Origin of the sequence: Bordetella hinzii LMG 13501 (assembly GCF_001548475.1) — a bacterium.
Classification (GTDB): Bacteria; Pseudomonadota; Gammaproteobacteria; order Burkholderiales; family Burkholderiaceae_B; genus Bordetella; species Bordetella hinzii.
Genome location: NZ_LRUJ01000027.1, coordinates 1 through 55,161 on the forward strand (window position 1 = coordinate 1; position 55,161 = coordinate 55,161).

Genomic DNA, 55,161 nt, shown 5'->3' on the forward strand with positions numbered 1-55,161 from the left:
GCCAGCGGCGGGGCCGCGGCCAATAGCGGCAACGGGACGGGCTTGCTGGCCCTGCATTTCGACCAGTTCCAGCGCAGCCAGGGTGTGCTGGCCCTGCCCGAGGGTTTTGTCCCTGAAAGCGTGACGGTCACGGTCCTCGAAGAGGGGACGGTGCGCGCCACGCGAAATGTCAAATTGGAATTTTGAGGCGCGGCCCGGCTGCGCTATAGTGATCTTATTCGCGCGGCCCACGCCGCCATCCGGAATTCGGCCTTCGCGGCCAGGAGTGTAAACATGAATGCTGTTACCGAAACCGTGGATCTCCAGGCCCCTCCGCCGGCTCCGCTGATCTTCACCGATTCGGCTGCCGCCAAGGTCAAGGATCTGCTGGCCGAAGAGGGCAACCCCGAACTCAAGCTGCGTGTCTTCGTGCAGGGCGGCGGCTGTTCTGGCTTCCAGTATGGCTTTACGTTCGACGAGGTCGTCAATGAAGACGACACCGTGCTCGACAAGGAAGGCGTCCAGCTGCTGGTCGATCCGATGAGCTTCCAATATCTGGTGGGCGCCGAGATCGACTACAAGGAAGACCTCGAAGGCGCGCAGTTCGTCATCCGCAATCCCAATGCGACCACGACCTGCGGCTGCGGTTCGTCCTTCTCGGTCTGAAGGCCGCCCCAGCCCGCAGACAGCAAAAAGCCCCCACTGGGGGCTTTTTTGTTTGCGGCGGTTTCAGCGGCCCGGGTAGAGCGCGCCCAGGATGCGCGGCCCGCGTGCGCCCGTGACTTCGGGCACGCCCGCGGCCTGGCGATCGATGAAGGCGCAGGCCAGCCAGGCGAAAGCCATGGCTTCCACCCATTGGCCCGGCACGCCTTCGCTGTCGGTCGTGGCGACCGGGCAGGGCAGGGCCTGCGCCAGCGCCGCCATGAGGCGCGGATTGCGCGCGCCGCCGCCGCAGACAAGCAGGCTGGTCAGTGTTTCGCCGGCCACCGCCTGGGCCACGGTCTGGGCCGTCAGGGCCACCAGCGTGGCCTGCACGTCTTGCGGCCCGAGGGCGCGGCCGTGGCTCGCCAGGCGCTGCTGCAGCCAGGCGAGCCCGAAGAGATCACGCCCGGTGGACTTGGGCGCGGGTAGCGCGAACCAGGGCTCGCTGTCGATCAGATGGCGCAGCAGGCCGGCGTCGGCCGTGCCGCCGGCTGCCCATAGGCCGTCCCGGTCGTAGGCTTGGCCGGTGTGCAGCTGGCACCAGGCATCGAGCAGTACATTGGCCGGCCCGGTATCAAAGCCGCGCGGGGGGCGCCCCGGCGTCAGCAAGGTGACGTTGCCGATGCCGCCCAGGTTGAGCACGGCACGCGGCGCGCCGCGGTTGAACATGGCATCGTGAAATGGCGGCACCAGGGGCGCGCCCTGGCCGCCGGCGGCCACGTCGCGGCTGCGGAAGTCGGCCACGACGTCGATGCCGCAATGCTCGGCCAGCAGCGCCGGTGCGTTCAGCTGCAGGGTGTAGCCCAGGTCGGGGCGATGCCGCACGGTCTGGCCATGCGCGCCGATGGCGCGCACCGCCGCGCGGGGCAGGCCGCTGGCCGCGAGCAGGCGCTCGCAGGCCTGGGCGTACAGGCGCGCCAGGTCATTGGCCGCCAGCGCGGCGCGATGCAGCTCGTCCGGGCCGCTGCTGTTCAGGGCCAGCAAGGCCGCGCGCAGCGCCTCGGGCATGTCCAGGCTGGTGCTGGCCAGCAGCTCGGGGCCGGGGTCCAGGCGCAGCAGCACGCCGTCCACCCCGTCCATGCTGGTGCCCGACATCAGGCCGATGAAACAACGGCCCGGCAGCGGGCTGCTCGGGCCGTTGGCGGATACCGTCATGGCGGGCTCAGCGGCTGGCCACGTTGGTCATCGATTCCGGCAGGGTCTGCTGGAACTCGGTCAGCAGCTGGATTTGCTGCTTGAAGGGCTCGACCGTCTTGGCGAAAGCGCGGGCCTCGGCGGGCTCCAGCTTGCGCGCCACGGGCAGGTCCACCGACAGCGGATCGACCGGCTGGTTGTCGATGCGGAATTCGTAGTGCAGGTGCGGGCCGGTGGCCCAGCCCGTGGCGCCCACATAGCCGACCAGGTCACCCTGGGCGATCTTGTCGCCTTTCTTCAGGCCCGGACGGATGCGGCTCTGGTGCGCATACAGCGTGGAGTACTTGCCGTAGTGCTTGACGATGACCACATTGCCGTAGCCGTTCTGCCAGCCGGCGAACTCGACCGTGCCATCCGCGGTGCTGTGGATGGGGGTGCCCGAGGGCGCCGCGTAGTCCACGCCCTTGTGGCCGGTCCAGGTCCGGTGGATGGGGTGCATGCGCATGCCGAAGGTGGAGCTGATGCGGGTGAACTTCAGGGCCGTGCGCAGGAAGGCGCCGCGCAGGCTCGTGCCATCGAAGTCGTAGTAGCTGCCGCTCTTGTTGTCGGCGCTGAACCAGACCGCGCTGTAGACCTTGTCGTTGTTGATGAACTCGACCGCCAGCAGGCGGCCGGCGCCGGCGTAGCGGCCATCGTGCGAGCGGACCTCGTAGACGACGCGGAACTGGTCGCCCTGGCGCAGGTCGCGCAGGAAGTCGATCTTGGCGCCGAGGATGTCGGCCATTTGCAGCGTGATCGAGTCCGGGATGCCGGCCGCATCGGTCGCCGCGAACAGCGAGGAGCGGATGGTGCCCACGGCCACGCGGGTCTGCAGCTCGGTGTTCTCGGTGATTTCCTCGGCCTTGAAGCCTTCGCCCGCGGGCTGGACGTGCAGCATCTTGGTGTAGACCTGGCCGTCGACTTCGTTGCCCGGGGTGTGGATATAGCGCAGCCAGACCAGATTGCCTTGCTCGTCCGTGGCCGCCTGCACCGAGCGGCCCGGGTAGAGGCGGTAGATGCTGCGGGCGCTGGCATCGTGGGTCAGGAAGCTCTGCAGCTTGCTGTCGTCGAGATCCAGGCGCTGCAGCACGCTGGCCAGGGTGTCGCCGGAGCGGATACGGGTTTCGCTGATGTAGGGAGCGGGGGCGCTGGCGCTGACCTGCATCTGGCCGGGTTCGAGCGGCAGTTCGCTGTTGATCAGGCGCAGGGGGGGGAGCTCGGTGCGGTCGGGCTGCTGCACCATGCCCAGCGCGGCGGCGCCGGCAAACAGGCCAAGGGCGGAGACAACCAGGGTGCGGCGGACAAGAGCGCCACCACGGGAAGCGCCGGGTTCGACGGCGGGGGCGAACAGGGCGGCAACCTTGCGGCTCAGGCTACGCACCAGACTGTTGAAGCCTCGATTCATTGGGCGGACCTTAGATGGGTACAAATGCACAAATAACGCCTGACCTCGGCTATCCCCCTGTCGGCCTGTGGGCCGAAGGTGGGCTGCGCCGAGGCGGCGGTATCGTGGACTGACTTTGGAAGAACGTGCGGCTAGCAGGGACGTCAACCGTCACGAATATGACAGTTGCGTATGATTAGGGCAGTATCCTAGCCGAATAAGCTAGAATTTTCGACAGATTTCTACAGTTTTTACACCTTTTTCTCGCTTAACTCCCGTCTTCCGGGGCTCATCATCATGTCGCAAGCCGAGTTTCCCATCACTCCCGAAGTTGAAGCAGATCTGCGCGTGGCGCGCCGCGGCTGCGATGAACTCCTGGTGGAGTCCGAGTTCGCCCGCAAGCTGGCGCGCAGCCGCGCCACCGGAGTGCCCTTGCGCATCAAGCTGGGCCTGGACCCGACCGCGCCGGACATCCATCTCGGCCATACCGTGGTGCTGAACAAGATGCGCCAGTTGCAGGACCTGGGCCATTCGGTCATTTTCCTGATCGGCGACTTCACCTCGACCATCGGCGATCCCAGCGGCCGCAATTCCACCCGTCCGCCGCTCACGCGCGAGCAGATCGAGCACAACGCCCAGACCTATTACGCCCAGGCCAGCCTGGTGCTGGACCCGGCCCGCACCGAGATCCGCTACAACTCCGAATGGTGCGATCCCCTGGGCGCGCGCGGCATGATCCAGCTGGCGTCGCGCTACACGGTGGCGCGCATGATGGAGCGCGAGGACTTCACCCGCCGCTTCAAGACCGGCGTGCCCATCGCCGTGCACGAGTTCCTCTACCCTCTGATGCAGGGCTACGACTCGGTCGCGCTCAAGGCCGACCTGGAGCTGGGCGGCACCGACCAGAAGTTCAACCTGCTGGTGGGCCGCGAACTGCAGAAGGAATACGGCCAGGAGCCACAGTGCATCCTGACCATGCCGCTGCTGGTGGGGACCGATGGCGTCGAGAAGATGTCCAAGTCCAAGGGCAATTACATCGGCATTTCCGAGGCGCCCGACTCCATGTTCGGCAAGCTGATGTCGATCTCGGACACCTTGATGTGGCGTTATTTCGAGTTGCTGTCCTTCCGCTCGCTGGAGGACATCGCCGCCCTGAAGGCCGAGGTCGACGCCGGCCGCAATCCGCGCGACGCCAAGGTCTTGCTGGCCCAGGAGATCATCGCGCGCTTCCACAGCCAGAAGGACGCCGAGCAGGCGCTGGCCAACTTCGAGGCGCGCTTCCGCGATGGCGCCATCCCGGACGATATCCCGGAGGTCCAGCTGCCGGGCGCGCCCATGGGCATCCTGCGCGTGCTGCGCGAAGCCGGGCTGTGCGCCTCCAGTTCCGAGGCGCAGCGCGCCGTGGAGCAGGGCGGGGTCAAGATCGACGGCGGCAAGGTCGAAGACAGATCGTTGCAATTGCCGCCGGGTTCGTATGTGCTCCAAGTCGGCAAACGGAAGTTCGCGCGTGTTAACTTGGTGGCGTGACTGGCCTGGCGCCAGCGGTTTTATTAAGGAGCACGACCATGAAACTCGCGAGCCTGTCTTTTGCCGACAATGAGTCCATCCCCGAGCGCTACGCCTTCGGCAGGATAGACCCGCAATCCCGGATTGCCCTGGCCGACAATTTCAACCCGCAGTTCTCGTGGGACGACGTTCCCGAAGGAACGAAGTCCTTCGCCCTGCTGTGCCATGACCCGGACGTGCCGTCCAAGCCCGATGATGTCAACCAGGACGGCCGCGAGGTGCCCGCCTCGCTGCCGCGCGTGGACTTCTTCCACTGGGTCCTGATTGATCTGTCCCCCGAGCTGCGCGAAATCCAGGAAGGCGCGTTTTCCAATGGCATCACGCCGCGCGGCAAGGGCGGGCCGCTGGCGCCCAACGAGGCGCGCCAGGGCCTGAACGACTACACCGGCTGGTTTGCCGCCGACCGCGACATGAGCGGCGATTATTTCGGCTACGACGGCCCTTGCCCGCCCTGGAACGACGCCATCGTGCATCACTACGTCTTCACGCTCTACGCGCTGGATGTGGCCAAGCTGGACGTGCAGGGCAAGTTCACCGGCCCCGACGTGCTCAAGGCCATGCAGGGCCATGTGCTGGCCCAGGCCTCGGTCACGGGCACCTACACGCTCAATCCCGCGCTGGCGCCGCGCCAGATCGGCGCCACTTCGGCGTCCTGAAGGCATGTCGGCCGGCGCCCCGGCGCCGGCCGACATGAGCCGGGCTCATGGCTCGCATGAGCCGTTTTCCAGTAAACGGCGGATTGGCGGTTTTTGCCAACGGATTACCGCTTTTTGCCCCCATCCGGGCCGGGGCGGGCGTCCCGGACGGGGTACACTAGCGGCATTCTTTTTGCCCTTTCTCCGTTCCAGGAACCTCCCTCCATGTTCGACCGCAAGCTCACCCTCGACAAGGTGGACCCCGATCTTTGGGCCGCCATCCAGAAAGAAGACGAACGCCAAGAGCAGCACATTGAGCTGATCGCCTCCGAAAACTACGCCAGCCCGGCCGTCATGCAGGCGCAGGGCACCCAGCTGACCAACAAGTACGCCGAAGGCTATCCGGGCAAGCGTTACTACGGCGGTTGCGAGTACGTGGACATCGTCGAGCAGCTGGCGATCGACCGCCTCAAGCAGATCTTCGGCGCCGAAGCCGCCAATGTGCAGCCCAACTCGGGCTCGCAGGCCAACCAGGGCGTCTACATGGCCGTCCTCAAGCCGGGTGACACCGTCCTGGGCATGAGCCTGGCCGAAGGCGGCCACCTCACGCACGGCGCTTCGGTCAACGCCTCGGGCAAGCTGTACAACTTCCTGCCCTATGGCCTGGACGAAAACGAAGTCCTGAACTATGCCCAGGTCGAGGCGCTGGCCAAGGAGCACAAGCCCAAACTGATCGTGGCGGGCGCCTCGGCGTATTCGCTGCATATCGATTTCGAGCGCATGGCCCGTATCGCCCATGACAACGGCGCCCTGTTCATGGTGGACATCGCCCACTATGCGGGCCTGGTGGCCGGCGGCCAATACCCCAACCCGGTGCCGCACGCCGATTTCGTCACCTCGACCACGCACAAGTCGCTGCGCGGCCCGCGCGGCGGCGTCATCATGATGAAGGCCGAGTTCGAGAAGGCCGTCAATTCGGCCATCTTCCCCGGCATCCAGGGCGGCCCGCTGGAGCACGTCATCGCCGCCAAGGCCGTGGCCTTCAAGGAAGCGCTGTCGCCCGAGTTCAAGGACTACGCCGCCCAGGTCGTCAAGAACGCCAAGGTGCTGGCCGAAACCCTGGTCAAGCGCGGCCTGCGCATCGTGTCCGGCCGCACCGAGAGCCACGTCATGCTGGTCGACCTGCGCGCCAAGGGCATCACCGGCAAGGAAGCCGAGGCCGTCCTGGGCCAGGCCCACATCACGGTCAACAAGAACGCCATCCCCAACGATCCGGAAAAGCCCTTCGTGACCAGCGGCATCCGCCTGGGCACCCCGGCCATGACGACCCGCGGCTTCAAGGAAGCCGAGGCCGAACTGACCGCCAACCTGATCGCCGACGTGCTGGAAAACCCGCGCGACGAGGCCAATATCGCCACCGTGCGCGCCAAGGTCAACGAGCTGACCTCGCGCCTGCCCGTCTACAGCGCCAAGTAATCCGGGCACTGCCAGGCAACGGGCCCCGTGATCGGGGCCCGTTTTTTTTGAAGGCGGGGCAGGTGGCGCCAGGCACCCCAACGGGCGTGCTGCGAGACCCAGCCACCTGGACTATGGCGGGTGGGGGGCAGGCAGCGAGCGGCGTGGGTATGTATTTGTGATGTATTTGTGCACCCGGCGCAACAAATGTCCCCTATCGGCGCGTCGTGCAGGAAGCTGTCATTACAATATTGCGATTACAGGCACGGGGGAGCGAGATGAGGTGCCCATTTTGCGGAAATGCGGATACCCAGGTGGTCGATAGCCGGGTGTCCGAAGAGGGCGACACCATACGGCGGCGCAGGCGCTGCCTGTCCTGTGATAAACGCTTCACCACCTATGAGCGTGTCGAGCTGGCCATGCCCACCGTGGTCAAGCGTGATGGCAGCCGCAGCGAGTACGACGCGGCCAAGCTGCGCGGCAGCCTGGCCCTCGCCTTGCGCAAGCGGCCGGTAAGCACCGAGGAGGTCGATGGCGCCGTGGCGCGCATCGAGGACACCTTGCTGGCCAGCGGCGCGCGCGAAGTGCCCAGCGAACACATCGGCGAGCTGGTCATGAACGAACTCAAGCGCCTGGACAAGGTGGCCTATGTGCGCTTTGCCTCGGTCTACAAGAGCTTCGAGGATATCGGCGAGTTTGTCGAAGCCATCCGTGAGATGCAAGGGCCGCTGCGGCCCTCCAGCGGCAAGCTGCGCAAGGAGTGAAGGATCAGGCCCCGGCGCGCAAGGCGCTGGGCGGCTGTTTTTCGTAGCGGCGCCAGACGCGCCGCATGTGATGGGCCGAGCCGAAACCGGCGCGTTCGGCCACGCGCTCCAGATCCAGGCGGGTCTCGCGCAGCAATTCCTTGGCCAGGGCCAGGCGCACTTGGTAGAGATAATCCATCGGCGTGCAGCCCGCATGTTCGGCGAACAGGCGGTTGAGGTGGCGGGCGCTGGTATGCGCCTGGTCCGCCAGGGCCTGGGCCGACCAGTCCGCGGCCGGGTTGCGCAGGACGGCATCCTGCACCCGGTGCACGCCGGGGTGCAGGTGGTTGCGGTGATCCAGCCAAGGCGAGAGCGCCGCGTCGCTGCCGGCGCGGCGCATGTATACCACCATTTCGCGCGCCACGGCGCTGGCCACGCGCGGGCCGCAGTCACGCGCCACGAGGTAGAGGGCCAGGTCGATGCCGGCGGTGATGCCGGCGCTGGTCCATACCCCGGCCGATTCGACGAAGATGCGGTTTTCGAGCACCCGGGCATCGGGCGCCATGGCGCGCAGCGCATCCAGGCAGCTGTGGTGGCTGGTGCAGTCGCGGCCGGCGAGCAGGCCGGCGGCGGCCAGCATCAGGGCGCCGGCGCAGACCGACATGATGTCAAAGCCGTCGGCCGGCGCGCGGCGCGCCAGCCAGTCGATGAGGGCGCGGCGGTCGGGGCGGTCCAGCGCGTATTCGGAGCCGACCAGGCCGCTGACCACGACCAGGGCATGGGCCGGCAGGCGCTCGGGCAGCGGCGCCAGCCGAGACAGATACAGGCCTTGCAGGCCACTTTCCACTTCTTCTTGCGGGCCGCAGTAATGCAGCTGATAGCGGCCCGGCACGAATCGATTGGCGATGCGCAGGGCCTCGGCGGGGCCGGCCAGGTCCAGCAGGACCATGCCCTCCTGGACCACGAAATAGACCGGCGTGGCCTGCATCAGTCGTCCAGGGCCTGGGCGGCCGGCACGATCTGGGCGAAGCGTCCGGCCAGCACCAGCTCGGTGCAATCGCGGATTTCGGCCGGAGTGTAGTGCTTGCCAGCCGGGCTTTGCATGGCGAAAGTCAGGGTGGCGTCGGTGACAAAGCGCACCTTATAGCCGCTGTCCGAAGCGTGGCGCGCCGTGGTCTCGCAGCATTGCTCGGTGCGGATGCCGGTCACGATCACTTGCTCGATGCCATGCTGCTCCAGCCAGGATTGCAGCGTGCTGCCGTCGGCCGCGCGCGCAAACAAGGAGGAATGCACCGTCTTGTGGAACACCGCGGTGGGCGCCACGTTCAGCTCTTCGAGCGTGCGCACGTGGCCGGAGGCCAGCGCGAAGGGCGATTGCGGATTGCTCTCGGTGATATGGAAAACCTGCAGCAGCGGGATGCCGCGCGCCTGGGCGGCATCGATCAGGCCCTGGGTGTTGCGGACGAAGGCCGGCAGCTCGCTGACGTCCCAAAACGGACGTTGGCGGAAGGACTCCTGGGCGTCGATGAGGAGAAGCGCTGTCTTCATGATGATAGGAACCAGAGTAGGGAAACGACGCTATTCTGCGCGCCCGGCCGCCGGCCTGGCGAGCCCGGCGCGGGACCAGGATAGGCCCGAAACGGACATCATAATGCGATTCCGGACGGCGGCCGGCCGGGCCGGGGCGGGCGTCCAAGGGGGCGGATACAATCGTTGCCATGAGCGAGCCCCAAGACATTCTCTGGATGCGGCGCGCCCTGGAACTTGCCCAGGGCGTGCTCTATACCACCACGCCCAATCCGCGCGTCGGCTGCGTCATCGTGCGCGACGGGCGGATATTGGGAGAAGGGGCGACCCAGCCGCCTGGCGGCCCGCATGCCGAAATCATGGCCCTGCGCGCCGCGCAGGCCGCCGGCCACGATCCGGCGGGATCAACGGTCTATGTCACGCTGGAGCCCTGCAGCCACTTCGGCCGCACGCCGCCATGCGTTGACGCCCTGCTGGCCGCGGCGCCCGCGCGCGTGGTCGTGGCCCTGGGCGACCCCAATCCGCGCGTGGCGGGCCAGGGCTTTGCGCGCCTGCGCGCCGCCGGCATCGCCGTGAGCGCCGGCGTCTGCGAAAACGAGGCCCTGGCCTTGAACGCCGGCTTCGTGGCGCGCATGAGCCGGGGCACGCCTTGGCTGTGGCTGAAGCTGGCTGCCTCGCTGGATGGCCGCAGCGCCCTGCATAATGGGGTGTCGCAATGGATCACGGGCGAGGCCGCCCGCGCTGACGGCCATGCCTGGCGCGCGCGCGCCGACCTGGTGCTCACGGGCATGGGCACGGTGCTCAAGGACGATCCGCAGCTGAATGTTCGGGCGGTCCGGACGCCGCGCCAGCCGCGCAGGGCCGTGGTCGACGGGCAGTTTCGCGTGCCCGAGGATGCGCGCCTGTTCGACGGCACGCCGGCCTGGGTGTTCACGGCACGCGAGGACGCGGCCAAGGCGGCCCGCCTGGCCGACAAGAATGTCGAGGTCGTCTGCCTGCCCGATGCGGGTGGGCAGCGCGTGGACCTGCCGGCCATGATGCGCTGGCTGGGCGCGCATGAGTGCAATGAGGTCCATGTGGAGGCCGGCGCCGGCCTGTCGGGGGCCTTGCTGGCGGCCGATTGTGTGGATGAATTGCTGGTCTATCTGGCGCCGGTGATGCTGGGTGATGCCGCCGGCATGGTGCAGATGCCCCTGCTGGAGCATCTGGACGCCGCGCGCCGCTTCCGTTTTACCGATCTGGCGCGGGTGGGCGAGGATGTCCGCCTGCAGGCGCGCGATCCGTCGCGCTGGCTGGCGCTGCTGGCCAGCGCGCGCCGCGCGTCAGAAAAATAGTCTTATCTGGGAGAAATCGCATGTTTACGGGTTTGGTCGCGGCCGTGGGCCGCATCGTGTCGGTCAAGCCACTGTCCGGCGAGGATGCCGGCGTGCGCCTGAGCATCGATGCCGGCGACCTCGGGCTGGAAGATGTCGCCATCGGCGACTCCATCGCGGTGCAGGGCGCTTGCATGACGGTCATCGGGCTGTCGGCGCGGGGCTTCGAGGTCGATGTTTCGCGCGAAAGCCTGAACCGCACGGTCGGGCTTTCGCGCGAAGGCGAGGTCAATCTCGAGAAATCCCTGGGCCTGGGCGACAAGCTGGGCGGGCACCTCGTGTCCGGCCATGTGGACGGCCTGGGCGAGATCCTGCGGTTTTCCGATGTGGGCGAATCGCGCGAACTGGTGATCGCGGTGCCCAAGGCGCTGGCGCGCTTTCTCGCCTACAAGGGTTCGATCACGGTCAATGGCATCAGCTTGACGGTCAATCGGGTCGAGGACACCGCGGATGGTTGCGAGATCAGCATCAACATCATCCCGCATACCCAGGCCGTGACGACGCTGCGCAACGTCAAGGCCGGCGACAAGGTCAATCTCGAGATCGACATGATCGCGCGCTATGTCGAGCGCATGCTGAGCGCCTCGGGCGCGGTGGAAGGACGCGCGCCGGCCTGGCTGTAGCGCGCGGGCGGCAACATCCGCTCATATGCTTATGCCGATGTAACGGGTTCCGCGTGATCGCGAATCCGCGTGTAATTGTTAGCACTCGAAAGCCGTGGCTGCTATTGCTGCCACGGCTTTTTTTCATGCGGATGAACGGCGCGCGGAACTTGTTGCGGGCAATAGGGGCCTAAACAAAACGGGCGCCTTCGGTCCTGCCTATTGTGTGTGGTGAAAGTACGACGACTACATAATGTGTGTTGTGCGATCGCAATAAGGACTGGCGAGGCGGGTATAGGAGGAACACAATGGTCATACGGACCCGTGTTTTGGACCCGTGCTCTAAGTACTGTAGGAGGGTTTGCCGTGCATAGCATCCTCGAAGGCTTCAAGTCGCAGTATGCGCGTGACCAGGAAACAGAACTCTCGCTTGAAGAGTATCTGACACTGGCCAGGCAGGATCCCATGGCCTATGCCAGCCCGGCCGAGCGCATGCTCGCCGCCATAGGCGAGCCGGAACTTGTCGATACGCGCAATGATCCGCGCCTGTCGCGCCTGTTCTCCAACCGAATGATCCGGCGCTATCCGGCATTCAAGGAGTTCTACGGCATGGAGGAGGTGATCGACCAGATCGTCTCTTTCTTCAAGCATGCCGCGCAGGGGCTGGAGGAGCGCAAGCAGATACTCTATCTGCTGGGCCCGGTAGGCGGCGGCAAATCATCCATCGCCGAGCGCCTGAAAGCGCTGATGGAGGCTTATCCCATCTATGCCCTGAAAGGCTCTCCCGTCAACGAGTCGCCGCTGGGGCTGTTCAATCCCGAACGCTTCGGCGAGACGCTCGAGAAGGAATACAACATCCCCAGGCGCTACCTGAACGGCATCATGTCGCCATGGGCCGTCAAGCGGCTGAAGGAGTTCGACGGCGATATTTCGCAGTTCCGCGTGGTCCGCGTCAATCCGTCGGTGCTGCGCCAGGTCGCCATCGCCAAGACCGAGCCGGGCGACGAGAACAACCAGGATATCTCCTCGCTGGTGGGCAAGGTCGATATCCGCAAGCTCGATCGCTACTCGCAGGATGATCCGGACGCCTATAGCTATTCGGGCGGCCTGTGCCTGGCCAACCAGGGCCTGCTGGAGTTCGTCGAAATGTTCAAGGCGCCGATCAAGATGCTGCATCCGCTCTTGACCGCCACCCAGGAGGGCAACTTCAAGGGGACCGAGGGATTCTCGGCCATCCCCTTCAATGGGACCATCCTGGCGCACTCGAACGAATCCGAGTGGCAGACCTTCCGCAACAACAAGCACAACGAGGCCTTCCTCGACCGCATCTATATCGTCAAGGTGCCTTATTGCCTGCAGGTCACGGAAGAGGTCCACATCTACGAGAAACTGCTGCGCAACAGCTCGCTGTCCAAGGCGCCTTGCGCGCCGGGCACGCTGGACATGATGGCGCAGTTCTCGGTGCTCACGCGCCTGAAGGAGCCCGAGAACTCCAGCATCTATTCCAAGATGCGCGTCTATGACGGCGAGACCCTGAAGGATGTGGACCCCAAGGCCAAGGCCCTGCAGGAGTACAAGGACTACGCCGGCACCGATGAGGGCATGAACGGCGTGTCGACGCGCTTTGCGTACAAAATCCTCTCCAGCGTCTTCAACCACGACCAGACCGAGGTGGCCGCCAACCCCGTGCACCTGATGTATGTGCTGGAGCAGCGCATCGCCCGCGAGGATTTCCCCGAGGAAGTGCGCCGCCGCTACCTGGAGTTCATCAAGGGCTATCTGGCGCCGCGCTATGCGGAGTTCATCGGCAAGGAAATCCAGACCGCCTATCTCGAGTCGTACTCCGAGTACGGGCAGAACATCTTCGACCGCTACGTCACCTTCGCCGATTGCTGGATACAGGACGAGGAGTTCCGCGATCCGGAAACCGGCGAGAGCTTCGACCGCAGCGCGCTCAACGACGAACTCGAGAAGATCGAGAAGCCCGCGGGCATCGCCAATCCCAAGGACTTCCGCAACGAGATCGTCAATTTCGTGTTGCGCGCCCGCGCCAACAACGGCGGACGCAACCCGACGTGGACCAGCTACGAGAAGCTGCGCGAGGTGATCGAGAAGAAGATGTTCTCCAACACCGAGGATCTGCTGCCCGTCATCTCGTTCAACGCCAAGGCTTCGGCCGAGGACCGGAGCAAGCACCAGAGCTTTGTCGACCGCATGGTCGACAAGGGCTACACCGAGAAACAGGTCCGACTGCTTTGCGAGTGGTATCTGCGGGTGAGGAAGTCGTCCTGAGTAGAGGTGGATCATGAATTCGCTCATTGATCGTCGCCTGAACGGCCGCAACAAAAGCGCGGTGAATCGCGAGCGCTTCCTGCGGCGCTATAAAGACCAGATCCGCAAGGCAGTACAGGATATGGTCCGCGAACGCTCGATCTCGGACATGGACCAGGGCGCGGAGATCAACCTGCCCGCCCGCGACATCTCCGAGCCGCATTTCCGCCATGGCCCTGGCGGAGACCGCGAGATCGTGCACCCGGGCAACCGGGAGTTCGCCAAGGGTGACACCATCGACCGCCCGCAAGGCGGCGAGGGCGAGGGAGGTTCCGAGCCGGGCGAGGGCGAATCGGTGGACCAGTTCACCTTCAGCCTCTCGCGGGCGGAGTTCCTGCACCTCTTCTTTGACGACCTGGAGTTGCCGCATCTGGTGCGCACGCAATTGGGCGATGTGTCGCAGAAGAAGTGGCAGCGCGCGGGCTATACCACCACGGGCTCGCCCAGCCTGCTGTCGGTCAACCGGACCCTGAGGGCTTCGCTGTCGCGCCGCGTGGCCCTGGGCCTGAACGCCCGCAACGATGTCGAGGAGGCCGAGCTCAAGCTGGAAGAGGCCATCGCGCGCAAGGCGGACGATGAAGAGCTCGCCGCGCTGCGCGCGGCGCTGGAGGAGTGCCGCCGGCATGCCGCGCGCGTGCCCTTCCTGGATGACCTGGACCTGCGCTACCGCAACCGCGTGCCGGTCGTCACGCCGGTGGCGCGCGCGGTGATGTTCTGCCTCATGGACGTCTCCGGGTCCATGGACGAAGGCAAGAAAGACCTGGCCAAGCGCTTCTTCACGCTGCTGTATCTATTCCTGTCGCGCAAGTACGAGAAAGTGGAGGTGGTGTTCATCCGGCACACCGACAATGCCGAGGAGGTGGATGAGCAGGCCTTTTTCTACGACCCCAAGAGCGGCGGCACCATCGTGCTGTCGGCCTTGGAGCTGATGCACGAGATCGTGCAGAAGCGCTATCCGCCGTCGGCCTGGAATGTCTACGCGGCCCAGGCCAGCGACGGCGATTCTTTCGGCGCCGACGCGGGCAAAAGCGCGCGTTTCCTGGCCGAGAACCTGCTGCCGGCCACGCGCTACTTTGCCTATATCGAGGTGCCGGACTCGCCGGAGGCGCGCAAGAGCAGCCTCTGGGCGGAGTACGAACAGGAAGCCGCGCCGCATTTCGCCATGCGCCGCATCAGCCAGCGCAGCGAGATCTTCCCGGTCTTCCACGAGCTGTTCAAGAAGGAGGCCGCATGAACGCGATCGCCACCGAACGGGAAGTGGGCGTCCCGCTTTCCGAGGGCTCGGACTGGACCTTCGAGCTCCTGCAGCGTTATGACGATGCCATCAGCGCCATCGCGCGCGACTATGGCCTGGATACCTACCCCAACCAGATCGAGGTCATCACCTCCGAGCAGATGCTGGACGCCTATGCCTCGGCCGGCCTGCCCATCGGTTATCCGCATTGGTCGTATGGCAAGGAATTCATCCGCAACGAACAGTATTACCGCAAGGGCATGCAGGGCCTGGCCTATGAGATCGTCATCAATTCCAATCCTTGCATCTCCTACCTGATGGAAGAGAACTCCATGGCGATGCAGGCGCTGGTGATCGCGCATGCCTGCTATGGGCACAACTCCTTCTTCAAGGGCAATTATCTTTTCCGGCAATGGACCGACGCCGACGGCGTGCTCGATTACCTGGTGTTCGCGCGCAAGTACGTGATGGACTGCGAAGAGCGCTATGGCATCGAGGCCGTCGAGGCCATCCTGGACTCCTGCCACGCGCTCAGCCTGCACGGCGTGGACCGCTACAAGCGTCCGCCGCCCATCTCGCTGCGCGAAGAGGCCCAGCGCCAGGCCGAGCGCGCCGAACACGCGCGCCTGCAGTACAACGATCTCTGGCGCACACTGCCGCGCGTGGAGGCCGCGCCCGAGACCCAGAAGCGCAGCGTCTTCCCGCCCGAGCCTGAAGAAAACCTGCTCTATTTCATCGAGAAGTACTCGCCCAGGCTGGAGCCCTGGCAGAAAGAGCTGGTGCGCATTGTGCGCAAGGTGTCGCAGTACTTCTATCCGCAGACCCAGACCAAGGTCATGAACGAAGGCTGGGCCACCTTCTGGCACTACACCTTGCTCAACCGCCTGCACCAGCTGCGCATGGTGACCGACGGTTTCATGATCGAGGTCTTGCAGAGCCACACCAATGTGGTGAGCCAGCGCGGCTTCGATGAGCGGGGGTATGGCGGCATCAATCCGTATGCCCTGGGCTTTGCCATGATGAGCGACATCCGCCGCATCTGCGAGTCGCCCAGCGACGAAGACCGCAAGTGGTTCCCGGACATCGCGGGGTCGGATTGGCTCAAGACCCTGGACTTCGCCATGCGCAACTTCAAGGACGAGTCCTTCATTTCGCAATATCTGTCGCCGCGCCTGATACGCGAATTCCGCTTCTTCGCGATCGCCGACCATATGGCCAATCCCAAGCTGGAGGTCGCGGCCATCCACGACGACGAAGGCTATCGCGAGATACGCAAGCTGCTGGCCGCCCAGCACAACCGCGACAACCAGGTGCCGGACATCCAGGTGGTGCGCTATCAGCGCGAATCGGATCGCGCCCTGGTGCTGAGGCACCAGCAAAGCCGCGGACGGCCCCTGGACGGCGACGAGGCCGACCAGGTCATGAAACATCTTGGCCGGCTGTGGGGATTCCGGGTCAGGCTGGAAGAGACCACGCCCGACGGCACGGTGCTGTCCTACCGGCAGATCGAGCCCTAGCGCCACCGGCGCGGCGGGCGCCCCAGCTGGCGGCGGAACATCGCGGTAAAGGCGCTGGGGCTTTGGTAGCCCAGGTCCAGCGCCACCGTGGTGACGGGCTGGCCTTCGGCCAGCCGCCTGACCGCCTCCAGCAGCCGGGCCTGCTGCGCCCAGCGCACATAGCTCAGGCCGGTTTCTTCCAGAAAGCGCCGATAGAGAGTGCGCGCGCTGACACCCAGGCGCGCGGCCGCCTGGTCCGGCGAGGGCCCCAGGCTGGGATCGGCCAGCAGGGCCTCGCATAGCGCCCGCAGGCTGGCGCTTTCCGGCAGGGGCAGATCAAAGCCGCGCGGCGGCAGCCGCGACAGCTCCTTGAGCAGCAGGGCGCTGAGCAGCTCGTGGTCCGGCCCGCCGCGCGGCGGGGTCTCCGAGACGCGCACCACCAGCTCGCGCATCAGCGGCGTGACTTCGAGCACGGCGCAGTCCGCGGGCATGCCCGGCAGCAGGCTGGCGTCGATATAGAGCGAGCGCATGTCCACGGCCGTGCCCATGCGGATCTCGTGCACGACGCGGGCGGGAATCCAGAGCGCGCGCGTGGGCGGCACCAGCCACAGTCGGCGCGGCGTGGACACGCGCATCACCCCATGGGAGGCATAGAGCAGCTGGGCGCGCTCGTGCCAATGCGGTTCGATATGGAAATCCGCCGCCATCTCCCGGCGGCGGGTGACCACGCCCGGCGCGTCCGGGTAGCCGACACGGATGATGGGAGCGGTGGGCGGCCGGTTGTCCATTTCACGATAGTTTTCGTCAAAACCAAGAGAGACAGAATAGCCGCTTCTGGGCACACTGGCGGCGACCTCCTGTCCATGGCCTCCTGATATGTCCGCCACCGATACTCCGCGTCCCCATGCCCGTCCCGTCACGTTGCTGCTGAACGTCGCCCACGCCATCGACCACATGTTCCTGCTGATCTTTGCCGCGGCGGTGGCGACCATCGCGGCCGATTTCGGTTTTTCGCGTTGGGAAGACCTGATGCCTTATGGCGTGACGGCGTTTTTCCTGTTCGGCATCGGCTCCTGGCCCTCGGGCCGGCTGGGCGATCTGTGGGGGCGGCGGCGCATGATGCTGCTGTTCTTCTTCGGCATCGGCGCCTCGGCGCTGCTGTGCGCGCTGGCCCGCGATGCCTGGCAGCTGGCGGGGGGGCTGGCCCTGGTGGGCCTGTTCGCCTCCATCTACCATCCGGTCGGCATTCCCATGATCGTGCAGCACGCGCCCAGGCCCGGCGCGGTCATCGGCATCAACGGGCTGGCTGGCAACCTGGGCGTGGCGGTCGCCGCGCTGGTCACGGGTTATCTCGTCAAGACCCTGGGCTGGCGCGCGGCCTTCGCGCTGCCCGGGCTGTTTGCGCTGGCCTGCGGCCTGCTCTTCATATGGGTCTGCCCGCGGGAAACCGAAGCGCCGGCGCGCCGCAAGAGCCGCGCGGCCGTGACCCTATCGCCGCGCGCGCTGGCGCGCGCCTTCGCGGTCATGACGGCCGCGGCGGTCACGGGCAGCCTGCTGTTCAACTTCACGACCAATGGCAATGCGCAATTGCTCGACGAACGCCTTCAGGGCGTGGTCGAGGACCCGGTCGCGCTGGGCGCGCTGCTGGCGGCCATCTATGTCGTGGCGTCGCTGGCTCAGGTAGTCGTGGGCCGCCTGATCGACCGCGTGGCCCTGAAGTCGCTGTACCTGATGATCGTCCTGGTCCAGGTGCCCTTGCTGCTGTGGGCGGCCTGGGCCCAGGGATGGGCGCTTTACGCCGCGCTCTTGTGCGCGATGATCTTCATCTTCGGCGCCATCCCGTTCACCGACGCCATGATCGTGCGCTACGTGGACGACCGCAGCCGCTCCCGCGTGGCGGGCATGCGCCTGACGGTGTCTTTCGGGGTGAGTTCGCTGGCGGTCTGGCTGTTGGGGCCGGTGGTCAAGCAGGCCGGCTTCACGACGCTGCTGCTGGTGATGGCGCTCATCGCCGCCTGCACGGCGGCCATGGTGACGCTCCTGCCGGGCGAGCCCGGCCAGGCGGAACACCCGGCCGCGCCCCAGCCCTGACGGCGCTTACTGGATCTTGATGTTGCGTTCCTTGACCAGCCGGGCCCACAGCGTGGTTTCCTTGGCCAGATGGTCGCGCAAGGCCTCGGGGCTGCTGCCGATGGGCTCGGCGCCGATGGAGTCCAGCGTGCCGCGCACCTTGGGGTCGGCCATGGCCTGGCGCATGGCCTCATTGAGCTTTTGCACGATCTCCGGCGGCGTGCCGGCCGGCGCGAAGGCGCCGAACCAGGGCATCAGCTCATAGCCGGGCACGCCGGCTTCGGCCACCGTCGGCACATCCGGCAGGGCCGAGGAGCGCTTGCTGGTCGTGACGGCCAGGGCCTTGAGTTTGCCCGACAGGATATGCGGCTTGGCCGAGGTGATGCTGTCGAACATATAGTCCACCTGTCCGCCCAGCAGATCGGCCATGGCCGGGCCGCTGCCCTTGTAGGGAACATGCAGCATGTCCACCTGGGTCATGGAGACAAAAAGCTCTCCGGCCAGGTGGATGGAAGTGCCCACGCCCGCCGAGGCGAAGGTGTAATGGCCGGGCTTGGCCTTGGCCTGCGCGATCACATCGGCCACGCTGGCGGCCGTATTGCGCGCCGGATTGGTCACCAGCACATTGGGGACCACGGCCAAAAGCGAAATGGGCGCGAAATCCTTCTGCGGGTCATAACCCATGTCGCCGTACAGCGCCGGATTCACCGCCATGCCGTTGGCCGCGATCATGATAGTGTAGCCGTCGGGCGCCGAGCGCGACACCGCCATGGCGCCGATATTACCGCCCGCCCCGGCGCGGTTCTCCACGATGAAGCTGGTGTTCAGGGCGCGGCCCATGGATTCGCCCAGGGTGCGGGCGATGGCGTCCATGGCGCCGCCGGGCGGGAAGGGCACGACCCATTTGATGGGATGGTCGGGGTAGCCGCTGGCCTGGGCGCCGGCGGCGCCCAGCAGGCAGGTGGCGGCCAGCGCGGCGCGCGCGAAGGCTTGGGTAATACGCATGATGAGTCTCCTGTGTCTTTGTCGTCAGCGGTGGGCCGCTGGTGTCAGCCGCGCCGGTAGAAGGCCAGCTTGTCCTCGTCCAGCGTCAGGCCCAGGCCGGGGCCGGGCGGCAGATGCATGGCGAAATTCTCATAGCGCGGCGGCGTGGCCACGATGTCGTCCTTGAGCAGCAGCGGTCCGAACAGCTCCGTGCCCCAGGCCAGGGTCGGCAGGGCGCTAAAGGCATGCGCCGAGGCCACCGAACCGATGGATCCCTCGAGCATGGTGCCGCCGTACAGCGCCATGCCGGCGGCATCGCCCACGGCGGCGCAGCGCGTCACGCCGTACAGGCCGCCCGACTTGGCGATCTTCAGCGCCAGCACGTCAGCCGCGCCCAGGCGCGCAAGCTCCAGCGCATCGTCCGGTGTGGCCACGGCCTCGTCGGCCATGATGGGCACCACGAAGCGCGCCGCCAGGCGCGCCATGCCGGCGCGGTTTTCACGCGCGATGGGCTGTTCGATCAGGTCCACGCCAGCCGCCTCCAGGCGCGCGATGGCGCCGGCCGCCTCGGCCTCGTTCCAGGCCTGGTTGACGTCCACCGTCACCCGGGCCCGGTCGCCCAGCGCTTGCTTGATGCGCGACACATGGCGCACGTCCTCGGCCACCGCGCGGCGGCCCACTTTCAGCTTGAACGTATCGTGGCGGCGCGCGGCCAGCAGCGCCTCGGCTTCCTCGATGTCGCGCGCGGTATCGCCGCTGGCCAGCGTCCACAGCACCGGCAGGGCCTCGCGCACCTGGCCGCCCAGCAGCGCCGATACCGGCACGCCCAGGCGCTTGCCCTGGCCGTCCAGCAGCGCGGTCTCCAGCGCCGACTTGGCGCAGCGGTTGCCGCGCGCCACCTTGTCCAGGCGGCGCATGGCGCCGTGGATGTTGCTGGCGTCCTGGCCGATCAGCGCGGGCGCCAGATAGGTGTCGATGGCCAGTTTCATGCCCTCGGGGCTTTCCTCGCCATAGGCCAGCCCGCCTATGGTCGTCGCCTCGCCCAGGCCCTCGATATCGTCGCTGGCGCGCAGCCGCACGATGACCATGGTCTGCTTCTGCATGACCGCCATGGCCAGCTGGTGGGCGCGGATGGTGGGCAGATCGACCAGCAGGGTCTCGATCGCCACAATGGTGGGAGAATTCATACCTGAAACGACGGATAAACAGCCAGCCTGAAGTATCGCAATGGAAAAACAAGGCGTCCAAGACTATATTGGTTGCTTTCGATACCTTTAAGGTATGGGAATGGAACTCCGACACCTGCGATATTTCCAGACGGTGGCGCGCGAAGGCAGCTTCACCCGGGCGGCCGCCCTCCTGCACATCGCCCAGCCGCCGCTGTCGCGCCAGATCCGCCAGCTCGAAGAGGAACTGGGCGTCACCCTGATCGAGCGCGGCAGCCGCGGCCTCAAGCTCACCGAAGCCGGGCGTTTTTTACACGAGCAATCCCTGCAGCTGACCGCCCGCCTGGACGAGATTGTCGCCGGCACGCGCCGCCTGGGCGCCCAGGCGGCGCGCTGGTTCAGCATTGGCTTCGTGCCGTCCACCCTCTACGGCTTTGTGCCCGAACTTATCCGCTACCTGCGCCAGGCCGACGCCCAGGTCGAGGTCGGCTTGAGCGAAATGACCACGCTGCCCCAGATCGAAGCCCTCAAAAGCGGCCGCATCGACCTGGGCATCGGCCGCATCCCCTTCGACGACCCCGCCATCGAACGCCGCGTCCTCATGGAAGAACCCCTGGTCGCCGCGCTGCCGCCCAGCCACCCGCTGGCCGGACGCAAGCAGCTGGCGGTCGCCGAATTGGCCGCCCAGCCCTTCGTGCTCTACCCCGCCCGGCCCCGGCCCAACTATGCCGACCACGTCCTGGGCCTGTTCCGTGCCGCCGGCCACCAGCCCACCGTCATCCAGGAAGCCAACGAACTGCAGACCGCCCTGGGCCTGGTCGTCGCCGGCCTGGGCCTGACCCTGGTGCCGGCCAGCGTCCAGCGCTCCAACCGTGCGGACATCGTCTGCCTGCCCGTGGACGCCCCGGCCTTTACCTCGCCCGTTATCCTCAGCTGGCGGCGCGGCGACTCTTCCCCCTTCCTGGCCCAGGCCATCGCCGCGGCCGAGCGCCTGGCCCGCCAGGCGGCCGCGCCATGACGGCGCATCGCGGCGCTACGCCAAAGCCGGCGCATTTCTGCTAGAATCGCGGATTCGCGTTTTACGCAGCGGAAAATTACGGTTTTTGCTGCGTCTTTAAGCGACCCAAATCAGGACAGGTGGCCGAGTGGTTGAAGGCGCACGCCTGGAAAGCGTGTATACGTGATAAGCGTATCGGGGGTTCGAATCCCCCTCTGTCCGCCAAGAATTTGTCCGGCATGGCTGGAATGCCCAAAACCCCGCTGACGCAATGTCCGCGGGGTTTTTGTTTTCTACCCGCCAGGCCGCGCGCGCCTCTCATTTCACACCGATGACCCAGTCACGGAAGACGCTGAAGGGCGGGCCGTATCCAATGCGTGGTGGACCTCTCGACCATTGGGCCGGCGGCGGCGCGGCGCGTATGATGGAGCAGAAAGGCCCGGGTACATGACATTGTTCTTCGCTCATCACGAGGAGACATCATGGCGGAGCAGCTCTCGCAGAACGCGCGTCCTTTGCAGATCGGCGACATCACGGTCATCGACAACAGCAAGCTCAAGAAGGCGGTGACGGCCGCCGCCCTGGGCAATGCGATGGAGTGGTTCGATTTCGGCGTCTACGGCTTCGTGGCCTTTGCGCTGGGCAAGGTGTTTTTCCCCGACGCGGCGCCGGCGGTGCAGACCATCGCCGCGCTGGGCACGTTTTCCGTGCCTTTTCTCGTGCGGCCGCTGGGCGGCGTGTTCTTCGGCGTGATGGGAGACCGCTATGGCCGGCAGAAAGTGCTCTCCCTGACCATCATCATCATGGCGATCAGCACGTTCTGCATCGGGCTGATCCCCTCCTACGCGGCCATCGGCCTGTGGGCGCCGCTGTTGCTATTGCTGTGCAAGCTCGCGCAAGGGTTTTCGGTGGGCGGCGAATATACCGGCGCGGCGGTCTTCGTGGCCGAGTATGCGCCCGACCGGCGGCGCGGCTTCCTGGGCAGCTGGCTGGACTTCGGTTCCATCGCCGGCTTCGTGCTGGGCGCCGGCCTGGTCGTTCTCCTGCAATCGCTGTTGGGCGACGAGGCCTTCCTGGACTGGGGGTGGCGCCTGCCGTTCTTCGTGGCCGGGCCGCTGGGGCTGCTGGGGCTTTATCTGCGTCATGCGGCCGAAGAGACGCCGGCCTTCACGCAGCAGCTCGAAAAAATGGAGCAGGAGGACCGCGACGCGCTGCAGGACAAGCCGACGATCTCGTTCCGCGAGATCTTCTCCAAATACCGTCGCGCGCTGCTTATCTGCATCGGCATGGTGCTGGTGACCAACATCACCTATTACATGCTGCTGACCTATATGCCCACCTATCTGTCCGGCAGCCTCGGCTATTCCGAATCCCACGGGGTGCTGATCATCGTGGTGGTCATGATCGGCATGCTGTTCGTGCAGCCGGTGGTCGGCTTCATGAGCGACAAAGTCGGACGCCGGCCCTTTCTGCTGGCCGGCAGCCTGGGCGTGCTGCTGCTGGCCGTTCCGTCTTTCGGCCTGATCGGCAGCGACAACATGGGGCTGATTTTCCTGGGGCTGCTCTTCCTGGCCGTCTTGCTCAATTGCATGACGGGCGTGATGGCCTCGACCTTGCCGGCGCTGTTTCCGACGCGCATCCGCTACAGCGCGCTGGCCAGCTCCTTCAATGTGGCCATCATCGTGGCGGGGCTGACGCCGACCCTGTCGGCCTGGCTGGTCGAGGCGACCGACAACTTGATGATGCCGGCCTTTTATCTCATGGCGGCCGCCGTCATCGGCCTGGTGACGGCGTTCTTCCTGCCGGAGACGGCCAACAAGCCCTTGCGTGGCGACACACCCAATGCCTCGAGCCGGCATGAGGCCAAGGCCTTGCTGCTGGAGGCCTATGACAACATCGAGCAGGCCTTGCTCGATGTGGAGGCGGAGATCGCCGAGCTGGAGGCCCGGATCGCGGCCCTGCGCGAGAAGCGCCAGCGGCTGGCCGACCGCCATCCGCACCTGGAGTAGCGGGGATTCAGGCGCCGGCGTAGCGGGCGCGCCGCGCCAGCCAGCGCAAGACCGGGCCGCGCGCCTTGTCGTAGCCCAGGTTGTAGAAAAAGGCATAGGGCAGGTAGAAGAGCACCAGCGCGATATCCAGCACAAAGGCCTGCCAGAGGCTGATGTCCAGCCACCAGGCGGCCAGCGGGATCACGATGAGGATGAGCCCGGTCTCGAAACCCAGGGCATGCACCACCCGCAGCCGCAGCGTGCGCGTCCAGCCCATGTGGTTTTCCAGCCGGTCGAAGCCGGCGTTGTAGACCATGTTCCAGAGCAGCGCGATCCAGGCGATCACGGCGGTGAGCACGCCCATCTCGAACAAGGACTTGCCCATGGCCCAGGCGGCCACCGGCGCGCACAGGCCGATGGCGAGGATCTCGAACAGGAATGCGTGGAAAAAGCGTTCTTTGAGTGTCTTCTTGGCTTGCGTCATGACCAACCTCGGTCTTCAAGGCCCGTATTGTCTGCGATGAACCCGATACGATAAAGTTAGGATTCATCGGAAAAACCGATAGATAAAACCAAGGAGACCACCATGCGCCATTCGCTGGAGTCGCTGGCCACCTTCGCCCAGGTGGCCGCGGCCGGGTCTTTCTCGGCGGCCGCGCGCACGCTGGGCAAGAGCCAGTCCACGGTCAGCGAAACCATCGCCAACCTGGAGGTGGACCTGGATCTGGCGCTGTTCGACCGCAGCCAACGCCAGCCGCTGCTGACCGAGGCCGGCCGGACCCTGCTCGGCCACGCGCAGCAGGTGCTGGCGGCCAATGACCGCCTGAACCGCGCCGCCAGCCAGTTGGCCGAAGGCCTGGAGCCTCGCCTGACCGTGGTGCTGTCGGATACGTTTCAGTCTGACACCTTCGAGACCACGCTGAGCGAAATCGACAGGCGCTATCCAGCCCTGCGCTTCGAATGCCTGATCGCCGAGTACGAGGATGTGGTGGCCCTGGTGCAGCAGGGCCGCGCCCATCTGGGCCTGATGGCCGCGCAGGCCGACTATCCGCCCGATGTGGCGCACGCCACCTTGCCCGAGCTGTCCGAGATCGCGCTGTGCGTGGGGGCCGGGCATGCGCTGGCGGACCTGCCGCGCGTCACCCTGCAAGACCTCGCCGGGGCGCGCGAGCTGCGCCTGAGCACCTTTGCGCTGGCCGACAAGGAGGCGCCGCTGGCGCGTCCGACCTGGTCGGCGCCCGGCTACCTGATGCTGCTGGAGATGGCCAGCCTGGGATTCGGCTGGACGGAACTGCCGCGCTGGATGGTGCAGCGTTTCGGCCAGGGGCGTCTGCGGGAACTGGACGCGCCGGGCTGGCCCCGGCATATCAAGGTCGATGCGGTGTGGTCTACGCGGCGCACGCTGGGGCCGGCGGGCGCCTGGCTGTTGCAGCGCCTGGCGGGCGAGTAGAGGCGCTCAGCGGGCGAGGAACTTGCCGCGCACCGAGCTGATGTGCTCGTGCATGAGCGCCGCCGCGCCCGCTTTGTCGCCCTGGCGCACCTTGTCGTAGAGTTCTTCGAGTTCGGCCACATTGGGGCGGGCTTCGGGCACGGGCGGCTTGTACCAGAGGCGCATGGACCGATCCAGCAGATGGCCGGCGAACTCGGCCAGGATGTCATTGCCCGACTGGGCATAGAGCGCCTGGTGGAATTGGCGGTCTGTCATCATGCCGCCCAGGCGGTCCTGTTTGCGATGATGGTCCCAGCCTTGCGCGATGATGGCCGACAGGCGCTCGAGGAGTTCGGGCGTGGCGCGCTCGACCGCCAGGCCCGTGAGGTGGGGCTCGACCAGCAGGCGCGCGGCGATGAGTTCGAGAAAGCTGTCCAGCGTCTCGCCCTTGACCAATATCCCTTTGCGCGGCAGCACGTCGACCAGGCCTTCGTCGCCCAGGCGCAGGATGGCCTGGTGGACGGGGCTGCGGCCCAGGCCCAGTTGGCCGCACAACTGGGCGACATTGATCTGGTCGCCGGCGCGCAGTTCCTGCTTGAGGATCTGCCCCTTGATGGCCACATAGGCCTGCTCGCTGAGCGAGGGGACCTGCGCGCGCTTGCGCGGTGACTTGCTGGGCGAAGAGAGAATGTCGTCGGGCATGGCGTATGAGTAGGCGGCGTCGGGGATTATAGCGAGCCGCCTGCCGCGCTCATTCGAGCCGGATGTTCGCCGAGCGGATGATTTCCGCGTTGCTCTTGTCTTCCTGGGCCATGAACGCGGCAAAGGCCGCCGGCGTGCCGGGCTGGGCCTCCAGGCCGGATTGCAGCAGCAGCGTTTTGACCGCGGGCTGCGCCAGCGCCTCGGCAAACAGCCGGTTCAGGCGTTCGACACGTTCGGGCGCCACGCCGGCCTTGGTGATCAGACCCACCCAGGTCTGCGAGACAAAACCGGGCATGCCCGCTTCGGCAAAGGTGGGGACATCCGGCAGCGCTTCGGAGCGATGTTCGCCGGCCACCGCGATGGCGCGCAGCTTGCCCGCCTTGATATAGGGCATGACGGCCCCGACATCGGCGAAGCTGGCCTCGACCTCGCCGCTGAGCACGGCGGTGGCCGCGGGCGCCGCGCCCTTGTAGGGCACGTGCAGCAGATCAATACCGGCGGCCGCCTTGAAACGCTCGAAACCCAGATGGCCCGAGGAGCCGACCCCGAAGGAGGCGTAGCTGGCATTGCCCTTGCGGCCCTTGGCCCAATCGATGAAGCCCTTCAGGTCGGTGGCCGGCACCTTGGGCGCGACGACCAGCACATGGGGATTGGAGAACAGCAACGTGACGGGCGCCACGTCGCGCGCCGCGTCGTAGGGCGCCTTGGGCAAGAGATGCGGCACGACCACGAAGCTGGCGGCCGCCAGGCTGATGGTCTGTCCATCGGCAGGCTGGGCCAGCATGGCCTGGGTGCCGATGACGGTGCCGCCGCCTGGGCGGTTCTCGACGATGACGCTCTGGCCGGCGGCCTTGGCCACTTCCTGGCCCAAGGCGCGGGCCACGACATCCGAAGGGCCGCCAGGCGCGTAGGGCACGACAAAGGTGATGGTGCGGCTGGGGAAAGTCTCGGCCTGGGCCAGGCCAAAGGCCAGGCAGGCCAGCAGGGAGGCAAGCAATCGCGATTTCATGAAGGCATTCCAGAGTAGGCCCGCGAGGGCCGGGGCATAAGGGAGTCGTCTATCAGGCCGCGGGCGCCGCCGCGCGCAGCAGGCCGGCGCGTACGGTATTGCGCAGCATGCCTATGCCCTCGACCTCGCATTCGACCACATCACCGTCGCGCAGAAAGACCGGCGGCGTGCGCGCCGCGCCCACGCCTTCCGGCGTGCCGGTAAGAATCACGTCGCCGGGCAGCAGCGTCAGGCCGGCCGAGAGTTCGGCGATGATCCGGGCCACCGGGAAGATCTGGCGGCTGGTGTGGCCCTCTTGCATGGTGACGCCATTGACGCGGCAGGCCAGCGCCAGCCCTTGCGGGTCGGGGATTTCATCGGCGGTGACCAGCATGGGACCCAGCGGGCAGGTGGCGTCCAGGCTCTTGCCCTTGAACCACTGCGCGCCGTGCGCGCGCTGCAGTTCGCGCGCGCTCAGGTCGTTGGCCACCGTGTAGCCGAAGACATGGGACAGCGCGTCCGCGGCGGGGATGTCGCGTCCGCCCTTGCCGATCACGACCGCAAGCTCGACCTCCCAGTCGAGCTTGCGGGTGTAGGCCTCGTGCAGGGGCAGATCGTCATGAGGACCGGCCATCGTGGTGGGCAATTTGGTGAAAAGCGTGGGATGGTCGGGCAGCTCGACTTCCTGGCCCTCGCGCTTGCCTTTGCTTTCGTCGTAGTGCTTCAGGTAGTTCCAGCCCACGCAAATCAGGTTGCGCGGCGGCTGGACCGGAGCCAGCAGGCGCACCGATTCCGCGGCCACCGCGGCCGATGCGTCGGGGGCCGGCAGCTGGCCGGTGGCCTCGAACCGCGCCAGCAGTTCGGGCAGCGAGGCCGCCGGCAAGGGCTGGATGCGGCCGGCGACCCATGCGCCCAGGCGCGGCTCCCCGCCGGCTTCATAACGCACGATTTTCATGATCAGCCCTCGATGTCCAGCCGGGCCTGGCCCTGGATCTCGAGCAGGATCTCCGGCTGGGCCAGTCCTTTCACTTCGATCAGGGCGCAGGCCGGGAAGTCGCCGGTGAAGAACTCGCGGCGGGCGCGCCAGATCTCCTTGTTGTCGGCCATATTGGTGACGAAGATGGTCAGCGTGACGACATCATCCATCTTGCCGCCACCGGCTTCGATCAGGTGCTTGAACTTGGTGAAGATCACCTTGGCTTGCTCATAGGCGTTGTCGCCCAGGATGGTCACGCCGTCATTGGCGCGGGCGGTCAGCCCGGAGAGGTAGAGCGTGTCCTTGACGCGCAGGCAGTTGGACCACAAGCCGGGGGCGGCTTCGGCGACCTCGGGGCTGATGACGCGGATTTTCTGGGCCATGGTTTTCTCCTTGTGGCAAACACTGAAATGTATCTGATATATCAGAAACATATCAATAAAAGCCCATGGTGGTCAAAGGCTTGCGATGATGAGAAACCCGGATTGACCCCCGACGGAGCAATGAGCGATCGCGCGCGGGCGCGAGGCGGCGGCCCCGGACGGGGCCGCTCAGGCTTCGATGGTGATGATGTCGCCCGCATGGCGGGCATATTCGAGCGCGTAGGCCATTTCTCCGCGGGTCTGCGCATGCAGGAAGAGCCAGGGCTGTCCGCGCGAGATCTCCTCGCCCAGCCGCGCGCGCAGGGAGACGCCAGCGGCGGGCCGCTCCGGCGCGCCGGCTAGCTTGGCCAGCCGCGACAGCTTGCGGTTGTCGATATGGACCACGCGGCCGGCCTGCAGCGCCACCAGGGGCTCGATGTGCGCGGCCTGGGGCGGTTCGCGCAGGCCGCCCTGGGCGGCGCAGATGCGGGCGAATTTCTCCCAGGCGCGGCCGCTGTCCAGCGTCTGCAAGGCCAGGGCCTCGCCCTGTCCGGCCAGGGCGGCCCCGCCCAGTTCGAGGACGGCGCCGGCCACCCGCGCGGCGCGCTCGCGCAGGTCCTGCGGGCGGGCCGGTTCATTGCGCAGCACGGCCAGCACATCGCGGGCTTCCAGCGCCGGGCCGATGCCGCGGCCCACGGGCTGGCTGCCGTCGGTGTACAGGCAGCGCAAGGCCAGCCCGAAGTGCGAGGCGGTTTCCGTGAGGTGGGCGGCCAGGCGTTCGGCGGCTTCCCGGCTGCGGATCTTGGCGGTGGGGCCGATGGGAATGTCGATCACCACATGGGTCGCGCCGGCGGCGATCTTCTTGGACAGCACCGAGGCGATCAACTGGCCTTCGGTGTCGATGTCCAATTCGCGTTCCACCCGCACGAAGATATCGTCGGCCGGGCTCAGGTGCATGGCGCCGCCCCAGGCCACGCAGCCGCCTTCGGTCCGGACGACGTGCTGCAGCTGTTCTATGCCCAGGTCGACCGGGGCCAGCATTTCCATGGTGTCGGCGGTGCCCGCCGGCGAGGTGATGGCGCGCGATGAGGTCTTGGGCATGACCAGCCCATTGGCCGCGGCAATGGCGACCACCAGCGGCGTGGTGCGATTGCCGGGCAGGCCGCCCACGCAATGCTTGTCCACGACGATGGGCGCCTCCCAGCTCAGGCGGTCGCCGACATCGACCATGGCGCGGGTCAGGAAAATCGTCTCGTCTATGCTCAGCGGCAAGGTGGCCGTGGCGGTGAGAAAGGCCGACAGGTGCACATCGGTGTAGCGCCCGCGCACCACGTCGCCCACGATGGCCACCATATCCTCCTGGCCGAGCCGCCTGCCGTAGATGCGCTGGCGCACGCCGGCCAGCGATTCGAGCACCGGCGGATGGCGCACCTGCACGACGGCGCCGTCGGCGATCCCCAGCGCATCCCAGGCGTCCTCGGATAGCGCGACCTCGTCCTGCGCCAGCATCTCGCTGTCGATCTGGTACAGGAGGGCCTGGACTTGGCGGTCGTCGGCCGTGATCAGCACTTGCGAGCGCGATGACAGGCCCTCGGAGCGGCAGACATGGCAGTCGGCGCGCATCAGGGCGATAGGCTGATGCTGTGCGTGCAGGCGCATGCGGGTGGCGCGCATGGCGGGCGGTTTGAGGCCGGGGATGCTGCTCATAGCTCATACCTCTGGTCTTGCCGGGGCACGGTGGCCGACCAATTGAGATCGCGCAGGATGCGTTCGCGCAGCGCCTCCGATGCCTCGGGTTCGCCATGGACGATGAAGACCTGGCGCGGCGCCTCGCGAAAGCCCGACAGCCAGCGTATCAGCTCGTCGCTGTCGGCATGCGCCGACAGCATGGGCAGTTCCGTGATCTCGGCGGTGATGGGCATCCATTGACCGTAGATGCGGGTCTGGCCCGCGCCGTCGAGCAGTTTGCGTCCGCGCGTGCCGGCGGCCTGGAAACCCGAGAACAGCAGGGTGTTGCGATGATCGCCGCCAAACGCCGCGATGTGATGCAGGACCCGGCCGCCCGTCGCCATGCCGCTGGCCGAGATGATCACCTTGGGATAGCGGTTGGCCGACAGCGCCTTGGAGGCTTCGACATCGCGCACATAGGTCACGGCCGAGCAGGCGGCGTCAACCTCGCGCGCCGCCAGTTTGTGTTCGCTGGCATGCCGGTCCAGCAGCTCGGTGGCGCTGGTGGCCATGGGGCTGTCGAGATAGACCGGCACGTTGCGCAGGCGGCCGGCCTGGCGCAGCTTCCACAGCGCGTAGATCAGTGTCTGGGCGCGTCCGACGGCAAAGGCCGGAATGACCACGGTCCCGCCGCGCTTGATCGTGCGCTCTATGACCACGCCCAGCGCCTCGACGGGATCGGCGGGATCGTGGCGCCGATTGCCGTAGGTTGACTCGATGACGATGTAGTCGGCTTGCGGGACCGCTTCGGGGTCGTGCATGACCAGGTCGCCGTAGCGGCCGAGGTCGCCGGAGAACACCACGCGCATGCCGCCGATATCGATCTGCGCGCTCGTCGCGCCGAGGATGTGGCCGGCGCGGCGCAGCGTCAGCCTGGCCCCGCCGGGCAGGGTGGTTTCATGGTGCAGCGCGACGTCGGAAAAACGCGCCATGGCGCGCTCGGCATCGACGACGCGATAGAGCGGCAAGGCGGGCTTGTGCTTGGAGAAGCCCTTGCGGTTGGCGAACTCGGCGTCTTTTTCCTGGAGATTGGCGCTGTCGAGCAAGATGAGTTCGGCGACATCGCGGGTCGCCGCGGTCGCATGGATGGCGCCCTTGAAGCCCTCGGCCACCAGCCGGGGCAGATAGCCGCAATGGTCCAGGTGGGCGTGGGTCAGCACCACGGCGTCGATATCGGCCGGCGCCAGCGGCAGGCTCTGCCAGTTCAGCTCGCGCAGGTTCTTCAGACCCTGGAACAGGCCGCAATCGACCAGGATGCGGGTGTCGCCATGCGTCAGGAGATGTTTGGAGCCGGTGACAGTGCCGGCCCCGCCCAGGCAGGTCAGTGAGAGCATGGTGTCGTCGTGTCAGAGGTCGGAGACGAGCAGATCGTCGGGATGGCCCTGGCCGTCGAGGGCGCGCCGGCGCACCGCGTCCAGCACCTCGTCGCGGCGCCAGCCGGCCACGGCGGCGGCCGCGTCCACGGCGTGGGCCCAGGTCGAGCGGTTGGCGAACAGCATGCCGGCCACATCCAGCGTGCCGCCGCGGCTGATATAGCCGAGGGCGCGCGTGCGCGCCGGGCCGTCGTCCAGGCGGCGCAGTACGCCCAGCAGAGGCTCGGGCCGGGTGTGGCAGAGCAGCACGCGCAGCAGGCCGGGCGGAAAGAGGGCATGCACGGCGGCATCGGGCAGCACGAAATCCGCTTCGATGCCGTCACGCGGAATGCGCAGGCGGCCGGGCTCCATGACCACGCTCACGCAGCATTCATGGCCCAGCCGGGCAAGATGGGCGCGCGCCTTGAGCGCCTCTTCGAGCTGGTAGGCGCCGATGGCGACGAATTGCAGGACGCTGGCCGCCGGGTCGCCGGCAACATGCGCCGCGCCGTGTTCGACCAGGGCCTGCGCGGCGCGGGCGTTGAAGCGCTGGCGTCCATCGCGCTTGGACACGACCATGCAGGCCACTTGCGCGCGCTGGCCATAGATGGCGCGCAGCGCGGCCACCGCGCTATTGCCGTCCACCGGGAAGAGCACGCGCGCGGTATCGGACATCTCGCCCAGCAGCGCCTCGCCGATGGTCGGGTCCTGGTGCGACTGCTCGTTCTTGGCGTTCTCCCAGGTATGGGAGGTCACCACCAGCGGCACCGACAGCCACGCGGGCGATTGCCCGAACTCCTTCTGGCGCCGCGTGAAGATGATCTCTTGACGCAGCAGGCCCAGCATCTTCACGGCAAAGGCCTCATAGCTGACGATGAGATTCAGGCCGGCCTTGTTGGCCAGCGCGGCGGCGGCCACGGCCTCTTCATTGAGCGCCGTGATCACCGAACCGTGCAGGTCTTCCGGCACGCCGTCTTCGGGATGGTTGACGCGATGCTTGAGCTGCGCGAGCGTGCGCCCCATCTTGTTGCTGGCCAGTTCGTCCGGATTGCCCACGCGCACGCGCAAGGCCGGATTGGCCCGCAGCAGTTCGATGAACCAGCCGTCCAGCGCGGCCATGGCGCTGCCCTGGCCGCCGGGAGCTTCCCAGGCGGGGGCGGGCAGCGTGGGCGCCGGCGGCTGCCGGTGCGCCATGGGATGGCCGCTTTCGAGGGGCCGCTGCTGGGCGCGGTGGTTGGCCAGCGTGGCCAGCGCGGCATCCAGTTCGGGGCCGGGCACGAAAAGCCGGCGCGCGCTGTCGTTGAACGCCTGGCGGGCCGCGGCGTCCGTGCGCGGGTTGCCGGCCAGCGGCAGGTTGTGGGCGGCATTGGTGCCGGCGCCCGGAAAACCATAGCCTTTTTCGGTCACGGCGATCACATAGGGCAGCCGCGCCGGATAGGAAAATCCGGGAGCGGCCAGATTGGCGGCCAGTTTCTCCTCGGCCGTCAGGATGGCCCAGGCGATGGCGGAAGGATCGCGGCCGTCGATCACCAGCGGCTCGAAGCCGTTGTGCCACAGGTCGTCGGCCAGCCATTGCGCGCCGCCTTCCTGCACGATCTGGGTGCGCTGCTCGATGCGCCGGCCATTGAGGATCATGACCGGCACGGCCGTGCCGCAATCCTCGGCCCGCCACCAGCGCGTGGCCCAGTCCGTGCCGCGCTGTTCTTCGAACGCGCCATCGCTCAGAAAGGCCACCAGCCCTTCGCCCGGCAGCGGCATGTGCACATATTGCAAACCGGCGAAACCCAGATAGCCGCCTTCCGAAACGGCCCCGGCCGTGTTCGGCCCGGCGTGGCTGCCCAGCGGCACGGCCGGCAGTCCCCGCGCGTCGATGGCATAGGAGTAGAAATCATTGACCAGGCGCGCCAAGCCGTCGGCGCTGCGGTCGTAGCGGCCGCGCTGGGCCGGCGAGACGTCCCCGGTCAAGGCGTTGACGGCCTCGATGGCGGCGACGCAATGGCCCTGTCCCATCAACCAGCCGCGCGTCTTGCCGCTCAGCGCATTGGCAAGCAGGTAGCCCACGAAGGCGGGCACCATATTGAGCGATCCGCCGGTATGCCCCTCGGGATGGGGCTTGAAGTCCTCGGCGGTCAGCGGCGCGCCGTCCAGGTCGATGCGCCGCGCATAGGTCATGTGGGCGACCACGCTCATGGCCGCGCAGCAGAGCCGGTCGGCCGCGGCCATGAGCGCATAGGGATCGCTGGCCGCCAGGCGCCCGGCCAGCGCCTCCATGCGGACGAGGGTGTCGGCATGATGCTGGATGGGGCCGTGGCCGGCTTGCCATTGCTCGCGATGCGTCATCGCATGCTCCTGTGAGTTGACGGGGGTTCAGCCGCGCAGCAGCGCGCCGGCCAGAAGCGGCGCGAGTTCGATGCGGTTGCTGGGGTGGGGCACGGCGTCGGTGGACACGACGCGCTCGAAGCATCCCGATACCTGGCTCCAGGCGTCTTCGGCGAAAAGGGCATGGACCACCACGCATTGCGGCGGCTTCATGCCGGCCAGCTTGCCGGCGGCCGCCACCAGCGTGCGACCGGATGAGGCGATATCGTCGACCAGCACCGGTGTGCGTTCGCGCCAGGCGCCCAGATCGGGCGTCTCGATCTCCACCTGGCGGTCGCCGTGGCGGATCTTGCGCAGCACCACATGCGGCGCGCCGATGCGCGCGGCGATGGAGCCGGCCCATTGCTCGCTCTCTTCGTCCGGGCCGATGATGAGCGGTGCCTGCACATTGGCCGCGATCCAGTCGCCCAATAGCGGCGCGGCGTGCAGCGTGGCCGCCGGGATGCGGTAGAGCGAGGCCAGCGTCGGATGGCGGTGCAGATGCGGGTCCACCGTGATGAGGCGGTCGAAGGTCGAGGAGATCAGCCGCGCGAACGAGCGCGAGCTGATGCTCTCGCCCGGCAGGAAACGCTTGTCCTGGCGCATATAGGCCAGGTAGGGCGCCACCAGGTTGACCTCGGCCGCGCCGAGGTCGCGCGCGGTGTCGGCCACGAAGACCAGGCTCAGGAAAGCCGGATCCGGATGGGCCAGGGTGCAGACCACGTCCACGGCGCGTGCGCGCGGATCGCCGTGCAGGCGCACATAGCTCTCGCCATCGGGAAAGCGGCGGGTCTCCACCGCGCCGAGTTCGCCGCCGCAGGCCGCGGCCAGCCGGGCCGCGGAGGCTTCATTGCCGGGAAGAGGAAGGATCAGTCTCTGCATGCGCGCCGCCGGTGGGTGGAAGGAGCCGGCCGCACATGCTGCCTGCCGGGCCTATGCGCATCGATTATGGCCCAAGCGCGTGCGCCAGGTGAGGGCTTGTCGCGCCAAACCTTGAACTAACGCAAAGGTTTTGTGGAGGGCGTCGCCGGCCGCCGCCCTCGGCCGGGCTACCTTCCGGAGGCCAGCAGCTTGTCGAAATCCTGGTCCAGGCGCGCCAGCGAACGCTGGATGTGCTCGCGCCGCGCCTTGATCCACGCGGCATCGTCGGCCAGCCCTTGGCGGGCCTCTTTGAGCATGCGCGCCATTTCGGGCGGCTGCGGGCCGCCGGCGGTGGCCCGATGCTGGATGATGGCCACCGGGTCCAGCGTGGCGCGGAACTCGGCCTCGTCCATCGGCAGCTCCTGCGGATACTTGCTGCCCTGGACGGCCTCGTGATAGATGCGGCGCGCTTCGGCGTAGGGGAAGTCCAGCGGCTTGATGTTCTTGGCGCGCGCCAGGGTCACGATCTCGGAGGCAAAGTGATGGCCGACGCGGAATGGCAGCTGGTATTTGCGCATCAGCACATCGGCCAGCTCCTGCGAGGCGGTCCAGTCGCTGTTGAGCTCTTCGAGGGCGCGTTCGCGGTTGATGACCAGGGCCTTCATCACCCTGTCCCACTTCTTGAGCACCTTGACGGCGCTGTCGATCATGGCGCTGTTCTGGTCGACCTCCTTGGGGTCCGGCATGCCGGGGGTGATGTTGTGCATCTGGATGATGGGGCCCATGGCCAGCGTCACGGCGGTCGAGGCGTCGCTGCGCAGCGAGTTCAGCAGGCCGGGGTTGCGCTTTTGCGGCATGGCGCTGGAGACGTAGGTGTTGCCGCCGCCTTCTTCCAGGAGGATCCACGGCCGGGTCTGCGAGTATTGCGGCATGATGTCCTGCACGAAGTTGCCGGCATGCAGGGCGATGGCCGTCACGATGGAGGCGACTTCCACGGGTTCATCCATGGAAGAAATCTGTGCCGCATCGTAGGCGTTGTCCACGATGGCCGCAAAACCCAGGTAGTCGGCCATGCGCTTGCGGTCCAGCGGCCAACTGCTGCCGTTGAGCACGGTGGTGCCCATGGGCGAGCGGTCGATGCGGGCATAAGCCTCGCGGATGCGCTGGGCGTCGCGCGCCAGGCCGGCCGCGTGCCCCAGCAGATAGTGTCCATAGCTGTTGGGCTGGGCCGCCACGCCATTGGTGTAATTGGGCACCACGGTGTCGACATGCTGGGCGGCCAGCTCCACCAGCGTGGTGGCGCTGCGGTTGAGCTGCTCGGCCAAGGCCAGCATGTTCTCGCGCAGGATGGCGGCCCGGTAGGTGGCGTGCATGTCCTGGCTGGAGCGCCCGGCGTGCAGCAGGGTGACGTCTTGCCCGGCCGCCTTGATCATCAGGGGCTCGAAGGTGATGACACTGGAGGGACGCTTGCCGCCGGGCAGGTTGCCGGCCGCGATCACCTGGGCCACGCCGGCGGCGATCCTGGGGGCCAGCGTCTTGTCCAGCAGGCCCTGGTCGGTGTTGATGACGGCGCTGGCCTTGTTGATCTCGCCCAGCCAGAAAAATTCGTCGCGCGGCGGTTTGGGGGCGGCCGCCGGGGCCACAGCGGGCGGAGTGGCCGGCGCGGCGGTCTGCGCGGCGGCGGCCGCGCTGCCCAGGGCCAGCGCAAGCAGGCAAAGGGTGCGTTTCATCGTGTTCTCGGAAGGCGGCTCAGGCCGCTTGGGTCAGGTAGACCGCCTCGCGCCCGACGATGGGCTGGCGGGTGGGCATGAAAATCGTGCAATCGGGGCAGGGCGAGCGGATCTCCTCATCGCCGTTGCGGGCGATGAGCTCGTCCTGGCCGAAGGTCTCGAAACCGATGACCGGCCGCGCAAAGTGGAAATCCTCCGACTTGACCATATGGATCTCCAGCAGGCGGAAACGCTGCGGCGGGACCTCGCTGCGCGGCCGCGCTTCGGCCAGCCCCAGGTGGGCCAGCAAGCGCAGGGTGGTGTCGGTGGCGAGGTCGGCGGCCGATTGCGCGAAATGCTGGCCGCACTCGACGACCAGGGCGCCCTTGCTGGCCGACACCGGCTGGCCGTGATGGCCATAGCCGATGATGGGCGCGCCCGGGCCCTTGCCGCCGGGCATGAGCAGGTGCACGCCAGGCGCCCCCACGGCGGCGGCCAGCTCGGCGTTGCGCGGCAGGTCGTAGTAGACCCAGAAAGGCTGCACCGGGGCGCTGGTCGAGTGGATGTCGAGCACATAGTCGGCCGCCTCCAGCACCGGGCGCAGTTCGCGGGCGCGGCGCAGCTCGGGGCTTTGCTGCGGGCCGTCGAGCCATTCCGGCGACCAGATGCGGTTCAGGTTGTGCACCAGCTGGCGGTTCTCATAGGGGCGCTCGATGTCGAAGGCCTCATAGGCTTCGACGTTGGCGAAACTGATGGTCAGGGTGCCGACCCGGGGCCGCAGGCCGCTGTCCAGCAAATGCGTGGCCGCCACCATGCCGCAGATCTCGTTGCCATGGGTCAGGGCATTGACCAGCACGTGCGGGCCCGGCTTGCCGGAGGAAAACCGATGGACGTAGTCGATGCCGGTATTGCCCTTGCGATAAGCGGACAGATCGCGCGGCAGGACTTCGAGCGGAGGAGATGCATTGCTGGAGTTCATGGTCGCCCTGTGAAGTGGAGTGCTTCCAGAGCATAGCGCCAGCTTCCCGGCTCAGGAACGGTGGGTTTTCAGCAGGTGGCGGGCGATCTCGGCCAGCGGCCGACCGGTCTGCATGGCGGCCTGTTGCAATTGGGCGTGGGCGGCGGGCTCGGAGAGCTGGCCGCGCGTCATGAGCAGATGTTTGGCCCGCTGGATATCGCGTTGTTCATCCAGCGCGCCGCGGGCCTGGGCCAGCGCCTCGCCGGCCTTGTGCAGCTGCTCTGTCTGGGCCTGCAGCGTGTCCAGCAGGGAGCGCTCCATGGACGGCCCGACAGCGTCGGCCGCCGGCTGTTCCAGCGCGCGGCCCTGCACGCTGAACAGCATGGCGGGCGGGGCAAGCGCCGCGTCGAGGCGGCCCGGCCGCGGCCGGTGGTCGTGCAGCGCTTCGCGCGCCTGGCCGATGCGCGCGCGGCAGCGCGCGGCCAGGTCCTGGGTCAGGCTGGCCGCGATGGGCAGCATGGCGTCGATGCGCACCGTGCACAGATCGAACCAGAGCTCGGCCAGGTCCGGATCCAGAGTGTGGCTTTCGTCCGTCAACGCCGCCATGGCGCGCAGGCGCGCGACCGGCGCCTCATGCTGGCGGGCCTGCCGCCAGGCCCGCTGGATGGCCGCGGGTGCATGGCGCTCGAAGCTCTCGAAGCTGCGCTCCTGGTCGGCGGCCAGCTCGGTCATCCTGGCCTTTTGCGCCGCATCGAAATGCCCGGCGGTATAGCCCATGACGCCGTGGGCTCTTTCCTGGCCGGCCAGCTCCTTGCCCTGCATGAAATTCAGCAAGGCCACCAGCACGCGGGTGATGTCGGCATCCAGGGCGGTATCGGCTGCCTCGAACACCACGGCCAGCAGATGGGCGATCAGGCGCGTGAAGGCGGCGCTGGCCTGCGGGGCATCGATGCGCTGCTGGCGCAGGCGCGAGCGCAGCTCGGGCAGCTCGTCCAGGCAATACAGTGCGTGAGCGATGCGGTTGTACAGCCTGGCCTTGCCGCCTTCGCGGCCGCAGTCCATGCCGTCGAGGAACAGGCGCAGGTCGCGCTCGCGCGCCTGGGCCTGGTCGCTGAGCGCATCGAGCGTGGCGCGCTGCCCGTCGCGGGCATGGCAAAGATAGAGGTTGGACCAGCCGCGTTCTTTCTGCAGCGCATGAACGAGCTCGCTGGCCAGCGTCACGAAGCTGCAGGTGTGGGCGAGCGCCTCCAGGTCGCGCAGCTCCGACTGGCGCGCCGCCAGCAGGAATTTCAGTGTCGGCCCGGCGCGGCTCATGGCTCAGGCCGCGCGCGCGGCGGGGCCGGCCGCCGCGTCCGGGCCGAACAGTCGCAGCCCGGCCACCGCGCCGATCACGACGATGGCGGGACTGCGCAGCCCGACGGCGGCGGCGTCGGCGCCGAGCTGCGCCAGCGTGGAGCGGATCTCGCGCTGGCCGGGCAGGGAGGCTTGTTCGACCATGGTGACCGCAGTATCGCCGGCCATGCCGGCCCGCAGCAAGCCGCCGGCCACCTCGTCCAGCTTGGCCACGCCCATGTAGATCACCAGGGTGGTGGCGCTGGCCGCCAGCGCCCGCCAGTCGGGTGAGCCCCCATCCTCGGTGTGCGCGGTGACCAGGGTGACGCCGCGCGCCAGGCCGCGATGCGTGAGCGGAATGCCCGCTTGCGTGGCCGCCGCCAGGCCTGCCGTGATGCCGCTGACCACCTCGCAGGCCACGCCGCGCGCGCCCAGCCAGGCCGCCTCCTCGCCGCCGCGCCCGAAGATGCAGGGGTCGCCGCCCTTCAGGCGCGCCACGCGCCGGCCCTGGCGCGCATAGCGCAGCATGAGCCGTTGGATGAAGTCCTGCGGGGTGGAGCGGCAGCCCCCGCGCTTGCCCACGCGCAGGATGCGCGCCTGCGGGCAATACGCCAGGATTTCAGGATTGACGAGATCATCGACCAGGACGACCTCGGCCCGCCGCAGCGCCTTGACGGCCTTGAGCGTAAGCAGTTCCGGATCGCCGGGGCCGGCGCCGATGAGCGTGATGGCGGGAATCATGGTCAACGATAGGCAAAGGAGAGGAGCAGGGCGAGGGCCAGGAGCAGGCTGAGGACTTTCCAGAACAGCAGCGGATCGCGCTCGGCCAGCGGCGGCGGCCCCGGAGGCGAGGCAGGGTGGCGCAGGGCGTGGACGAACTCGGCGGCGTCCTGGAAGCGCCGCCCCGGATCGGGGTGCACGGCTTTCGCCAGCACGGCGTCCAGCCAGGCGGGGATCTCGGCGGCGGTCTGGTAGCGCAGGCGCAGGAGGTCGGCGCGGCTGCGGATCTTGGCGGTCTGTGCGCCGTAGGGCAGCCGGCCGGTGAGCAGTTGGTAGGTGATGACGCCCAGGGAGTACAGGTCGGCGCGGGGACTGCCGGGCTGGCCGAGAAAATACTCTGGCGCGGCGTAGGCGAGGGCGCCCGGCACCTCGGGCGGGGCGGGCCGCTCCTCCTGGCGGCTTGCCGCCTGGGCCGAACCCATGTCGATGATCTTGACCTCGCCCCGCGGCGTCAGGATGAGGTTTTCCGGGCGAAGATCGCGATGCAGGACGTCCAGGCGGTGGAAGGCGGCCAGGCCGCGGGCAGCCTGTTCCGCGATGTCCAGGGTCTCTTCCAGACCGGGGCGGTAGTGGGCCAGCGTGCGGCCTTCGATATATTCGCTGACGATGTACAGGGTCTGGCGCGGCCGCGCCTGCGGCCAGGCGCGCGCCACGTGGCGGCTGTCGATGCGCCGGGCCAGCCATTCCTCCTGCAGCAGGCGCTCCAGGTAAGCCGGATCGTGCCGCTGGTCCAGGGAGGGAATCTTGATGGCCACCGGCGACTGGCCATCGCGCGCAAGATAGACATGACTGCGTGCGCTGGCATGCAGTTCGCGCTCGATCACGTACCCCTCGAAGTCCATGCCGGCGCTGAGCAGCGGCGGGCAGGGCAAGGCGCCCGCCTGGCGCGCCAGATCGGCCGGCGTGGCTGTCATCGGCGCGTCCACGCGCAGCAGTTGCACCGTGAGGTTGTCCTCGCTGCCCTCGGCCAGGGCCTGGCGCACCAGCGCGCGCGCGGCTTCGTCCAGGCTGTCATGGGCGCTCAGGGCCTGCCGCAGGTGTTCGGCGCGCAGGTATTCATGCGCGCCGTCGGTGGCCAGCATGAAGACGTCGCCTTGCGCCACGCTGCGGGTGTGATAATCAATCTCCAGCTGCGGGCGCAGGCCCATGGCGCGCGTCAGGTAGTGACGCCCCTGCCCGACCCGGAGCCGGTGTTCTTCCGTGAGCGGCTCCAGCACGCCGTCGCGCAGCCGGCTGATGCGCGCATCGCCCACGTGCAGGATGTGCGCGGTGGCGCCCTTGAGGATGAGCACGCTCATGCCACAGACATAGCCCTGGTCGGCGCCCCGGTGGCCCTGGCGGGTCTGGGCATGGAGCCAGCCGTTGGTCGCGCTCATGACCTGCTGCGCGGATTTCCGTACCGACCAGGTCTGAGGCGTGCTGTAGTAGTCCTCCAGGAAACTCGCCACCGCGGTCTCGCTGGCGACGCGGCTGACGTTGCTGCTGCTGATGCCGTCGGCCAGCGCGGCGGCGATGCCCTTGGCGCCCAGCAAGGGCTCCATGGGCACGCACAGGCCATGGAAATCCTGGTTCTCGGCCTTGCGGCCTGCTTCCGAGTGCTGGCCCGTGGCCACCGGCGCGCGCATGGACGGGCTCAGTTGAAGCTGCGCTTGGGGGCGGTCTTCATATGCGTGGTGTAGAGCGTCAGCCCGGTGAGCGAGATGCCGCCGACCAGGTTGCCCAGCACCACCGGGATCTCGTTCCAGACCATGTAGTCCATGATCGAGAAATTGCCGCCCATGATGAGAGCCGACGGGAACAAGAACATATTCACCACCGAGTGCTCGAAGCCCATGGCGAAGAACAGCATGATGGGCATCCACATGGCGATGACCTTGCCGCTCACGCTGGTGGAGATCATGGCCCCGACCACGCCCAGCGACACCATCCAGTTGCACAGCACGGCCCGGATGAAGATGGTGAGCATGCCGGCCGCGCCGTACTCCTTGTAGCCCAGGGTGCGGTTTTCGCCGATATGCGAGATGACCTCCCCGACCTTGTTGGGCGGGGTCGAAAAGCCGTAGGTGAAGACGATGGACATCATCAGGGCCACGGTCAGCGCGCCCAGGAAGTTGCCGGTGAAGACCACGCCCCAATGCTTGAGCACGGCCGTGGGCGTGACGCCCGGGCGGCGCTCGATGAGCGCCAGCGGGGTCAGCACGAAGACGCCCGTCAGCAGGTCGAACCCCATGAGGTAGAGGATGCAGAAGCCTACCGGGAACAGGGCCGCGCCCAGGATGGCCGAGCCGGTCTGCACGGTGACCGTGACCGCGAAGACCGCCGCCAGGGCGAGGATGCCGCCCGCCATGTAGGAGCGGATCAGCACATCGCGCGTGGCCATGTGGATCTTGGACTCGCCGGCGTCGACCATCTTGGTGACGAACTCGGAAGGAACGATATAGGACATGATGGAAACCCCTTGCTTGGTATGGGACAACGTGGAATCAGGCCGTCAGGCGGATTTCGACGGTCTCGCCATTGAGCCGTGCTGGCCAGGCGGGCAGTTGCTCGGCGGGCTGCTCCACGCAGGAGCCGTCGCGCAAGCGGAAATGCTGTTTGTAGAGCGGCGAGGCCACGACCAGCTCACCGGCCATCTGGCCCAGGATGCCGCGGCCGATGACATTGGCGCCGGAGCGCGGATCCCGGTTGCCCACGGCGTAGACCGCCTCCTCTTCGGGCAGGTAGAAGAGGGCGATCTGCCGCCCGTCCAGCCAGGCCACCACGCCGGAGTGCGCCACCAGGTCGCTGCGCAGGCAGAGCGCTTGCCAGTCCTTGCTCATCACGTCTGCTCCTCGACGGACAGGGATTCGGCGCGCGCCGGCCGGCGTTGGCCTCTTTCCTCGACAAAGCGGATATCGGGATCGGCGCGCCCGTCATTGACGAAAGTGCGGAAGCGCTTGAGCTTTTCCGGGTCGGATAGGGTGTTGGCCCATTCGCATTCATAGCGGTCGACGACGTCCTGCATCTGCTGTTCGAGTTCGGCGCCCAGGCCCAGGCTGTCGTCGAGCACCACGGCTTTCAGGTAGTCCAGCCCGCCTTCGAGCGATTCGCGCCATACCGATGTGCGTTGCAGCTTGTCGGCGGTGCGGATATAGAACATCAGCAGGCGGTCGATGGCGCGTATCAGCGCGGCGTCGTCCAGGTCGGTGGCGAAGAGCTCGGCATGGCGCGGGCGCATGCCGCCGTTGCCGCAGACATAGAGGTTCCAGCCCTTCTCGGTGGCGATGACGCCGATGTCCTTGCTTTGGGCTTCGGCGCACTCTCGGGTGCATCCCGAGACCGCGAACTTGAGCTTGTGCGGCGCGCGCAGGCCCTTGTAGCGGTCCTCCAGGCGCAAGGCCATGGCCACGCTGTCCTGCACGCCATAGCGGCACCAGGTGCTGCCGACGCAGGATTTCACGGTGCGCGTGGCCTTGCCATAGGCATGGCCGGTCTCGAAACCCGCGGCGATGAGTTCCGCCCAGATGTCGGGCAGTTCGTGCAGCTGCGCGCCGAACAGGTCGATACGCTGGCCGCCGGTGATTTTCGTGTAGAGCCGGTATTTCCGGGCCACCGTCCCGATGGCGATGAGGCCGTCGGGCGTGATTTCGCCACCCGGGATGCGCGGCACCACGGAGTAGCTGCCGTTTTTCTGCATATTGGCCATGAAGGTGTCATTGGTGTCCTGCAGCGGCACCAGCGGCGGATCCTGGATGGGCTGGTTCCAGCAGGAGGCGAGGATGGAGGCCACGGCGGGCTTGCAGAGGTCGCAGCCTATGCGGCCCTTGCCGTGGCGCGCCAGCACCTCCGCGAAATCCCGCAGGCCCTGTACACGCACCAAGGCATAGAGTTCCTGCCGCGTATGCGGGAAGTGCTCGCACAGGCCGCGGTCCACCTTGATGCCGCGCGCGCCGAGTTCGTGATCGACCACCTGCTTGAGCAGCGCGGCACAGCCGCCGCAGCCCGAGGCGGCCTTGGTGCAGGCCTTGACCGCGCCAAGGTCGGCGCAGCCCTGGTCCAGGGCCGCCTGTATCGCCGCCTTGCTGACGTTGTGGCAGGAGCAGATGGTGGCCGCCGCCGGCAGGGCCGCGGGCCCGAGCAGGGGGGCGCCTTCGCCGCGCGGCAGGATGAGGCTGGCCGGATCGGCCGGCGCGGCCAGCCCATTCTGGACATATTGCAGCAGGGTGTCGTAGTAGCTGTTGTCGCCCACCAGCACCGCGCCCAGCACCGTCTTGCCGTCGCCGGACACCACCAGCCTGCGATAGCCTGCCCCGGCTTCGTCGATGTAGCGGTAGCTGCGCGCACCCGGGGTCTTGCCATGCGCATCGCCGATCGAGCCCACGTCCACGCCCAGCAGCTTGAGCCGGGTCGACATGTCGGCGCCGCCGAAGGCTTCGGCGGGCTGGCCGCAAAGCGCCGCCGCCACGCAGCGCGCCATCTGGTAGCCGGGCGCGACCAGGCCGTACACCATGCCGTTCACGGCGGCGCATTCGCCGATGGCGTGGATATCCGGGTCGCTGCTGCGGCACAGGGCATCGACCGCCACGCCGCCGCGCTCGCCCAGGGCCAGGCCGGCGCTGCGGGCCAGGCCGTCGCGCGGCCGGATGCCGGCGGAAAACACCACCAGGTCCGTTTCCAGCGGCTCATGGTCGACGAAACGCAGGCGGTAGCGGTAGCGGCTGCCGGGCCGTATCGCCTCGGTGGCCCGCGACAGGTGCACGCCCACGCCCAGCGCCTCGATGCGCGCCTTCAGCGCCGCGCCGCCGGCCTCGTCCAGCTGCAAGGGCATCAGGCGGGGCGCGAACTCCACCACGTGCGCCTCCAGGCCCAGATGCTTGAGCGCGTTGGCGGCTTCCAGGCCGAGCAGGCCGCCGCCCACCACCGTGCCGCGCCGGGCGCCTTGCGAGGCCGCCTGCCGTATGCGGTCCAGGTCCTGCAGCGTGCGGTAGACCAGGGGCTCCGCGGGCGCGCCGGCGATGGCTGGCACGAAGGGAAAGGAGCCGGTGGCCAGCACCAGCTTGTCGTAGGCATGCTCGCCCTCGGCGGTGCCGACCACGCGGCGGTGGCGGTCGATCTGCGTGACGCGGCTTGCCAGGCGCAGCGTGATGCCGGGCTGGCGGTAGAGGTTGCCGTCATCCAGCGACATGGCGTCGGCGTCGCGTCCGGCCAGATAGTCGGAGAGATGGACACGGTCGTAGGCGCGCTGGGGCTCTTCGCCCAGGACCAGGACGTCCCATTGCGCCAGGCCGCCCCGCGCGACGAGTTGTTCGACGAAGTGATGGCCGACCATGCCGTTGCCGATCACGATCAGGCGGAGCTTGGTGGAGGTGCTGTCTGTCATCGCATATCCATGGCAAGTCAGGCCCAATGCAAAAAGGCGCCCGTGACCTTGGAGAGGTCGGGCGCCTTTGCCTGGGACTGCACGGTTTGTCTGTTGGCGGAGACCGCCATGACAAGGACCAAGCAAGCTTTGTGCCAGGCGACGGCCGCGGGCCTGGCCGGGGAGAGGGCGCGTCGCGCGATGTTGCGCTGCACGATGCTGGTGCGCGAACGCACCAGCATGGTTCCCGGTCTGCGCCATGAGGAGGCCGGTTTGCGCCCGGACTTGATCCGGCGCAATATGGGGCGCGTATGGCCGAGTTACTGTGTTGCTCCCCCTGGGCCTGGCGGGCCCGTCATCCAGAAAGAGGAAGCTCCATGTACAAGCACATCCTGATCCCCACCGACGGTTCCGATCTTGCCGAACGCGCGGTCGAGCAGGGGCTGGCCCTGGCCCGCAAGCTGGGCGCCCGCGTGACCCTGATCCGGGTCATCCAGCCCTTGCGCGCGCCGGCCGGCGAGTCGGTCCAGCTGCGCGGCACGCTGGAGGAGTACGAGCGCGAAGAGCGCCGCCAGGCCGAGCAATGGCTGGCCCAGGCGGCGGCGCGCGCCGCCGATTCGGGCGTGCCTTGCGAGGCCGTGACCGCCGTCAATGTCCAGCCCTATGACGCCATCGTGGCCACCGCAAGGGAAAAGGCCTGCGACCTGATCGCCATCGCTTCGCATGGCCGCAGCGGCCTGTCGGCCATGTTGCTGGGCAGCGTGACCCAGAAGGTGCTGGCCCATTCGGATCTGCCGGTGCTGGTCTACCGCTGATCGGGGCCGCGCTTCAGGCGATATGCGTGATGAAGTAGACCTTCTTGACGAAGGCATCGACTTCCCAGTGGCCCTTGTAGCCTTCCGGCATGATGAAAGGGTCGCCGGGCCGCAGCTCATGGACCGTGCCGTCGGGGTCGACGATGCGGGCCTGGCCCTCCAGGATGTAGCCGAACTCGATATAGCCCGTCGTGTCGGAGCGGAACTTGCCGGCGGTGCTTTCCCATACCCCGGACAGCACCCGGCCGTCGTTGCCCTCGAAAGCATTGGCGCTGCGGAATTCGGTGTTGCCCTCGATGGGGCGGCGCGGCTTGCCGATCTCGGGGTTGGCCAGGGGGCCGGTGCCAAAGCGCACCAGGCGGGAAGCATTGTGGGACACGATGGGTTCTCTCGGATAAAGGCCGCGCGGCGCGCGGCAGGCGGCATGATAGCCGCCCTCTGCGGCGGCGGCGCAACAGCGCTATAGCGCTTCCCCTGGCTTTGTGTCAGTCTCGTGCCGTCGAGGTGACGCAGGGGGATGTATGCAGGTGCCTTACTTCTCGCAGTGGGAGTCCGCCGACCTGGCGCCGGAACTGGTGGCCGGCACGGCAACACTGCGCGAGGATCCGTTGTGGCGCGCTTCGGGCGCCGTCACGCAGGACGAATATATCGAATGGGCCAACCACGTCTGCGGCATGGCCTGCCTGAAGATGGTGCTGGCCGCCCGCCTGGGGCGGGTGGAGCCCACGCTGACGCTTGCCCGCCTGGCCACCCGCTATGGCGCCTACGAGGTCGGCCCCCAGAATATCCGCGGCATGATCTATGCGCCCTTCGTGGCCATGCTCTCGGCCGAGTACGGCCTGGCCGCCGAGGTCAAGACGGCGCTGCCCGCCCGCGCGCTGCCCGGCCTGCTGGACCGCGGCCGTCTTTACATGGCGTCGGTGCATGATTCCATCCGGCTGCCCGACAGCGCGCCGCCGCGCCGCGGCGGCCATCTGGTGCTGATCACCGAGGCCGACGGGCAGCGCGTGGTCTTTCACAACCCGTCCGGAGACTCCGCCGCATCGCGCGCAGACGTCTGCCTGCCGGCCGGCGTGTTCGAGCGCTTCTACGCCGAACGCGGGGTACTCATCCACTGAGCCTTCAGACCTCCACCAGCCGGGCGCCGGGCGGCAGGTTGGCCCGCACCAGGCGGCCGGCGATCGATTGCACCATGGGGATGTTGGGAATGACGTCGCCCGGCCCGAACCACTGGGCATCCGAGATCTCGTCCTCCTGCACCCGGATCTCGCCGCCGTCGTACTCTGCCGTGAAGGCGATCATCAGGGAGTGCGGGAAGGGCCAGGACTGGCTGCCGAAATAGCGCAAGTCGCGCAGCCGCAGGCCGACCTCCTCGGCGACTTCGCGGTGCACCGCGTCCTCGATGCTCTCGCCAGCCTCGACAAAACCGGCCAGGGCCGTGTAGCGCGCCGTGGCGTAACGCGCATGGCGCGCCAGCAGGATGTGCTCGCCGCGCTTGATCAGCACCATCATCGCCGGCGAGATGCGCGGATAGGCGTGCAGGCCGCAATTGGGGCATTGCAGGCAGAGCTCGCGCGTCGAGTGTTGCATGGGCGTGGCGCAGACGCCGCAAAAGCGGTGAGTGCGCACCCATTCGGCGATCTGGAAGGCGCGCCCGGCCAGCGCGGCTTGCTCGCCCAGTTCGGGCAGCAGGGCGCGCAGCTTGCGGAAAGCGTAGCCGTCCGGGGCTTCGATCTCGCGCGCTACGTGGATGCTGCGGTATTGCGATTCGCGCATGTGCCATAGCGGCTGCATGGATTCGACGCGGATGCCTAGAAAGGCGCAGACGCCGGCATCGGGCAGTTCGACGCCTGTGGCGCGCACCAGCAGCTCGTCGCCGCGAAAAATGAAGTTCACGACTGTTTTCCTTGCGTGTCCAGGGGGGAGGGCGGCCAGGCCTTATTGCAGCCTGGCCGTGAGAATCTTGATGCCCGCGGCGGCGAAGGCCGCCGAGAACACGGCTTCGAAGAGCCGGCGCAGCCGGGTGTAGCCGCGGATCATGGGCGGGCTGGAGAACAGCAGGGCATAGCCATGGAAGACCAGGCAGCTTTGCGCGGCCAGCGCCGCCACGATGACGGCCAGCGAGCCGGCGCCGGCCTGGGCCGGGATGCCCACGGCATAGAGCGAGCCGAAGAACAGGATGGCCTTGGGATTGGTCAGGTGCAGCGTCAGGCCCTTGAGATAGGCGCGCTTGCACGAGGCGTAGCGGGTTTGCTGGACGGCGGCGCGGCCCGGCCGGGCCGCCGAACGGGCGGATTTCCAGGCGAGGTAGAGCAGATAGGCGGCGCCGCAATAGCGCATGGCTTCCAGCAGCCAGGCATTGGCCATCATGAGCGCGCCCAGGCCGAAGGCCGCCGCCGCCGACCACAGGACGGAGCCCGTGGTGACGCCGGCGGCCAGTGCCAGCCCGAACCTGCGTCCCGACGTCATGGAGGCGCCGGCGATGGCCAGCGTGGCCGGCCCGGGGCTGCCGGTGGCGATGAGGGCCGCGCCCAGGATAAGAGAGAGGTGGATGCTGTCCTGCATGGGATACCCCTGATGGATGCACAAGCATATACCAGCGCGGGCCTCTGATAGCATACGAGGCAACCGGAGCGGGATAAGCAGCGGCGCTCCGGGCATCCAGAGGTAAAGGGGGACCCGCCGGGCCATGCGCGGCGGGCGCAACAGCGCAGCGCCGGCCACGGCGGACCTGGGGGTGTTACATGACTGCGGTCGCCGGCAAATCACATGTCGCGGCTTTTGGGCTGGCCATTGTGCTGGCCGTTTCCGGCGTGGTGCTGGGCATCGGTGGCGTCAAGCTGGCGCTGCTGGGCGGGTCCTGGTATTACGTCGTGACCGGGACGGCCCTGGTGGCCACCGGCGTGCTGCTCTGGCATCGCAATGCCTGGAGCGCCTGGCTCTATGCCGCCATGCTGGCCGGCACCTTGTTGTGGTCCCTCTTGCAGGTCGGCCTGGATTTCTGGGGCCTGCTGGCCCGGCTCGCCTTTCCCTGCCTGCTGGGCCTGGGATTCTGGCTGCCGCCGGTGGTGCGGTCGCTGGCGCGCGGGCCGCGTTCCAATCGCGCCGCCCGTTTCATCACGGCTTTCTTCCTGCTGGTGTTTGCCATTCTGGTCATGGCGGGTGTGCTGCGCGGCGATCCCGCCAGCCCGCCGGAGATCCTGCCGGCCGTGCTGGCCCGCGCCCCATCGACGCAGGCCGACGGCGAGTGGCCGGGCGACCCGCAAGGCAGGCGTTTTTCCCCGCTGACCCAGGTCGGCCCCGACAACGTGGCCGGCCTGCAGGTGGCCTGGAGCTATCAGGGCGATGACAGCGACCGCGCCCGCCCTTTCGAGATCGCACCGCTCAAAGTGGGCGACAGCCTCTATCTCTGTTCCAGCGCGCTGGTCGCCCTGGACGCCGACACCGGCCGGCTGCGCTGGCAGCATCGCGATGAGCAGCGCGGCGCCACGCCGTCCTGCCGCGGCCTGGCCTATTACCGCGTGCCCGGCATGGACGAGGGCGCGTTCTGCGCGGCGCGCCTGTACGCCACGACCGCCGACGCCCGCCTGATCGCTGTCGACGCCAAGAGCGGCAGGCCTTGCCGCAGCTTCGGCGGCCAGGGCCAGATCGACCTGCATCCCGCGGCCCCCATGCCCGGGCAGGAATACATGGGGTCGGCCCCGCGCGTGGTGCGCGGCAAGGTGGTGGTGGCCGGCTGGCTGCGCGACCAGCGTTCCCAGGCCGAGTCGGCGGGCGCCTTGCGCGCCTTCGATGCCGAGACCGGGCAGGCGGCATGGAGCTTCAGCCCCGCCACGCCCGATGCCCAGCCCGCGCTGCTGGGCCTCTCGCATGCCGGCGCGCCGCTGTCGGTCGACGAGACCTTGGGCGCTATCTATCTGCCCACCGGCAACGCCATGCCCGATTACTATGGCCGCGGCGCGCAGGGCGCGGCCCAACGCTATTCCAGCGCCGTCGTCGCGCTGGACGCGCAGACCGGCCAGGAGCGCTGGGTGTTCCAGACCACGCGCCACGATGTCTGGGGCGGCGATCTCGCCGCGCAGCCGACGCTGCTGGATTTGCAGCACGAGGGGCGCAAGCTGCCGGTGCTGGTGCAGGCCACGCGCCAAGGCCAGCTCTTTCTGCTGGACCGGCGCGATGGCCGGCCCTTGCGGCTGGACGTGGCGCTCAAGCCGGTCGAGCCGGCGGACGAAGAATCCATGTGGGGCGTCACGCCCTTTGACCAGCTCTGGTGCCGGGTGCGCCTGCGCGCGGCCAGGCAGGAGGTGGACAGCCCGTCCTTCCTGCGGCTGCCCGGCCCCTTGGCGCCCTCAAGCTGGGGCGGCGTGGCCGCCGATCCGGAGCGCGGGCTGCTGGTGATCAATTGGGCGCCGGGCGCGGCCGCGCCGGGCCAGGGCCTGCTGGTTTCGCCGCTGGGCATGTCCTGCAATGCGCCCCCGCACAGCTATCTGACGGGCGTGGACCTGAACGACGGCCACATCCTGTGGAACACGCGCCTGGCGGCCTCGTACGAGGCGGGTTGGCTGTTCGCGCCCATGCACCCCTTGCCGCCGGCCGGTTCGCTCATTACGCGGTCCGGGCTGGTCTTCATTGCGACGGGCCAGGAGCAGGCGCTGCGCGCCGTGGACCTGCGCTCGGGCGACGTGCTCTGGAAGAGCCGCCTGCCTGCCGGCTCGCAAGCCACTCCCCTGAGCTACCGGTCGGCCTCGGGCCGCCAGTTTGTCCTGGTGGCCACCGCGAGCCGGTCGCGGCAGGGCGGCGTGCAAGGCGTGCGGTTGACCGCTTACGCGCTGCCGCGCTGAATGATCCGTCCCCCCGGAACGGTCAATTTCATAAAAGAGCCGAGCACCTCTGGAGAAAGTGCAATACACTCGGCACGGTGCGTCATGGTGGAACGATTCCCATCCCGCCATGCGTGCCGCGTTGCCCGCGCCGCTTCAGCGCAAACAGGAGTCGATATAGGCGCCGACCAGGATGCCGAGCTGGCGCTTTTGCTGCGGTTTGAGCTGCTGGTAGCGGGAAAACGAGATATGGGGAAAAGGCCAGGGAGCTGTCTTGGGCCCGGCCAGGGGAGTTGCGCTGCCTTCGGTAAGCCAGCCTGGGGAGACACCAAGGACTTCGGCAAGCTTGAGCAAGGCGGAGGCGCAGGGTTGCGCGCGCCGCCCGCTTTCGTAATTGCAGATGGCGCTGGGCGTCAGGCCGCTGAGTTCGGCCAGTTCCTTTTGCGTCCAGCCGCGCTGTGCCCGTGTGGCGCGGAGACGGTCGCTGAAGCTGCTCACCTCGTGTGGGAATCTGCCTGGCGTGTCGATCCCCAATTAAATCATATGCACTGGCGGGGCTAGCGGGCACTCGAAGATGATCAAGTCAAGGGATACCCACCTATTTGTGTCTGAAGGTGTCGCTTAGTTGCTAATTCCCTAGGTGGCCGGTAGGCAAATCTACACGGCTGTGGTCTACTTTTTTACACGAACGTGTATTGATCAGGTAAGGCAGGACGGTATGAGATCCGCGTTTTCCACTTCCACGTTTTGCGTATCGGGCCGCGCGCCGGCCTTCTCGACGGCCCGCCGTCACGAGCGAGGCCGAGGGTGATGGGCCGCGCCATGCGTGTCCCGTCCGATTTCTCCCCGGATTCCTTTTCGGCCAGCCAGCCGGCCAGCGCGCCCAATGCGGGCGTGCTGCTGCTGTGCGTCGATTTCGGCCAATGCCAGGCCTTGTCGCAGTCGCTTGTCGACTCCGGGTTTCCAGTAGCCAGCTGCACCGAGCTGTCGGCCATGTACGAACTGCATGGCCAGCACCGCCATGGTTTCGTGGTCTTGGCGGCTTCGCAGAGCGATGTGCTGGTGGCGGCGGCGCGTCTGCGCACGCTGGCGCCCAGTGTGGGTATCGTGGCGCTGACCCCCCGCTGTCTTCGGAGGCGCGGGTGCAGCTGCTCCTATGCGGCGTCGATACCTGCCTGGAGCAGGGCAGCAGCCACCAGGAGATCGCCGCCGTGCTGCAGGCGCTCGCGCGGCGCGGCGTGGCCCAGGCCCTGGTGCCGCCGCCGCCGGTTTCGCGGCCCCTGTCCTTGCTGGCCCCCCACCTGCCGCCCCACGCCGAAAACGGCTATATCGAACGCGGCTGGCGTCTGCTCGAGGACGGTTGGGTGTTGGCCAGCCCCGACAATGCGCGGCTGACGCTCACGGGCGCCGAGCGCGCCTTGCTGCAAGCCCTGGTGCAGGCGCCCACGCAGCGCCTGAGCCGCGAAGACCTGCTGGATGTGGTCGATGTCAGGCCCGGCCGCGGCGAACGCGCCCGCCTGCGCTATGTGGACGTGCTGATCTGCCGCCTGCGCCGCAAGGCGACGGACAGGCAGTTGCGGCTGCCCATCCGCGCCGTGCATGGCTGGGGCTATATGTTCAGCGGTAGCGAGTAAAGAGGCGGCTACGCCTCCTCGTCGGGGCGCGACGACGTGCCGGGCAGCACATCGTCCTCAGGGGTGATCACGCCGGGGTCGCCCGGCTGGGTCATCACGCGGCCGCTGCGCGGCATGCCGGCGACTTGCCGGTTCGCGCTGGGCATGGGCATTTCCGCGGTGCCATGGAACCGCCGCTGCTGGGTGACGCTGGACGACGGGAGAAACTCACGAGCAATTGCCATGATCCGACTCCTTGTTGAGCTGCCACACGCAGGCCCGCAAAAAGGCCTGTGGATCCATATTACGCGGCCATCCGCCGGAAGCCGGTGTCCAGGTGTGACGGAGCGCGGGCCTCTATAATCGGTGACGGCTTGGCCGTGTTTTCCCCGGGATCTCCTTGACTGACGCCCTCGACCGATCGCTTTCCGCCGAACTGGTGGCCGTGCTCGTCGCCGTGACGGCGGGCCAGCCGCGCGTGCTGACCACCGATGGCGGCCAATTGCTGCCGGCCGGTCCCTTCGAACTGAGCCACCGTTCTTTGCAGGCCGGCTTGCGCGCCTGGGTCGAGACCCAGACCCATCATCCGCTGGGCTACGTCGAGCAGCTCTATACCTTCGCCGACAGCGACCGCTCCAACGCGGCCGGCGCGCGCGTCATCTCGGTGAGCTACCTGGCCCTGACACGCGAGGCGGGCGACACCGGCGTGGCGCAGGTCGGCTGGCAGGACTGGTATCGCTATTTCCCGTGGGAGGACTGGCGCGGCGGCATGCCCGGCGTGCTGGCTGATATCGAACGCCGTCTGCGACAATGGGCCGGGCGCGACGCGCGCCGCGGACAGCGGCTGGCCTACAGTTTCGGGCTCGATGGCGCGCCCTGGAACGAAGACATGGTCCTGCAGCGCTATGAGCTGCTCTATGAGGCCGGCCTGGTCCCGGAGGCGGGCGCCGGACCGGCGGTGCCCGGGCAGGCCATGGGCCATGACCATCGCCGCATCCTGGCCACCGGCATCGCGCGCTTGCGCGCCAAGATCAAGTACCGCCCCGTGGTCTTCGAGCTCATGCCGGCCGAATTCACGCTCCTGCAATTGCAGACAACGGTCGAGGCCCTGGCCGGGCGCGAGCTGCACAAGCAGAATTTCCGCCGCCTGATCGAGCAACAGGACCTGGTCGAGGAGACTGGCGGCATGGCCAGCGGCACGGCGGGCCGGCCGGCCAAGCTGTTCCGCTTCCGGCGCGACGTCATGCTGGAGCGGGCGATTTCCGGCAGCAAGCTGCCTTTGGCGCGTCAATATTGAGACAGCGCGGCAACAGGCGGCAGGGGCTTGACAGCAATTTATGCTCAGTATTAGCATAAGTCCCAGGGTCATCCCGCCATTTTTTTAACGCCATATATACTCAAAATGAGCATAAAAACCGTCAACCCGACGCCCGCCCAGGAGACGGCGCGCCTCATCCCGAATCTGCCCCAGGTCATGCTGGAGCCGCTGGTTCGCGCCGCCCTGTTGGAGGACCTGGGGCGCGCGGGCGACATCACCAGCGACGCCATCGTGCCGGCCGAGGCCCGCGGACAGACGCGGCTGGTGGCGCGCCAGCCGGGCGTGCTGGCCGGCCTGGAGCTGGCCCGGCTGGCCTTTCGCCTGATCGATCCGGAGATCCGTTTCCAGGCGCTGCTGGCCGATGGGGCGCGCCTGGAGCCGGGCAGCGAGATCGCCCGTATCGAGGGCCCGGCGCGCGGCATGTTGACGGCCGAGCGCACGGCGCTGAACTTCCTTGGCCATCTGAGCGGCGTGGCCACCGCCACCGCTTCCATCGCCGACGCCATCGCCCACACGCGCTGCAAGGTCACCTGCACGCGCAAGACCATGCCCGGGCTGCGCGCGGTCCAGAAGTACGCGGTGCGCGTCGGCGGCGGCAGCAACCATCGCCATGGCCTGGATGACGCGGTGCTGATCAAAGACAACCACGTTGCCTTCGCCGGCGGCGTGGCGCAGGCCCTGGCCCGCGCTCGCGCGGCGGTGGGCCATATGGTCAAGATCGAACTCGAGGTCGACACCCTGGAGCAGCTCGACGAAGCGCTGGCCGCTGGCGTCGATGTGGTGCTGCTGGACAACATGGATCACGACACCCTGCGCGAAGCGGTGCGCCGCGTCGACGGGCGCGCCGTGACCGAGGCCTCGGGCCGCATCACGCCCGAGACCGCTCCGGCCATCGCCGCGACCGGGGTGGACCTGATGGCAGTGGGCTGGCTCACGCACAGCGCGCGGGTCCTGGATATCGGCCTGGACAGCTGATTCCGCTTTTCCTTTCTGCAAGCCGTTGACGGTGCCGGGAGGGCGCCGAGGCGGCGCTCACCCTGGAAAAACATCATGCTGCGATTGTTTGCTTTCTTCCTGGCCTGGCTGGCCATGTTGGGCGCGCCGGCCCGGGCCGACACGGCATTCCCCGTCCGGCCCATCACTATCATCGTGACCTTCCCGCCGGGCGGCGGCACGGACCTGCTGGCGCGCAAGCTGGGCGCGGCCTTGCAGCAGGACCTGGGCCAAGCGGTAGTGGTGGAAAACCGGCCCGGCGCCAGCGGCAATATTGGTGCGCGCGCCGTGGCCGAGGCCAGGCCCGACGGCTACACCTTGCTGATGGTCAACAGCTCTTTCGCCGTCAACCCCGGCGTGTTCCGGCACCTCGATTTTTCACCCGAGCGCGATTTCACCGCGGTGATCAACGTGGCCTTCGTGCCCTCGGTCATCGTGGCGCGCGCCGATTCGCCGCTGGCCAGCCTGGGGCAGGCGCTGCGCCTGGGCCTGCCCCAGGACCCCATGCCCTATGCCTCCTGCGGCAATGGCACGCCGCAGCACCTGGCCGCCGAAATGCTGCGCGCGCGCAGCCGCTCGGCCCTGCAGCAAGTGCCCTACAAGGGCTGCGGCCCGGCGCTGACGGATGTGTTGTCCGGACATGTGCCCCTGGGCGTGGTGACGGCGTCCAGCGCGGCGCCCTTCATCCGCGCGGGCAAGCTGCGCGCCCTGGCCGTGACCTCGGCGCAGCGCTCGCCCCTCATGCCGGACGTGCCCACCGTGGCGGAACAGGGCTGGCCTGGCTACGAGCTGGACCAATGGCACGGCCTGCTGGCGCCGGCGGGCACGCCGCCGGCGGTGGTGGCGCGCCTGAACCAGGCGGTGGCCGCCATTATGGCGCGTCCGGCCACACGGGCCGACCTGCAGGACCTGGGCTTCAATCCGGTAGTGAGCAGCCCCGAAGACTTCGAACGGCTGGTGCAGGCCGATATCGGCCGCTTCCGCGCGCTGACGGCCAGTATGGGGCTGCACGCGGACTGATCAGGAAAGCTGCGCGACCTGCGCCTCCAGCTGCTGCTTGAGCGCGGGCTCCAGCTTCAGCTGGCGGGCCAGCTCATCGAGGTAGGCGCGTTCCATGAAGCTTTCTTCGTCGATGACCAGGACGCTGGCCAGATACATTTCGGCGGCCATCTCGGGGGTACGCGCGGCGCGCGCCACGGCGGCCGGATCGACCGGGCGGGCCAGTTCGGCCTCCAGCCAGCCGCGGTCGGCGGCATCGCCGGACAAGCGGATGAGCTCCTGTTCGAGCAATTGGCGCTCCGCGGGACCGATGTGGCCGTCGGCC

53 protein-coding genes, 1 tRNA gene and 1 pseudogene (1 of these 55 only partly in view) are annotated in these 55,161 nt (G+C 67.7%); 23 read left to right on the forward strand and 32 right to left on the reverse strand.

The features are described from left to right. Window positions 1-186 (forward strand): annotated as a pseudogene (locus AXA74_RS16505) (DUF6776 family protein); the annotation flags it as partial. Between the two features lie 87 nt (window positions 187-273). Beyond that, a complete protein-coding gene (gene erpA / locus AXA74_RS16510) occupies window positions 274-645 on the forward strand; it encodes an iron-sulfur cluster insertion protein ErpA (RefSeq protein WP_029580200.1) in 372 nt (123 codons plus the stop codon). A gap of 63 nt (window positions 646-708) precedes the next feature. Here erpA and AXA74_RS16515 read toward each other — a convergent pair whose 3' ends face one another. Both AXA74_RS16515 and AXA74_RS16520 read right to left on the reverse strand, forming a co-directional pair. After that, window positions 709-1,836, reverse strand: a complete 1,128-nt coding sequence (locus AXA74_RS16515) for an anhydro-N-acetylmuramic acid kinase (protein WP_032979310.1) — start codon at window positions 1,834-1,836, stop codon at window positions 709-711. A 7-nt stretch (window positions 1,837-1,843) separates the two neighbouring features. Then, the gene (locus AXA74_RS16520) at window positions 1,844-3,259 is read right to left on the reverse strand and encodes a M23 family metallopeptidase (protein ID WP_029580202.1); all 1,416 of its coding nucleotides are present in this window, start codon (window positions 3,257-3,259) and stop codon (window positions 1,844-1,846) included. Window positions 3,260-3,535: 276 nt separating this feature from the next. Here AXA74_RS16520 and tyrS point away from each other — a divergent pair, with 276 nt between their 5' ends. From tyrS to nrdR, 4 genes are all read left to right on the forward strand, one after another. Next, the gene (tyrS, locus tag AXA74_RS16525; RefSeq protein ID WP_032979311.1) at window positions 3,536-4,765 is read left to right on the forward strand and encodes a tyrosine--tRNA ligase; all 1,230 of its coding nucleotides are present in this window, start codon (window positions 3,536-3,538) and stop codon (window positions 4,763-4,765) included. Window positions 4,766-4,803: 38 nt separating this feature from the next. Next, window positions 4,804-5,460 carry a YbhB/YbcL family Raf kinase inhibitor-like protein gene (locus AXA74_RS16530; protein WP_029580204.1) on the forward strand — a complete coding sequence of 219 codons (657 nt, stop codon included), beginning with the start codon at window positions 4,804-4,806 and terminating at the stop codon, window positions 5,458-5,460. Window positions 5,461-5,664: 204 nt separating this feature from the next. After that, window positions 5,665-6,915, forward strand: a complete 1,251-nt coding sequence (gene glyA / locus AXA74_RS16535) for a serine hydroxymethyltransferase (protein ID WP_032956558.1) — start codon at window positions 5,665-5,667, stop codon at window positions 6,913-6,915. Between the two features lie 257 nt (window positions 6,916-7,172). Then, a complete protein-coding gene (gene nrdR, locus AXA74_RS16540) occupies window positions 7,173-7,658 on the forward strand; it encodes a transcriptional regulator NrdR (protein ID WP_032979312.1) in 486 nt (161 codons plus the stop codon). A gap of 4 nt (window positions 7,659-7,662) precedes the next feature. Here nrdR and AXA74_RS16545 read toward each other — a convergent pair whose 3' ends face one another. Together AXA74_RS16545 and AXA74_RS16550 are read right to left on the reverse strand one after the other, a co-directional pair. After that, the gene (locus AXA74_RS16545; protein WP_032979313.1) at window positions 7,663-8,625 is read right to left on the reverse strand and encodes a GlxA family transcriptional regulator; all 963 of its coding nucleotides are present in this window, start codon (window positions 8,623-8,625) and stop codon (window positions 7,663-7,665) included. Next, window positions 8,625-9,185 carry a cysteine hydrolase family protein gene (locus AXA74_RS16550; RefSeq protein ID WP_029580208.1) on the reverse strand — a complete coding sequence of 187 codons (561 nt, stop codon included), beginning with the start codon at window positions 9,183-9,185 and terminating at the stop codon, window positions 8,625-8,627. Before AXA74_RS16550 ends, AXA74_RS16545 begins: the two co-directional genes overlap by 1 nt. Window positions 9,186-9,382: 197 nt before the next feature. On the opposite strand from AXA74_RS16550, the gene ribD reads away from it, so the two are divergent. The 5 genes from ribD to AXA74_RS16575 all read left to right on the forward strand — a co-directional run bounded on the left by ribD (window position 9,383) and on the right by AXA74_RS16575 (window position 16,221). After that, a complete protein-coding gene (gene ribD, locus AXA74_RS16555) occupies window positions 9,383-10,498 on the forward strand; it encodes a bifunctional diaminohydroxyphosphoribosylaminopyrimidine deaminase/5-amino-6-(5-phosphoribosylamino)uracil reductase RibD (RefSeq protein ID WP_029580209.1) in 1,116 nt (371 codons plus the stop codon). Window positions 10,499-10,518: 20 nt separating this feature from the next. Continuing rightward, window positions 10,519-11,160 (forward strand): riboflavin synthase, encoded by a 642-nt coding sequence (locus AXA74_RS16560; RefSeq protein WP_029580210.1) that lies wholly within the window; start codon window positions 10,519-10,521, stop codon window positions 11,158-11,160. Window positions 11,161-11,505: 345 nt separating this feature from the next. Continuing rightward, window positions 11,506-13,431, forward strand: coding sequence for a PrkA family serine protein kinase (locus AXA74_RS16565; protein WP_029580211.1), 1,926 nt, complete (start codon window positions 11,506-11,508; stop codon window positions 13,429-13,431). 13 nt (window positions 13,432-13,444) lie between these two features. Next, complete coding sequence (locus AXA74_RS16570) at window positions 13,445-14,704, forward strand: YeaH/YhbH family protein (RefSeq protein WP_029580212.1); 1,260 nt, start codon at window positions 13,445-13,447, stop codon at window positions 14,702-14,704. Further along, window positions 14,701-16,221: a SpoVR family protein gene (locus AXA74_RS16575; RefSeq protein WP_029580213.1), complete on the forward strand. Its 1,521-nt coding sequence runs from the start codon at window positions 14,701-14,703 to the stop codon at window positions 16,219-16,221. The genes AXA74_RS16570 and AXA74_RS16575 overlap by 4 nt, the downstream gene beginning before the upstream one ends. Here the strand turns inward: AXA74_RS16575 and AXA74_RS16580 are convergent. Then, window positions 16,218-16,988 carry an AraC family transcriptional regulator gene (locus AXA74_RS16580; RefSeq protein ID WP_126623632.1) on the reverse strand — a complete coding sequence of 257 codons (771 nt, stop codon included), beginning with the start codon at window positions 16,986-16,988 and terminating at the stop codon, window positions 16,218-16,220. The genes AXA74_RS16575 and AXA74_RS16580 overlap by 4 nt on opposite strands. A gap of 88 nt (window positions 16,989-17,076) precedes the next feature. Between AXA74_RS16580 and AXA74_RS16585 the strand changes: the two genes are divergently transcribed. Next, complete coding sequence (locus AXA74_RS16585) at window positions 17,077-18,291, forward strand: MFS transporter (protein ID WP_029580215.1); 1,215 nt, start codon at window positions 17,077-17,079, stop codon at window positions 18,289-18,291. Window positions 18,292-18,297: 6 nt separating this feature from the next. On the opposite strand, the gene AXA74_RS16590 is transcribed toward AXA74_RS16585, so the two are convergent. Continuing rightward, window positions 18,298-19,275, reverse strand: a complete 978-nt coding sequence (locus AXA74_RS16590) for a tripartite tricarboxylate transporter substrate binding protein (RefSeq protein ID WP_032979314.1) — start codon at window positions 19,273-19,275, stop codon at window positions 18,298-18,300. 44 nt (window positions 19,276-19,319) lie between these two features. Then, a complete protein-coding gene (locus AXA74_RS16595) occupies window positions 19,320-20,441 on the reverse strand; it encodes a muconate/chloromuconate family cycloisomerase (RefSeq protein WP_032956552.1) in 1,122 nt (373 codons plus the stop codon). 100 nt (window positions 20,442-20,541) lie between these two features. Between AXA74_RS16595 and AXA74_RS16600 the strand changes: the two genes are divergently transcribed. The 3 genes from AXA74_RS16600 to proP all read left to right on the forward strand — a co-directional run bounded on the left by AXA74_RS16600 (window position 20,542) and on the right by proP (window position 23,426). Continuing rightward, window positions 20,542-21,438 carry a LysR family transcriptional regulator gene (locus AXA74_RS16600; RefSeq protein WP_032979315.1) on the forward strand — a complete coding sequence of 299 codons (897 nt, stop codon included), beginning with the start codon at window positions 20,542-20,544 and terminating at the stop codon, window positions 21,436-21,438. A gap of 113 nt (window positions 21,439-21,551) precedes the next feature. Further along, window positions 21,552-21,642 (forward strand) — tRNA-Ser (locus AXA74_RS16605). Between the two features lie 257 nt (window positions 21,643-21,899). Further along, a complete protein-coding gene (gene proP / locus AXA74_RS16610) occupies window positions 21,900-23,426 on the forward strand; it encodes a glycine betaine/L-proline transporter ProP (RefSeq protein WP_029580219.1) in 1,527 nt (508 codons plus the stop codon). Between the two features lie 7 nt (window positions 23,427-23,433). Here proP and AXA74_RS16615 read toward each other — a convergent pair whose 3' ends face one another. Next, entirely contained in the window at window positions 23,434-23,889 is a 456-nt protein-coding gene (locus tag AXA74_RS16615; RefSeq protein ID WP_029580220.1) for a multidrug/biocide efflux PACE transporter, read from the reverse strand. Between the two features lie 102 nt (window positions 23,890-23,991). On the opposite strand from AXA74_RS16615, the gene AXA74_RS16620 reads away from it, so the two are divergent. Further along, window positions 23,992-24,855 (forward strand): LysR family transcriptional regulator, encoded by an 864-nt coding sequence (locus AXA74_RS16620; protein ID WP_032956547.1) that lies wholly within the window; start codon window positions 23,992-23,994, stop codon window positions 24,853-24,855. A 6-nt stretch (window positions 24,856-24,861) separates the two neighbouring features. Here the strand turns inward: AXA74_RS16620 and AXA74_RS16625 are convergent, their stop codons facing one another. The 17 genes from AXA74_RS16625 to AXA74_RS16705 all read right to left on the reverse strand — a co-directional run bounded on the left by AXA74_RS16625 (window position 24,862) and on the right by AXA74_RS16705 (window position 44,520). After that, complete coding sequence (locus AXA74_RS16625) at window positions 24,862-25,536, reverse strand: GntR family transcriptional regulator (RefSeq protein ID WP_029580222.1); 675 nt, start codon at window positions 25,534-25,536, stop codon at window positions 24,862-24,864. 49 nt (window positions 25,537-25,585) lie between these two features. Next, window positions 25,586-26,545: a Bug family tripartite tricarboxylate transporter substrate binding protein gene (locus AXA74_RS16630; protein ID WP_029580223.1), complete on the reverse strand. Its 960-nt coding sequence runs from the start codon at window positions 26,543-26,545 to the stop codon at window positions 25,586-25,588. 52 nt (window positions 26,546-26,597) lie between these two features. Continuing rightward, window positions 26,598-27,479 carry a fumarylacetoacetate hydrolase family protein gene (locus AXA74_RS16635; protein WP_032956545.1) on the reverse strand — a complete coding sequence of 294 codons (882 nt, stop codon included), beginning with the start codon at window positions 27,477-27,479 and terminating at the stop codon, window positions 26,598-26,600. 2 nt (window positions 27,480-27,481) lie between these two features. Continuing rightward, on the reverse strand, window positions 27,482-27,883 hold the full coding sequence (locus AXA74_RS16640) for a RidA family protein (RefSeq protein ID WP_032956542.1): 402 nt from the start codon (window positions 27,881-27,883) through the stop codon (window positions 27,482-27,484). A 168-nt stretch (window positions 27,884-28,051) separates the two neighbouring features. After that, window positions 28,052-29,569 (reverse strand): thymidine phosphorylase family protein, encoded by a 1,518-nt coding sequence (locus AXA74_RS16645; RefSeq protein ID WP_029580226.1) that lies wholly within the window; start codon window positions 29,567-29,569, stop codon window positions 28,052-28,054. Next, window positions 29,566-30,924 carry an MBL fold metallo-hydrolase gene (locus tag AXA74_RS16650; protein WP_032979316.1) on the reverse strand — a complete coding sequence of 453 codons (1,359 nt, stop codon included), beginning with the start codon at window positions 30,922-30,924 and terminating at the stop codon, window positions 29,566-29,568. Before AXA74_RS16650 ends, AXA74_RS16645 begins: the two co-directional genes overlap by 4 nt. Before the next feature lie 12 nt (window positions 30,925-30,936). Beyond that, window positions 30,937-33,282 carry a phosphoketolase family protein gene (locus tag AXA74_RS16655; protein ID WP_032979318.1) on the reverse strand — a complete coding sequence of 782 codons (2,346 nt, stop codon included), beginning with the start codon at window positions 33,280-33,282 and terminating at the stop codon, window positions 30,937-30,939. A 27-nt stretch (window positions 33,283-33,309) separates the two neighbouring features. After that, window positions 33,310-34,182 (reverse strand): ribose-phosphate pyrophosphokinase, encoded by an 873-nt coding sequence (locus tag AXA74_RS16660; protein WP_032956536.1) that lies wholly within the window; start codon window positions 34,180-34,182, stop codon window positions 33,310-33,312. A gap of 167 nt (window positions 34,183-34,349) precedes the next feature. Continuing rightward, window positions 34,350-35,891 carry an argininosuccinate lyase gene (locus AXA74_RS16665; RefSeq protein WP_032979319.1) on the reverse strand — a complete coding sequence of 514 codons (1,542 nt, stop codon included), beginning with the start codon at window positions 35,889-35,891 and terminating at the stop codon, window positions 34,350-34,352. Window positions 35,892-35,910: 19 nt separating this feature from the next. After that, complete coding sequence (locus AXA74_RS16670; protein WP_032972254.1) at window positions 35,911-36,849, reverse strand: M14 family metallopeptidase; 939 nt, start codon at window positions 36,847-36,849, stop codon at window positions 35,911-35,913. A gap of 51 nt (window positions 36,850-36,900) precedes the next feature. Next, window positions 36,901-38,142, reverse strand: coding sequence for a nitrate regulatory protein (locus AXA74_RS16675; RefSeq protein ID WP_029580232.1), 1,242 nt, complete (start codon window positions 38,140-38,142; stop codon window positions 36,901-36,903). A 3-nt stretch (window positions 38,143-38,145) separates the two neighbouring features. Beyond that, complete coding sequence (gene cobA / locus AXA74_RS16680) at window positions 38,146-38,901, reverse strand: uroporphyrinogen-III C-methyltransferase (protein ID WP_029580233.1); 756 nt, start codon at window positions 38,899-38,901, stop codon at window positions 38,146-38,148. A 2-nt stretch (window positions 38,902-38,903) separates the two neighbouring features. Then, window positions 38,904-40,565, reverse strand: a complete 1,662-nt coding sequence (locus AXA74_RS16685) for a bifunctional protein-serine/threonine kinase/phosphatase (protein WP_051593971.1) — start codon at window positions 40,563-40,565, stop codon at window positions 38,904-38,906. An 8-nt stretch (window positions 40,566-40,573) separates the two neighbouring features. Beyond that, window positions 40,574-41,386 carry a formate/nitrite transporter family protein gene (locus AXA74_RS16690; RefSeq protein WP_029580235.1) on the reverse strand — a complete coding sequence of 271 codons (813 nt, stop codon included), beginning with the start codon at window positions 41,384-41,386 and terminating at the stop codon, window positions 40,574-40,576. Window positions 41,387-41,423: 37 nt separating this feature from the next. Next, entirely contained in the window at window positions 41,424-41,759 is a 336-nt protein-coding gene (gene nirD / locus AXA74_RS16695; protein ID WP_029580236.1) for a nitrite reductase small subunit NirD, read from the reverse strand. Continuing rightward, window positions 41,759-44,299 (reverse strand): nitrite reductase large subunit NirB, encoded by a 2,541-nt coding sequence (gene nirB / locus AXA74_RS16700; protein WP_032979320.1) that lies wholly within the window; start codon window positions 44,297-44,299, stop codon window positions 41,759-41,761. Before nirB ends, nirD begins: the two co-directional genes overlap by 1 nt. Window positions 44,300-44,316: 17 nt before the next feature. Next, complete coding sequence (locus tag AXA74_RS16705) at window positions 44,317-44,520, reverse strand: hypothetical protein (RefSeq protein WP_032955374.1); 204 nt, start codon at window positions 44,518-44,520, stop codon at window positions 44,317-44,319. Between the two features lie 135 nt (window positions 44,521-44,655). Between AXA74_RS16705 and AXA74_RS16710 the strand changes: the two genes are divergently transcribed. Continuing rightward, window positions 44,656-45,093: a universal stress protein gene (locus AXA74_RS16710; protein ID WP_029580238.1), complete on the forward strand. Its 438-nt coding sequence runs from the start codon at window positions 44,656-44,658 to the stop codon at window positions 45,091-45,093. A 13-nt stretch (window positions 45,094-45,106) separates the two neighbouring features. On the opposite strand, the gene AXA74_RS16715 is transcribed toward AXA74_RS16710, so the two are convergent. Next, a complete protein-coding gene (locus AXA74_RS16715) occupies window positions 45,107-45,472 on the reverse strand; it encodes a cupin domain-containing protein (protein ID WP_032979321.1) in 366 nt (121 codons plus the stop codon). 142 nt (window positions 45,473-45,614) lie between these two features. Between AXA74_RS16715 and AXA74_RS16720 the strand changes: the two genes are divergently transcribed. Then, window positions 45,615-46,211: a C39 family peptidase gene (locus AXA74_RS16720; RefSeq protein WP_032955376.1), complete on the forward strand. Its 597-nt coding sequence runs from the start codon at window positions 45,615-45,617 to the stop codon at window positions 46,209-46,211. A 4-nt stretch (window positions 46,212-46,215) separates the two neighbouring features. Here AXA74_RS16720 and nudC read toward each other — a convergent pair whose 3' ends face one another. Beyond that, the gene (nudC, locus tag AXA74_RS16725; RefSeq protein ID WP_029580241.1) at window positions 46,216-46,989 is read right to left on the reverse strand and encodes an NAD(+) diphosphatase; all 774 of its coding nucleotides are present in this window, start codon (window positions 46,987-46,989) and stop codon (window positions 46,216-46,218) included. Window positions 46,990-47,031: 42 nt separating this feature from the next. After that, window positions 47,032-47,658 carry a LysE family translocator gene (locus tag AXA74_RS16730; RefSeq protein ID WP_029580242.1) on the reverse strand — a complete coding sequence of 209 codons (627 nt, stop codon included), beginning with the start codon at window positions 47,656-47,658 and terminating at the stop codon, window positions 47,032-47,034. A 179-nt stretch (window positions 47,659-47,837) separates the two neighbouring features. On the opposite strand from AXA74_RS16730, the gene AXA74_RS16735 reads away from it, so the two are divergent. Then, window positions 47,838-49,934 (forward strand): outer membrane protein assembly factor BamB family protein, encoded by a 2,097-nt coding sequence (locus AXA74_RS16735; protein WP_032979322.1) that lies wholly within the window; start codon window positions 47,838-47,840, stop codon window positions 49,932-49,934. A 135-nt stretch (window positions 49,935-50,069) separates the two neighbouring features. Here AXA74_RS16735 and AXA74_RS16740 read toward each other — a convergent pair whose 3' ends face one another. Together AXA74_RS16740 and AXA74_RS24710 are read right to left on the reverse strand one after the other, a co-directional pair. Then, window positions 50,070-50,411, reverse strand: coding sequence for a helix-turn-helix domain-containing protein (locus tag AXA74_RS16740; protein ID WP_051350509.1), 342 nt, complete (start codon window positions 50,409-50,411; stop codon window positions 50,070-50,072). 182 nt (window positions 50,412-50,593) lie between these two features. Next, window positions 50,594-50,908: a hypothetical protein gene (locus AXA74_RS24710; protein ID WP_223850567.1), complete on the reverse strand. Its 315-nt coding sequence runs from the start codon at window positions 50,906-50,908 to the stop codon at window positions 50,594-50,596. Between the two features lie 147 nt (window positions 50,909-51,055). On the opposite strand from AXA74_RS24710, the gene AXA74_RS24715 reads away from it, so the two are divergent. Then, window positions 51,056-51,547: a helix-turn-helix domain-containing protein gene (locus tag AXA74_RS24715; RefSeq protein ID WP_230588840.1), complete on the forward strand. Its 492-nt coding sequence runs from the start codon at window positions 51,056-51,058 to the stop codon at window positions 51,545-51,547. Window positions 51,548-51,555: 8 nt separating this feature from the next. Here AXA74_RS24715 and AXA74_RS16750 read toward each other — a convergent pair whose 3' ends face one another. Continuing rightward, a complete protein-coding gene (locus AXA74_RS16750) occupies window positions 51,556-51,771 on the reverse strand; it encodes a hypothetical protein (RefSeq protein WP_029580247.1) in 216 nt (71 codons plus the stop codon). Between the two features lie 155 nt (window positions 51,772-51,926). On the opposite strand from AXA74_RS16750, the gene AXA74_RS16755 reads away from it, so the two are divergent. From AXA74_RS16755 to AXA74_RS16765, 3 genes are all read left to right on the forward strand, one after another. Continuing rightward, window positions 51,927-52,823 carry an NUDIX hydrolase gene (locus tag AXA74_RS16755; protein ID WP_029580248.1) on the forward strand — a complete coding sequence of 299 codons (897 nt, stop codon included), beginning with the start codon at window positions 51,927-51,929 and terminating at the stop codon, window positions 52,821-52,823. Window positions 52,824-52,928: 105 nt separating this feature from the next. Further along, window positions 52,929-53,819, forward strand: coding sequence for a carboxylating nicotinate-nucleotide diphosphorylase (gene nadC, locus AXA74_RS16760; protein WP_032955379.1), 891 nt, complete (start codon window positions 52,929-52,931; stop codon window positions 53,817-53,819). A gap of 114 nt (window positions 53,820-53,933) precedes the next feature. After that, on the forward strand, window positions 53,934-54,857 hold the full coding sequence (locus tag AXA74_RS16765; RefSeq protein WP_230584683.1) for a tripartite tricarboxylate transporter substrate binding protein: 924 nt from the start codon (window positions 53,934-53,936) through the stop codon (window positions 54,855-54,857). Here AXA74_RS16765 and AXA74_RS16770 read toward each other — a convergent pair whose 3' ends face one another. Then, window positions 54,858-55,161: the end of a tellurite resistance TerB family protein gene (locus AXA74_RS16770; protein ID WP_029580251.1), read on the reverse strand. The gene runs 377 nt beyond the window's last position; only the last 304 of its 681 coding nucleotides appear in the window; its start codon lies off the right edge, out of view; it ends in the stop codon at window positions 54,858-54,860. It abuts the gene before it with no gap.

Excerpts from the sequence above, each read along its gene's own strand:
- tyrS (WP_032979311.1), top strand. The coding sequence starts at position 3,536 with ATGTCGCAAGCCGAGTTTCCCATCACTCCCGAAGTTGAAGCAGATCTG.
- AXA74_RS16620 (WP_032956547.1), top strand. The coding sequence starts at position 23,992 with ATGCGCCATTCGCTGGAGTCGCTGGCCACCTTCGCCCAGGTGGCCGCG.
- AXA74_RS16640 (WP_032956542.1), bottom strand. The coding sequence starts at position 27,883 with ATGGCCCAGAAAATCCGCGTCATCAGCCCCGAGGTCGCCGAAGCCGCC.
- AXA74_RS16675 (WP_029580232.1), bottom strand. The coding sequence starts at position 38,142 with ATGAGCCGCGCCGGGCCGACACTGAAATTCCTGCTGGCGGCGCGCCAG.
- AXA74_RS16560 (WP_029580210.1), top strand. The coding sequence starts at position 10,519 with ATGTTTACGGGTTTGGTCGCGGCCGTGGGCCGCATCGTGTCGGTCAAG.
- AXA74_RS16750 (WP_029580247.1), bottom strand. The coding sequence starts at position 51,771 with ATGGCAATTGCTCGTGAGTTTCTCCCGTCGTCCAGCGTCACCCAGCAG.
- ribD (WP_029580209.1), top strand. The coding sequence starts at position 9,383 with ATGCGGCGCGCCCTGGAACTTGCCCAGGGCGTGCTCTATACCACCACG.
- AXA74_RS16655 (WP_032979318.1), bottom strand. The coding sequence starts at position 33,282 with ATGACGCATCGCGAGCAATGGCAAGCCGGCCACGGCCCCATCCAGCAT.
- AXA74_RS16590 (WP_032979314.1), bottom strand. The coding sequence starts at position 19,275 with ATGCGTATTACCCAAGCCTTCGCGCGCGCCGCGCTGGCCGCCACCTGC.
- AXA74_RS16660 (WP_032956536.1), bottom strand. The coding sequence starts at position 34,182 with ATGCAGAGACTGATCCTTCCTCTTCCCGGCAATGAAGCCTCCGCGGCC.
- AXA74_RS16550 (WP_029580208.1), bottom strand. The coding sequence starts at position 9,185 with ATGAAGACAGCGCTTCTCCTCATCGACGCCCAGGAGTCCTTCCGCCAA.
- erpA (WP_029580200.1), top strand. The coding sequence starts at position 274 with ATGAATGCTGTTACCGAAACCGTGGATCTCCAGGCCCCTCCGCCGGCT.
- AXA74_RS16635 (WP_032956545.1), bottom strand. The coding sequence starts at position 27,479 with ATGAAAATCGTGCGTTATGAAGCCGGCGGGGAGCCGCGCCTGGGCGCA.
- AXA74_RS16520 (WP_029580202.1), bottom strand. The coding sequence starts at position 3,259 with ATGAATCGAGGCTTCAACAGTCTGGTGCGTAGCCTGAGCCGCAAGGTT.
- AXA74_RS16650 (WP_032979316.1), bottom strand. The coding sequence starts at position 30,924 with ATGCTCTCACTGACCTGCCTGGGCGGGGCCGGCACTGTCACCGGCTCC.
- AXA74_RS16670 (WP_032972254.1), bottom strand. The coding sequence starts at position 36,849 with ATGAACTCCAGCAATGCATCTCCTCCGCTCGAAGTCCTGCCGCGCGAT.
- AXA74_RS16720 (WP_032955376.1), top strand. The coding sequence starts at position 45,615 with ATGCAGGTGCCTTACTTCTCGCAGTGGGAGTCCGCCGACCTGGCGCCG.
- AXA74_RS16585 (WP_029580215.1), top strand. The coding sequence starts at position 17,077 with ATGTCCGCCACCGATACTCCGCGTCCCCATGCCCGTCCCGTCACGTTG.
- AXA74_RS16710 (WP_029580238.1), top strand. The coding sequence starts at position 44,656 with ATGTACAAGCACATCCTGATCCCCACCGACGGTTCCGATCTTGCCGAA.
- AXA74_RS16600 (WP_032979315.1), top strand. The coding sequence starts at position 20,542 with ATGGAACTCCGACACCTGCGATATTTCCAGACGGTGGCGCGCGAAGGC.
- nirB (WP_032979320.1), bottom strand. The coding sequence starts at position 44,299 with ATGACAGACAGCACCTCCACCAAGCTCCGCCTGATCGTGATCGGCAAC.
- AXA74_RS16595 (WP_032956552.1), bottom strand. The coding sequence starts at position 20,441 with ATGAATTCTCCCACCATTGTGGCGATCGAGACCCTGCTGGTCGATCTG.
- AXA74_RS16545 (WP_032979313.1), bottom strand. The coding sequence starts at position 8,625 with ATGCAGGCCACGCCGGTCTATTTCGTGGTCCAGGAGGGCATGGTCCTG.
- nrdR (WP_032979312.1), top strand. The coding sequence starts at position 7,173 with ATGAGGTGCCCATTTTGCGGAAATGCGGATACCCAGGTGGTCGATAGC.
- AXA74_RS16625 (WP_029580222.1), bottom strand. The coding sequence starts at position 25,536 with ATGCCCGACGACATTCTCTCTTCGCCCAGCAAGTCACCGCGCAAGCGC.
- AXA74_RS16615 (WP_029580220.1), bottom strand. The coding sequence starts at position 23,889 with ATGACGCAAGCCAAGAAGACACTCAAAGAACGCTTTTTCCACGCATTC.
- AXA74_RS16705 (WP_032955374.1), bottom strand. The coding sequence starts at position 44,520 with ATGCTGGTGCGTTCGCGCACCAGCATCGTGCAGCGCAACATCGCGCGA.
- nadC (WP_032955379.1), top strand. The coding sequence starts at position 52,929 with ATGAGCATAAAAACCGTCAACCCGACGCCCGCCCAGGAGACGGCGCGC.
- AXA74_RS16580 (WP_126623632.1), bottom strand. The coding sequence starts at position 16,988 with ATGGACAACCGGCCGCCCACCGCTCCCATCATCCGTGTCGGCTACCCG.
- AXA74_RS16630 (WP_029580223.1), bottom strand. The coding sequence starts at position 26,545 with ATGAAATCGCGATTGCTTGCCTCCCTGCTGGCCTGCCTGGCCTTTGGC.
- AXA74_RS16645 (WP_029580226.1), bottom strand. The coding sequence starts at position 29,569 with ATGAGCAGCATCCCCGGCCTCAAACCGCCCGCCATGCGCGCCACCCGC.
- AXA74_RS16735 (WP_032979322.1), top strand. The coding sequence starts at position 47,838 with ATGACTGCGGTCGCCGGCAAATCACATGTCGCGGCTTTTGGGCTGGCC.
- AXA74_RS16690 (WP_029580235.1), bottom strand. The coding sequence starts at position 41,386 with ATGTCCTATATCGTTCCTTCCGAGTTCGTCACCAAGATGGTCGACGCC.
- AXA74_RS16730 (WP_029580242.1), bottom strand. The coding sequence starts at position 47,658 with ATGCAGGACAGCATCCACCTCTCTCTTATCCTGGGCGCGGCCCTCATC.
- AXA74_RS16765 (WP_230584683.1), top strand. The coding sequence starts at position 53,934 with ATGTTGGGCGCGCCGGCCCGGGCCGACACGGCATTCCCCGTCCGGCCC.
- AXA74_RS16570 (WP_029580212.1), top strand. The coding sequence starts at position 13,445 with ATGAATTCGCTCATTGATCGTCGCCTGAACGGCCGCAACAAAAGCGCG.
- AXA74_RS16575 (WP_029580213.1), top strand. The coding sequence starts at position 14,701 with ATGAACGCGATCGCCACCGAACGGGAAGTGGGCGTCCCGCTTTCCGAG.
- cobA (WP_029580233.1), bottom strand. The coding sequence starts at position 38,901 with ATGATTCCCGCCATCACGCTCATCGGCGCCGGCCCCGGCGATCCGGAA.
- AXA74_RS24710 (WP_223850567.1), bottom strand. The coding sequence starts at position 50,908 with ATGGCCGACAGCTCGGTGCAGCTGGCTACTGGAAACCCGGAGTCGACA.
- nirD (WP_029580236.1), bottom strand. The coding sequence starts at position 41,759 with ATGAGCAAGGACTGGCAAGCGCTCTGCCTGCGCAGCGACCTGGTGGCG.
- AXA74_RS16530 (WP_029580204.1), top strand. The coding sequence starts at position 4,804 with ATGAAACTCGCGAGCCTGTCTTTTGCCGACAATGAGTCCATCCCCGAG.
- AXA74_RS16685 (WP_051593971.1), bottom strand. The coding sequence starts at position 40,565 with ATGCGCGCGCCGGTGGCCACGGGCCAGCACTCGGAAGCAGGCCGCAAG.
- glyA (WP_032956558.1), top strand. The coding sequence starts at position 5,665 with ATGTTCGACCGCAAGCTCACCCTCGACAAGGTGGACCCCGATCTTTGG.
- AXA74_RS16515 (WP_032979310.1), bottom strand. The coding sequence starts at position 1,836 with ATGACGGTATCCGCCAACGGCCCGAGCAGCCCGCTGCCGGGCCGTTGT.
- AXA74_RS16665 (WP_032979319.1), bottom strand. The coding sequence starts at position 35,891 with ATGAAACGCACCCTTTGCCTGCTTGCGCTGGCCCTGGGCAGCGCGGCC.
- proP (WP_029580219.1), top strand. The coding sequence starts at position 21,900 with ATGGCGGAGCAGCTCTCGCAGAACGCGCGTCCTTTGCAGATCGGCGAC.